At 70.4% G+C, this 55,688-nt stretch carries 54 protein-coding genes and 2 pseudogenes (1 of these 56 cut by a window edge); 36 read left to right on the top strand and 20 right to left on the bottom strand.

Features of this window, described 5'->3' with window-relative positions; all coding sequences use genetic code 11:
- A protein-coding gene (locus tag M2157_RS18360; RefSeq protein WP_280862862.1) for a thioredoxin domain-containing protein crosses the window boundary here: on the top strand, positions 1-1,137 show its 3' portion. Its footprint begins 894 nt before the window's first position; only the last 1,137 of its 2,031 coding nucleotides appear in the window; its start codon lies beyond the left edge, outside the window; its stop codon occupies positions 1,135-1,137.
- Here the strand turns inward: M2157_RS18360 and M2157_RS18355 are convergent.
- From M2157_RS18355 to M2157_RS18340, 4 genes are all read right to left on the bottom strand, one after another.
- On the bottom strand, positions 1,094-1,852 hold the full coding sequence (locus M2157_RS18355) for a Mut7-C RNAse domain-containing protein (RefSeq protein WP_280862861.1): 759 nt from the start codon (positions 1,850-1,852) through the stop codon (positions 1,094-1,096). The genes M2157_RS18360 and M2157_RS18355 overlap by 44 nt on opposite strands.
- 33 nt (positions 1,853-1,885) lie before the next feature.
- Positions 1,886-2,518: a TetR family transcriptional regulator gene (locus M2157_RS18350; RefSeq protein WP_280862860.1), complete on the bottom strand. Its 633-nt coding sequence runs from the start codon at positions 2,516-2,518 to the stop codon at positions 1,886-1,888.
- 5 nt (positions 2,519-2,523) lie between these two features.
- Positions 2,524-4,068, bottom strand: coding sequence for an MFS transporter (locus M2157_RS18345; protein ID WP_280862859.1), 1,545 nt, complete (start codon positions 4,066-4,068; stop codon positions 2,524-2,526).
- Positions 4,069-4,171: 103 nt separating this feature from the next.
- Positions 4,172-4,885 carry a hemolysin III family protein gene (locus M2157_RS18340; protein ID WP_280862858.1) on the bottom strand — a complete coding sequence of 238 codons (714 nt, stop codon included), beginning with the start codon at positions 4,883-4,885 and terminating at the stop codon, positions 4,172-4,174.
- Positions 4,886-5,223: 338 nt separating this feature from the next.
- On the opposite strand from M2157_RS18340, the gene M2157_RS18335 reads away from it, so the two are divergent.
- On the top strand, positions 5,224-7,047 hold the full coding sequence (locus M2157_RS18335; protein ID WP_280862857.1) for a phosphoenolpyruvate carboxykinase (GTP): 1,824 nt from the start codon (positions 5,224-5,226) through the stop codon (positions 7,045-7,047).
- A 342-nt stretch (positions 7,048-7,389) separates the two neighbouring features.
- Here the strand turns inward: M2157_RS18335 and M2157_RS18330 are convergent, their stop codons facing one another.
- The 6 genes from M2157_RS18330 to M2157_RS18305 all read right to left on the bottom strand — a co-directional run bounded on the left by M2157_RS18330 (position 7,390) and on the right by M2157_RS18305 (position 13,750).
- The gene (locus M2157_RS18330) at positions 7,390-8,001 is read right to left on the bottom strand and encodes a hypothetical protein (protein WP_280865741.1); all 612 of its coding nucleotides are present in this window, start codon (positions 7,999-8,001) and stop codon (positions 7,390-7,392) included.
- Positions 7,988-9,547, bottom strand: a complete 1,560-nt coding sequence (locus M2157_RS18325; protein ID WP_280865740.1) for a substrate-binding and VWA domain-containing protein — start codon at positions 9,545-9,547, stop codon at positions 7,988-7,990. Before M2157_RS18325 ends, M2157_RS18330 begins: the two co-directional genes overlap by 14 nt.
- A complete protein-coding gene (locus M2157_RS18320) occupies positions 9,544-10,716 on the bottom strand; it encodes a toxic anion resistance protein (protein ID WP_280865739.1) in 1,173 nt (390 codons plus the stop codon). Before M2157_RS18320 ends, M2157_RS18325 begins: the two co-directional genes overlap by 4 nt.
- A gap of 14 nt (positions 10,717-10,730) precedes the next feature.
- Positions 10,731-11,795, bottom strand: a complete 1,065-nt coding sequence (locus M2157_RS18315) for a hypothetical protein (RefSeq protein WP_280862853.1) — start codon at positions 11,793-11,795, stop codon at positions 10,731-10,733.
- 274 nt (positions 11,796-12,069) lie between these two features.
- Positions 12,070-12,489: a hypothetical protein gene (locus tag M2157_RS18310; protein WP_280865738.1), complete on the bottom strand. Its 420-nt coding sequence runs from the start codon at positions 12,487-12,489 to the stop codon at positions 12,070-12,072.
- A gap of 49 nt (positions 12,490-12,538) precedes the next feature.
- A complete protein-coding gene (locus tag M2157_RS18305; RefSeq protein ID WP_280862851.1) occupies positions 12,539-13,750 on the bottom strand; it encodes a pyridoxal phosphate-dependent aminotransferase in 1,212 nt (403 codons plus the stop codon).
- A gap of 126 nt (positions 13,751-13,876) precedes the next feature.
- Here M2157_RS18305 and M2157_RS18300 point away from each other — a divergent pair, with 126 nt between their 5' ends.
- The 3 genes from M2157_RS18300 (at position 13,877) to M2157_RS18290 (ending at position 16,246) form a co-directional block, all read left to right on the top strand.
- A complete protein-coding gene (locus M2157_RS18300) occupies positions 13,877-14,551 on the top strand; it encodes a hypothetical protein (protein WP_280865737.1) in 675 nt (224 codons plus the stop codon).
- A gap of 44 nt (positions 14,552-14,595) precedes the next feature.
- On the top strand, positions 14,596-14,769 hold the full coding sequence (locus M2157_RS18295) for a hypothetical protein (protein WP_280865736.1): 174 nt from the start codon (positions 14,596-14,598) through the stop codon (positions 14,767-14,769).
- Between the two features lie 544 nt (positions 14,770-15,313).
- Positions 15,314-16,246, top strand: coding sequence for a serine protease (locus M2157_RS18290; protein WP_280865735.1), 933 nt, complete (start codon positions 15,314-15,316; stop codon positions 16,244-16,246).
- On the opposite strand, the gene M2157_RS18285 is transcribed toward M2157_RS18290, so the two are convergent.
- Positions 16,236-17,876 carry a D-aminoacylase gene (locus M2157_RS18285; protein WP_280865734.1) on the bottom strand — a complete coding sequence of 547 codons (1,641 nt, stop codon included), beginning with the start codon at positions 17,874-17,876 and terminating at the stop codon, positions 16,236-16,238. The two genes, M2157_RS18290 and M2157_RS18285, sit on opposite strands and share 11 nt — an antisense overlap.
- Before the next feature lie 36 nt (positions 17,877-17,912).
- Positions 17,913-19,175 carry an amino acid deaminase gene (locus M2157_RS18280; protein ID WP_280865733.1) on the bottom strand — a complete coding sequence of 421 codons (1,263 nt, stop codon included), beginning with the start codon at positions 19,173-19,175 and terminating at the stop codon, positions 17,913-17,915.
- Between the two features lie 139 nt (positions 19,176-19,314).
- On the opposite strand from M2157_RS18280, the gene M2157_RS18275 reads away from it, so the two are divergent.
- The 5 genes from M2157_RS18275 to M2157_RS18255 all read left to right on the top strand — a co-directional run bounded on the left by M2157_RS18275 (position 19,315) and on the right by M2157_RS18255 (position 23,879).
- Positions 19,315-20,499, top strand: a complete 1,185-nt coding sequence (locus M2157_RS18275; RefSeq protein ID WP_280862845.1) for a sugar kinase — start codon at positions 19,315-19,317, stop codon at positions 20,497-20,499.
- Positions 20,496-21,266: an IclR family transcriptional regulator gene (locus tag M2157_RS18270; RefSeq protein ID WP_280862844.1), complete on the top strand. Its 771-nt coding sequence runs from the start codon at positions 20,496-20,498 to the stop codon at positions 21,264-21,266. Before M2157_RS18275 ends, M2157_RS18270 begins: the two co-directional genes overlap by 4 nt.
- Positions 21,263-21,673, top strand: a complete 411-nt coding sequence (locus tag M2157_RS18265) for a RidA family protein (protein WP_280862843.1) — start codon at positions 21,263-21,265, stop codon at positions 21,671-21,673. Before M2157_RS18270 ends, M2157_RS18265 begins: the two co-directional genes overlap by 4 nt.
- Before the next feature lie 116 nt (positions 21,674-21,789).
- Positions 21,790-23,262 carry a gluconate:H+ symporter gene (locus tag M2157_RS18260; RefSeq protein WP_280865732.1) on the top strand — a complete coding sequence of 491 codons (1,473 nt, stop codon included), beginning with the start codon at positions 21,790-21,792 and terminating at the stop codon, positions 23,260-23,262.
- Positions 23,263-23,345: 83 nt separating this feature from the next.
- Entirely contained in the window at positions 23,346-23,879 is a 534-nt protein-coding gene (locus M2157_RS18255) for a hypothetical protein (protein ID WP_280865731.1), read from the top strand.
- A gap of 6 nt (positions 23,880-23,885) precedes the next feature.
- On the opposite strand, the gene M2157_RS18250 is transcribed toward M2157_RS18255, so the two are convergent.
- Positions 23,886-25,220, bottom strand: coding sequence for a M14 family metallopeptidase (locus M2157_RS18250; protein ID WP_280865730.1), 1,335 nt, complete (start codon positions 25,218-25,220; stop codon positions 23,886-23,888).
- 333 nt (positions 25,221-25,553) lie between these two features.
- Between M2157_RS18250 and M2157_RS18245 the strand changes: the two genes are divergently transcribed.
- From M2157_RS18245 to M2157_RS18230, 4 genes are all read left to right on the top strand, one after another.
- Entirely contained in the window at positions 25,554-28,169 is a 2,616-nt protein-coding gene (locus M2157_RS18245) for a LuxR C-terminal-related transcriptional regulator (RefSeq protein ID WP_280865729.1), read from the top strand.
- Positions 28,170-28,224: 55 nt separating this feature from the next.
- The gene (locus M2157_RS18240; RefSeq protein WP_280862838.1) at positions 28,225-29,115 is read left to right on the top strand and encodes an MEDS domain-containing protein; all 891 of its coding nucleotides are present in this window, start codon (positions 28,225-28,227) and stop codon (positions 29,113-29,115) included.
- A 78-nt stretch (positions 29,116-29,193) separates the two neighbouring features.
- Positions 29,194-29,685 (top strand): ATP-binding protein, encoded by a 492-nt coding sequence (locus M2157_RS18235; protein ID WP_280862837.1) that lies wholly within the window; start codon positions 29,194-29,196, stop codon positions 29,683-29,685.
- Between the two features lie 57 nt (positions 29,686-29,742).
- Positions 29,743-31,059, top strand: coding sequence for an Nramp family divalent metal transporter (locus M2157_RS18230; RefSeq protein ID WP_280862836.1), 1,317 nt, complete (start codon positions 29,743-29,745; stop codon positions 31,057-31,059).
- On the opposite strand, the gene M2157_RS18225 is transcribed toward M2157_RS18230, so the two are convergent.
- Together M2157_RS18225 and M2157_RS18220 are read right to left on the bottom strand one after the other, a co-directional pair.
- Complete coding sequence (locus M2157_RS18225) at positions 31,056-32,312, bottom strand: hypothetical protein (RefSeq protein ID WP_280865728.1); 1,257 nt, start codon at positions 32,310-32,312, stop codon at positions 31,056-31,058. The two genes, M2157_RS18230 and M2157_RS18225, sit on opposite strands and share 4 nt — an antisense overlap.
- Before the next feature lie 51 nt (positions 32,313-32,363).
- On the bottom strand, positions 32,364-32,870 hold the full coding sequence (locus M2157_RS18220) for a SigE family RNA polymerase sigma factor (protein ID WP_280862834.1): 507 nt from the start codon (positions 32,868-32,870) through the stop codon (positions 32,364-32,366).
- Between the two features lie 123 nt (positions 32,871-32,993).
- On the opposite strand from M2157_RS18220, the gene M2157_RS18215 reads away from it, so the two are divergent.
- Complete coding sequence (locus tag M2157_RS18215) at positions 32,994-33,392, top strand: hypothetical protein (protein ID WP_280862833.1); 399 nt, start codon at positions 32,994-32,996, stop codon at positions 33,390-33,392.
- A 79-nt stretch (positions 33,393-33,471) separates the two neighbouring features.
- Here the strand turns inward: M2157_RS18215 and M2157_RS18210 are convergent, their stop codons facing one another.
- The gene (locus M2157_RS18210; protein WP_280862832.1) at positions 33,472-35,160 is read right to left on the bottom strand and encodes a glycoside hydrolase family 18 protein; all 1,689 of its coding nucleotides are present in this window, start codon (positions 35,158-35,160) and stop codon (positions 33,472-33,474) included.
- A gap of 255 nt (positions 35,161-35,415) precedes the next feature.
- Here M2157_RS18210 and M2157_RS18205 point away from each other — a divergent pair, with 255 nt between their 5' ends.
- The 14 genes from M2157_RS18205 (at position 35,416) to M2157_RS18140 (ending at position 46,551) form a co-directional block, all read left to right on the top strand.
- Positions 35,416-36,309, top strand: coding sequence for a hypothetical protein (locus M2157_RS18205; protein WP_280862831.1), 894 nt, complete (start codon positions 35,416-35,418; stop codon positions 36,307-36,309).
- A 67-nt stretch (positions 36,310-36,376) separates the two neighbouring features.
- Complete coding sequence (cpaB, locus tag M2157_RS18200) at positions 36,377-37,084, top strand: Flp pilus assembly protein CpaB (protein WP_280862830.1); 708 nt, start codon at positions 36,377-36,379, stop codon at positions 37,082-37,084.
- A 9-nt stretch (positions 37,085-37,093) separates the two neighbouring features.
- Positions 37,094-38,344 (top strand): AAA family ATPase, encoded by a 1,251-nt coding sequence (locus M2157_RS18195; RefSeq protein ID WP_280862829.1) that lies wholly within the window; start codon positions 37,094-37,096, stop codon positions 38,342-38,344.
- A complete protein-coding gene (locus tag M2157_RS18190) occupies positions 38,341-38,712 on the top strand; it encodes a TadE family protein (RefSeq protein ID WP_280862828.1) in 372 nt (123 codons plus the stop codon). Before M2157_RS18195 ends, M2157_RS18190 begins: the two co-directional genes overlap by 4 nt.
- Position 38,713: 1 nt before the next feature.
- Positions 38,714-39,067, top strand: coding sequence for a TadE/TadG family type IV pilus assembly protein (locus M2157_RS18185; RefSeq protein WP_266521766.1), 354 nt, complete (start codon positions 38,714-38,716; stop codon positions 39,065-39,067).
- Between the two features lie 11 nt (positions 39,068-39,078).
- Positions 39,079-40,416, top strand: a complete 1,338-nt coding sequence (locus M2157_RS18180) for a CpaF family protein (RefSeq protein WP_280862827.1) — start codon at positions 39,079-39,081, stop codon at positions 40,414-40,416.
- A gap of 11 nt (positions 40,417-40,427) precedes the next feature.
- On the top strand, positions 40,428-41,372 hold the full coding sequence (locus M2157_RS18175; RefSeq protein ID WP_266521770.1) for a type II secretion system F family protein: 945 nt from the start codon (positions 40,428-40,430) through the stop codon (positions 41,370-41,372).
- A gap of 10 nt (positions 41,373-41,382) precedes the next feature.
- Positions 41,383-42,273, top strand: a complete 891-nt coding sequence (locus tag M2157_RS18170; protein WP_266521772.1) for a DUF5936 domain-containing protein — start codon at positions 41,383-41,385, stop codon at positions 42,271-42,273.
- 95 nt (positions 42,274-42,368) lie between these two features.
- Positions 42,369-43,592 (top strand): histidine kinase, encoded by a 1,224-nt coding sequence (locus M2157_RS18165; RefSeq protein ID WP_280868227.1) that lies wholly within the window; start codon positions 42,369-42,371, stop codon positions 43,590-43,592.
- Between the two features lie 32 nt (positions 43,593-43,624).
- Positions 43,625-44,419 (top strand): response regulator transcription factor, encoded by a 795-nt coding sequence (locus tag M2157_RS18160; RefSeq protein ID WP_280862826.1) that lies wholly within the window; start codon positions 43,625-43,627, stop codon positions 44,417-44,419.
- A 112-nt stretch (positions 44,420-44,531) separates the two neighbouring features.
- A complete protein-coding gene (locus tag M2157_RS18155; protein ID WP_280868226.1) occupies positions 44,532-44,693 on the top strand; it encodes a hypothetical protein in 162 nt (53 codons plus the stop codon).
- Positions 44,690-45,295: a pilus assembly protein TadG-related protein gene (locus M2157_RS18150; RefSeq protein WP_280868225.1), complete on the top strand. Its 606-nt coding sequence runs from the start codon at positions 44,690-44,692 to the stop codon at positions 45,293-45,295. The genes M2157_RS18155 and M2157_RS18150 overlap by 4 nt, the downstream gene beginning before the upstream one ends.
- A gap of 36 nt (positions 45,296-45,331) precedes the next feature.
- Positions 45,332-45,913, top strand: a complete 582-nt coding sequence (locus M2157_RS18145; RefSeq protein ID WP_280865727.1) for a hypothetical protein — start codon at positions 45,332-45,334, stop codon at positions 45,911-45,913.
- An 8-nt stretch (positions 45,914-45,921) separates the two neighbouring features.
- Complete coding sequence (locus M2157_RS18140; RefSeq protein ID WP_280862824.1) at positions 45,922-46,551, top strand: OmpA family protein; 630 nt, start codon at positions 45,922-45,924, stop codon at positions 46,549-46,551.
- 80 nt (positions 46,552-46,631) lie between these two features.
- Here M2157_RS18140 and M2157_RS18135 read toward each other — a convergent pair.
- A pseudogene (locus M2157_RS18135) lies at positions 46,632-47,312 on the bottom strand (transposase); the annotation flags it as partial.
- Here M2157_RS18135 and tnpA point away from each other — a divergent pair.
- Positions 47,301-47,561, top strand: a pseudogene (tnpA, locus tag M2157_RS18130) (IS200/IS605 family transposase); the annotation flags it as partial. The pseudogenes M2157_RS18135 and tnpA sit on opposite strands and share 12 nt — an antisense overlap.
- Positions 47,562-47,657: 96 nt before the next feature.
- Here tnpA and M2157_RS18125 read toward each other — a convergent pair.
- Positions 47,658-47,792, bottom strand: coding sequence for a hypothetical protein (locus M2157_RS18125; RefSeq protein WP_280863877.1), 135 nt, complete (start codon positions 47,790-47,792; stop codon positions 47,658-47,660).
- A 304-nt stretch (positions 47,793-48,096) separates the two neighbouring features.
- Between M2157_RS18125 and M2157_RS18120 the strand changes: the two genes are divergently transcribed.
- Positions 48,097-49,089, top strand: coding sequence for an alpha/beta hydrolase (locus M2157_RS18120; protein WP_280862823.1), 993 nt, complete (start codon positions 48,097-48,099; stop codon positions 49,087-49,089).
- A 9-nt stretch (positions 49,090-49,098) separates the two neighbouring features.
- Here the strand turns inward: M2157_RS18120 and M2157_RS18115 are convergent, their stop codons facing one another.
- Both M2157_RS18115 and M2157_RS18110 read right to left on the bottom strand, forming a co-directional pair.
- Positions 49,099-49,506, bottom strand: coding sequence for a hypothetical protein (locus M2157_RS18115; RefSeq protein WP_280862822.1), 408 nt, complete (start codon positions 49,504-49,506; stop codon positions 49,099-49,101).
- Between the two features lie 137 nt (positions 49,507-49,643).
- The gene (locus tag M2157_RS18110) at positions 49,644-50,006 is read right to left on the bottom strand and encodes a DUF192 domain-containing protein (protein ID WP_280862821.1); all 363 of its coding nucleotides are present in this window, start codon (positions 50,004-50,006) and stop codon (positions 49,644-49,646) included.
- 99 nt (positions 50,007-50,105) lie between these two features.
- Here M2157_RS18110 and M2157_RS18105 point away from each other — a divergent pair, with 99 nt between their 5' ends.
- The 5 genes from M2157_RS18105 to M2157_RS18085 all read left to right on the top strand — a co-directional run bounded on the left by M2157_RS18105 (position 50,106) and on the right by M2157_RS18085 (position 55,556).
- Positions 50,106-50,669 carry a dihydrofolate reductase family protein gene (locus M2157_RS18105; protein WP_280862820.1) on the top strand — a complete coding sequence of 188 codons (564 nt, stop codon included), beginning with the start codon at positions 50,106-50,108 and terminating at the stop codon, positions 50,667-50,669.
- Positions 50,670-50,710: 41 nt separating this feature from the next.
- Positions 50,711-51,583, top strand: a complete 873-nt coding sequence (locus tag M2157_RS18100) for an LLM class flavin-dependent oxidoreductase (RefSeq protein ID WP_280865726.1) — start codon at positions 50,711-50,713, stop codon at positions 51,581-51,583.
- A 58-nt stretch (positions 51,584-51,641) separates the two neighbouring features.
- On the top strand, positions 51,642-52,430 hold the full coding sequence (locus M2157_RS18095) for a methyltransferase domain-containing protein (RefSeq protein WP_280862818.1): 789 nt from the start codon (positions 51,642-51,644) through the stop codon (positions 52,428-52,430).
- A 685-nt stretch (positions 52,431-53,115) separates the two neighbouring features.
- Entirely contained in the window at positions 53,116-53,889 is a 774-nt protein-coding gene (locus M2157_RS18090; RefSeq protein WP_069763355.1) for an isoprenyl transferase, read from the top strand.
- Between the two features lie 341 nt (positions 53,890-54,230).
- Positions 54,231-55,556, top strand: a complete 1,326-nt coding sequence (locus M2157_RS18085) for a PhoH family protein (RefSeq protein WP_280862817.1) — start codon at positions 54,231-54,233, stop codon at positions 55,554-55,556.
- Positions 55,557-55,688 lie beyond the last annotated feature (132 nt).

Below are 55,688 nucleotides of genomic sequence, written 5' to 3'. Positions count from 1 at the left end.
GACTTCATGGTCCGTGAACTGCGCACGAACGAGGGCGGGTTCGCCTCCGCGCTGGACGCCGACAGTGACGACGGGACGGGCAAGCACGTCGAGGGCGCGTACTACGTGTGGACGCCGGAGCAGTTGCGTGAGGTGCTCGGCGAGCAGGACGCCGACCTCGCCGCCCAGTACTTCGGCGTCACCGAGGAGGGCACGTTCGAGCACGGGCAGTCCGTCCTCCAGCTGCCTCAGCAGGACACCGTGTTCGAAGCCGGGAAGATCGAGTCGATCCGGCGGCGGCTCCTGGACGCGCGGGCGCAGCGTCCCGCTCCCGGCCGGGACGACAAGGTCGTCGCCGCGTGGAACGGGCTCGCGATCGCGGCGCTCGCCGAGACCGGCGCCTACTTCGACCGTCCCGACCTGGTCGAGGCCGCGCTGGGGGCCGCCGATCTTCTCGTACGGCTGCATCTGGACGAGCAGGCCCGTCTGTCCCGTACCAGCAAGGACGGTCAGGTCGGTGCCAACGCCGGTGTGCTGGAGGACTACGCGGATGTCGCCGAGGGTTTCCTCGCGCTGGCGTCCGTGACCGGGGAGGGGGTCTGGCTCGACTTCGCCGGGTTCCTGCTCGACCATGTGCTGACGCGGTTCACCGGGCCCGAAGGCGGGCTGTTCGACACGGCCGCCGACGCCGAGCGGCTGATTCGCCGGCCGCAGGATCCGACCGACAACGCGGTGCCCTCCGGGTGGACGGCCGCGGCAGGGGCGCTGTTGTCCTACGCCGCGCAGACCGGGGCCGAGCCCCATCGCGCGGCCGCGGAGAAGGCACTCGGGGTGGTGAAGGCGCTCGGGCCCCGGGTGCCGCGGTTCGTCGGTTGGGGGCTCGCGGTGGCGGAGGCACACCTCGACGGGCCGAAGGAGGTCGCGATCGTGGGACCCGCGCTGACCGACGACGCCACAAGGGCCCTGCACCGAACGGCGCTTCTGGGGACCGCCCCCGGTGCCGTGGTCGCGGTGGGCACTCCGGACAGCGACGAACTCCCGCTGCTCGCCGACCGGATCCTCGTCAACGGCGAACCCACCGCTTACGTCTGCAGGCACTTCACCTGTGAGGCGCCTACGACCGACGCGGAGGCGTTGCGGGTGGCGTTGGGCGGTTGACCTCCGCCAGGGCGTTCGCCACGATCGCCTCCAGCTGTTCGTGGTGTGCGCCCTTCCAGTAGGCGCGGCCGCACTCCTGGCACTGCGCGAAGACGTCGTACGACCGTTCCGTCCCGCCCTCCAGCCGGTCGGCCACCTGCTCCTTGGTCGCCTCTCGCAGCAGGCCGTTGCAGGCCGTGCAGCGGGTCCAGGGGCGCAGTTCGGGGCGGAAGCGGTCCAGGATGTCGCGGAGTTGGTCTTCGGGGCGGGTGCTGTAGACGAAGGCGCCCGCCCACAGTTCCCTGCGGTGCAGCAGGCCCCGGTCGCGGCTGAGCATGACGCGTTTCTCGGTCGCCGAGCGGGTGGCGAGGGCCGGGTCGCCGATGTCCGTGGACTCGTACGCCGTGTCCACGCCGAGCAGGCGCAGGCGGCGGGCGAGGGTGCCGAGGTGGACGTCGAGGAGGAAGCGCAGGGGAGCGCCGGGGATCTGCTGGGGGCGGGCGACGGCGCTGATCTCCACGGAGTCGCCCGCGACGGGGACGTAGGACCTCGGGACCTCGCGGCCGTTCACCCGCAGGGCCCCGACCTCGGTGAGCGGGACGCCGGTCGACTCGACGACGTGGCCGAGGGAGGAGACGCCGTCGGTGGTGAGGCGGGTGGGCCCCCGGCGGCGGCCGCTCGCGACGAACACGGCCAGGCCGGGGGCGAACTCGACGTGGATCTCGGGACCGTTCACCCGGTCAGGATGCCACGGGAGGGGAGAGCGGATTCAGGGCTTTTTCGTCGGCAGGCCCTGGTCCAGGACGTCCAGGGCCTGGTCCACCAGGTCGCGCAGGTCGCCCTCGAAGCCGTTCTCCGCCCAGTACATGGAGACCTCCATGAGGCCGCCGATGAGGGACATCGCGTAGACGCGGACCTGGAGGCCGTCCGCGGCCAGGCCGGAGCGTTCGGCGATGGCCTCGCAGAGCATGCGCCCGGTCTCCGACATGCTCTCGAGCATCCGGGCGCGCACGGCGGGGATCTGGACCCCGAGGTGGGCCCGGACGCGGATCGCCTCGGGGTCCTCCGCCATGGTGCCGTCCAGGGCCAGGCGCATCACGTGCCGCAGCGAGTCGATCCACGGCTCGTCGGCGGGCCGGGCGCGCAGTTCCTCGACCATCAGAGGGTCGTACTCGTCCGTGAGGACGATGTCCTCCTTGGTCGGGAAGTAGCGGAAGACGGTCGACGGTGACACCTCGGCGCGCTCGGCGATCTGCTCGACCGTCGTGGCGTCGTAGCCCTGTTCCTTGATCAGCGCGTAGGTCGCGGTGCGGATCGCCTCGCGGGTCTTGATCTTCTTGCGCTCACGAAGGCCCAGTCGGGGGCGGTCGGCGGGGGAGAGGGGGGAGCGTGCGGCCGTCATGGGGTTCATTGTCGGGCATCCGCCTCCTCGGCAGCCATGTCCGGGGCTGTGGAGGTCTCGGCCGGACGGGGCGTGCCCGGCAGGAAGGCCGCGGCGAGCAGCGCGGCGACGAGGGCCGCGATCCCGCAGACCAGCAGGACGACGCCCATGCCGTGGATGTACGCGCTGTTCGCGGAGGCCAGCAGATCGGCGGAGCCGGTGCGCTGGGCGACCAGGTGCGCGGCGACCACGGACTCCCCGGCGGTGTCGGCGGCCCGGGCGGGCAGCCCGGTGACGTCGAGGCGGTCCCGGAAGGTGCTGGAGAGCAGGCTGCCGAGCAGGGCGATGCCGATCGCGCCACCGACCTGACGCATGGTCATCAGGAGTCCGGAGCCGCTGCCGGCGCGGTCGCGGGGCAGGGCGCTCAGGCCGCCGTTCATGGCGGGGATGAGCGAGAGGCCGAAGCCGAAGCCGGTGAGAGAAAGCCACAGCGCGACGAATCCGTAGCCGGAGTCCACTGTCGTACGGCTGCCCAGGAGCCCGGCGAAGGCCAGCACCACCAGGCCGGCGCTCACCGTGGCGCGCGCGCCGAAGCGGGCGACGACCTTGGGGGCGAGGCGGGAGGCGACCAGCAGTCCGCCCATCATCGGCAGCAGCCGGACGCCGGTGCCCAGGGCGTCGTGGCCGAGGACGGCCTGGAGGAAGGGCGGCAGCACGAACAGCAGGCCGGACAGGATGAAGTTCACCAGGGTCGCGGCGACGGTGTTGAAGAGGAAGCCGCGATGGGTGAGCAGGGTCATGTCGAGCATGGGGCGCCGGACCCGGCGTTCGCGCAGCACCAGCGCGGCGATCAGCAGGACGGACGCCGTGAGCATGCCCAGCACCAGCGGGTCGCCCCAGCCGCGGGTGGGCGCCTCGATGATCGCGTAGACCAGGGCGCCGAGTCCGGTGACGGTGAGTGCGGCGGACAGGGCGTCGACCCTGGGGGAGGAGGGGTCGCGGGTCTCGGGGAGCAGGAAGACGCAGGCGGCGATGCCGATCGCGGCCATCGGGACGTTGACCAGGAAGACCGAGCCCCACCAGAAGTGGTTCAGCAGCCAGCCGCCGATGATCGGGCCGAGCGGCAGGCCGAGCGCGGAGGCGGCGGAGACGATGCCTACGGCCTTGGTGCGCTCGTCGGGGGCGAAGAGCGTGGGCAGCACGGAGAGTGCGAGCGGGGTGACCAGGGCGCCGCCGACGCCCATCACCGCGCGGGCGGCGATCACCGCGTTGACATCGCCCGCCAGCGCGCCGACCAGTGATCCGGCGAGGAAGATCGCGAGTCCGGTGATCAGCATCCGGCGCCGCCCGAACCGGTCGCCGAGCAGACCCGCGGGGAGCATCAGGGCCGCGAAGACGACGACGTACGCGTCCGCCATCCACTGCTGCGCGCCGGTGCCGGCGTCGAGGTCGGCGGCCATCGTCGGCAGCGCCACATTGAGGATCGTCAGGTCGAAGCCGAGCGTCAGCATGCTCGCGACGAGGGCGGCCAGGGCCCACCAGCGACGGGGGTCCGGAGTGATAGTTTCCATGAAATGACAGTAACTCTCAAAAGCTAGGGACTGTCAATCGGTTTCGACATGCAAAAAGGGCCACGGCTCGGAAGCCGTGGCCCTGGAAAGTGCGTGGAACGGTCTACGTGTGCTGGTACGCCACCAGTGAGATGCCGACGTAGTGGACGGCGAAGGCGGCCACGGTGAGGGAGTGGAACACCTCGTGGAAGCCGAACCAGCGCGGTGACGGGTTCGGCCGCTTGAGGCCGTAGATCACACCGCCCGCGCTGTAGAGCAGGCCGCCGATGACGACCAGGACCAGGACCGCGACACCGCCGGCGCGCATGAAGTCGGGCAGGAAGAAGACCGCGGCCCAGCCCATCGCGATGTAGCAGGGGGTGTAGAGCCAGCGCGGGGCGCCGACCCAGAAGACCCGGAAGAGGATGCCGGCCACCGCGGCACCCCAGATGCCCCACAGCAGCCACCGTCCCTTGCTGCCCGGCAGGAGCAGCATGGTCAGCGGGGTGTAAGTGCCCGCGATGATCAGGAAGATGTTGGCGTGATCCAGCCGTCGCAGCACGCCGTCCATGCGCGGAGTCCAGGTGCCCCGGTGGTACAGCGCGCTGACGCCGAACAGCAGGCAGGCGGTCAGGGCGAAGATCCCGCAGGCGATCCGGCCTCTCGTGGAGTCCGCGAGGGCGGTCAGTACCAGCCCCGCGACCAGGGCGGCCGGGAACATGCCGAGGTGCAGCCAGCCGCGCAGCTTCGGCTTGATGGGCTCGGCCAGGTGCTGGGCGTGCTGCTTGATCTGGTGCGGCAGAGAGGGTGCGTCGGCGTCGTGGGCGGGCGGCGTCATGCCCGGCATCGTACCTACGGGACCGTAAGTTACGCATGAGTAGAGCGTGAGGAACGGCCAAGAGTGGCCATCGTCTCACGGGAGTTGATCAGTAAAGAAACGGTTGGCTGAACGTTAAGTGCACGCAAATAAACGCGCTGTGCCCAAAGGGGGCGTGGCGATCCTCACTCCGCTCACCTGTGATGCCCTCTGGACAGATGGGCGGTTCGGTCGGATGATCAAATGAGTGCGGTCGACACCGGATGAGCGCCAAGGTCACCACCAAAAGGCACGAAAAGCATCCGGGTCGCAGCCCCCACGGGGCCTCCAAACAAAAAATCCCTCATCTAGGAGCAATCGTGGCGCGCGACATCGCGGCTCCCCCCGTCATCCCCACCCAGCACAAGGAACTGATCTCGTGGGTGAACGAGATCGCCGAACTGACCGAGCCGGACAGCGTGGTCTGGTGTGACGGATCCGAAGCGGAGTACGAGCGCCTGTGCGAGGAGCTCGTGGCGAAGGGCACCTTCAAGAAGCTCGACCCGATCAAGCGCCCCAACTCCTACTACGCGGCCTCCGACCCGACCGACGTCGCGCGCGTCGAGGACCGCACCTTCATCTGCTCGGAGAAGGAGGAGGACGCGGGGCCCACGAACCACTGGAAGGCACCGGCGGAGATGCGCGACATCTTCACCGGGGAGAAGGGCGTCTTCCGCGGTTCGATGAAGGGCCGGACGATGTACGTCGTCCCCTTCTGCATGGGCCCCCTCGGCTCGGACCTCTCCGCGATCGGCGTCGAGATCACCGACTCCGCCTATGTCGCGGTCTCCATGCGCACGATGACCCGCATGGGACAGCCGGTCCTCGACGAACTCGGCTCCGACGGCTTCTTCGTGAAGGCCGTGCACACCCTCGGCGCCCCCCTCGCGGAGGGCGAGGCGGACGTCCCGTGGCCGTGCAACTCCACCAAGTACATCTCGCACTTCCCGGAGTCCCGCGAGATCTGGTCCTACGGCTCGGGCTACGGCGGCAACGCCCTGCTCGGCAAGAAGTGCTACGCCCTGCGCATCGCCTCGGTGATGGCCCGCGACGAGGGCTGGCTCGCCGAGCACATGCTCATCCTCAAGCTCACGCCCCCGCAGGGCGAGTCCAAGTACGTCGCCGCCGCCTTCCCGAGCGCCTGCGGCAAGACCAACCTCGCCATGCTGGAACCCACGATCTCCGGCTGGACCGTCGAGACGATCGGCGACGACATCGCCTGGATGCGCTTCGGCGAGGACGGCCGCCTCTACGCGATCAACCCCGAGGCCGGCTTCTTCGGCGTCGCGCCCGGCACCGGTGAGCACACCAACGCCAACGCGATGAAGACGCTGTGGGGCAACTCCGTCTTCACCAACGTCGCCCTCACCGACGACAACGACATCTGGTGGGAGGGCATGACGGAGGAGACCCCGGCCCACCTCACCGACTGGAAGGGCAACGACTGGACGCCCTCCTCGGACGTCCCGGCCGCCCACCCCAACGCCCGCTTCACCACGCCCGCCGCCCAGTGCCCGATCATCGCGCCCGAGTGGGAGGACCCCAAGGGCGTGCCGATCTCGGCGATCCTCTTCGGCGGGCGGCGCGCGAGCGCGGTGCCGCTGGTGACGGAGTCCTTCGACTGGAACCACGGCGTCTTCCTCGGCGCCAACGTGGCCTCCGAGAAGACCGCCGCCGCCGAGGGCAAGGTCGGCGAGCTGCGCCGCGACCCCTTCGCCATGCTGCCGTTCTGCGGCTACAACATGGGCGACTACATGGGGCACTGGGTCGACGTGGCCAAGGACAAGGACCAGTCGAAGCTGCCGAAGATCTACTACGTCAACTGGTTCCGCAAGAACGACGAGGGCAAGTTCGTCTGGCCCGGCTTCGGCGAGAACAGCCGCGTTCTGAAGTGGATCGTGGAGCGGCTGGAGGGCAAGGCGGAGGGCGTCGAGACCCCGATCGGCATCCTGCCGACCAAGGACGCGCTCGACACCAAGGGCCTCGACCTGGCCCCCTCCGACCTGGAGTTCCTGCTCACGGTCGACAAGGAGGTGTGGCGGGAGGAGGCGTCCCTGATCCCCGAGCACCTCAACACCTTCGGTGACCACACGCCGAAGGAGCTGTGGGACGAGTACCGCGCGCTGGTGCAGCGCCTGGGCTGAGTCCCCCGAGAACCCCCGCGGCCGGCCCCCGATGGGAGCCCTGACCCGTGATCGTCACGGGCCGGCCGCGGGTGGGCGGCACGAGGGCAGGTCCGCAGGACAGGCCCTGAGTCACGAACCGGCCCCGCACAACGGCGTGCGGGGCGTGCTGCCCACTCACCCACCGGGACGGATCACCGCGCCCGGTGAGGGCGACGCCGACGGGACGAACGCGGCCACCGGCCCCTCCTGGAACCGGGCCGGGACCGCCGCGGCGACCGTCCTGGCCCCGGTTCCCGACCTTCCCCGGCATCGCGGTCGCCGCCCCGGGCGACCTCCGCATCTGCTGCCCCTGACCGTCGGTCACGCACTGACCCCGTTGTGCCCGCCCCGGTCCTCCAGATACCGGGTGTGGGTCTCCTGGCGGCGGGCCTCCGTGTCCCGGAGGGCCGCCGCCAGCTGCTGTGCGTCCTGCTTCATGAGGCCCAGCTGCTGTTCCAGGTGGAGTTCGGGGGACTCCGTGCCCGGTGTCATCCGCGTCCACCACCGGGTGCGTACGAAGCTGTCGACGGCCTCGGGCAGGTCGCGCCGGACGATCCGGGACAGCGAGTGCACACCCTCCGGGTCATGGGCCAGCAGCTCCTTGCTCCAGCCCTGGTCGAGCAACGCGGTCAGCAGCTCGGTGAGTTCACGGAGCCGCGCCGCCGCCGTGACCGACAGGTCGATGTCCGCCAGGTAGGCGCGGACCTTCTCGAAGTCGCTCCGCACCTCGTCCAGTTGGGCCGACGGGTCCGGGAGGTCGGGCAGCGCGGGGCGTTCCGGCGGGGCGATCAGCGCGCCCGCGCCGTAGAGCCCGGCCACGACCACGGGCCAGTACGGGCCGGCCACCCCCGCGAAGGTCAGCACCAGGCCGACCAGACCGCACGCGCTTCCCGCGATGTTCTTGCGGGACTCCAGATACCTACTGATAGCCACGGATCTCCTCGAAGGCGCCGTCCAGCGAGCCCTGCCGGGCGTCGAAGAGGCGGCCGCCGGTCAGCTCGGCGATGTGGGCCAGTTCGGAGCGGTCGGAGTCGCCGAAGAGGATGGGGAAGACCGGGATCCGCTGTGCGGCGGGGGTCAGGCTGTCCCGGTAGAAGTCGTCGAAGTCCCCGGCGTCGGCGCCCGCCGTGTTCTCGCCGTCCGTCATCAGCACGATCGACGTGAACGTGTCGCGGTCGGCGCGGAGATGGCCGTACGCCTTCTCCAGTGAGGTGTAGATCGCGGTGTCGCCGTCGGCGGAGAGCGCCGAGGTGTCCTCGCGGATCGCGGCCAGGCCGGTCTGCGGGTCCGCCGGCTCGACCACATGGGTCCGTACGCTCTTCACCTCCGAGCCGAACGGCATCAGCGTGACCTCCTCGCGTTCGCGGAAGTCGCCGGTGAGGTCGGTGAGGGCCGTCTTGAGGCGGTCCAGGCGGTCGCCCTCCATCGAGCCCGAGGTGTCCAGGACGTATACGGTCCTCGACGGGCGGCGCAGTTCGTTCTCGTAGGAGTCGAGCAGGCCGTCGGCGACGGAACGGGTGCCCGGGAAGGGCAGTTCACGCCGGCGGGTGGTGTCCAGACCGCTCGCCGGAGGGACCGAGGCGACGACCGGGCGGCGGTGGGTGCGCGCGGTGATCTCCCGCTGGATCTTCTCGGTGCGCAGGTCCTCCGTCAGCCGGCGGACGTCCTCGCGGGTCCGCGTGCTCGTGGACTTGAGCGTGGTGAGCGGATAGTCGGCGGTGATCACGCCGTCGCGGGGGCGGATCACGGTCAGGCCGGGGATGCCCTTGAGGACGGACTCGTAGTTGAGCAGGGCGTCGACGTCTCCGCGCCGGTCGTACGTCGCCGCCAGCCAGCCCGAGGAACCCGAGGTCAGCTTCTGGCCCTTGAAGAACTCCTTCAGCCGGGGCGTGGCCTTGCCGACATCGGCGTCGGTGAGCGCCGACTGGGCGCCGGAGAGGGCGGAGGCCACCGAAACCAGCGTGGCGAAGCCGGAGTTGGAGCGGGCCGGGTCGGTCATGCCGTACGTCAGCTTTCCGTCCTGGACGGCCTGCTCGACCTGGGACCAGGTGACGTCATCGGGCTTCCAGCCGAGTGCCTTCACCGTCGCCTGCTTCACCCCGATCGCGACCGGGCTCGACATCACGGGCGTCTCGGAGACCACCTTCCCGGCCGCCTCGGGGCGCAGCCGGAGGTAGTCGTTCGACGACAGCCACAGGGCGTCGTACTGTCCGTCGGTCGTGCCCTTCGCCAGCATGTCCACGGCGTCCAGGGTGCCGATGTACGTCGGCCGGACCTTGATGCCGGTGTCCTTCTCGACCCGGGCGAGAACCGGGGCCATGTCGCTCAGCTCGCTGGACGCGAGGACCCGGAGGGTGCCCGGCTCGGCGGGCCCGGGGACGCCGGGCGTCGAAACGCCGCTGATCCCGTCCTCCTGTGCCGTACAGGCGGTGAGCAGGCCGAGCGCCGCCAGACAGGCGGCCAGTGCGCGTCGTCTCATCCGAGGCCCCCCTCCAGTGCGCCCTGCGACCGGCTGCGCTCCAGGTACCCACTGGCGTGCTGGAGTTCGGAGGTCAGTGACTCCACGGTCGCCGCCATCACCTCGGTCGCCTGGACCTTGTACGTGTCGATCGCGTCGAGGGTCCGGTAGATCTGCTGGAAGGCGGAGCGCAGGGTCTCGGCGCCGACCGCCGGGTCGGCGGCGATGCGCTGGATCTCCCCGCTCTGGGTCGCGAGCATCTCGGCGTTTCCCCGGATCAGGTCCTCGGTGGTCCCGCGCAGCGCGTTGACCTGCTCGATGACCTTCTTCTGGTTGTCGAGCGCGGAGGCCAGCATCACGGAGATGCGCAGCGCCGACACGGTGGTCGTGGCCGCCCGGTCGACGCCCTTGATCAGCTCCTCGTTGTTGCGGCGTACGACGTCCATGGCGAGGTAGCCCTGTGCGCAGACGGCGAGCTGGGTGAGCAGGTCCTGGTGCTTCTGCCGGACGGGGAAGAGGACGTCGGCGCGGAGCGAGTCGGCCGCCTCCGGATCTCCTACGGCGGTGATGTGCCGCTCGACGGCCGTGTCCAGCGCCTCGGTCAGCACGACGTACTCCTGGAGCTTGCCCATGGTCTCCCACAGGCGGACCCGCTCGGTCTGCAACGCGGCGTTGTCACGGCGCAGTTCGTCCTGGCCGCCGCGCAGCGAGCCCACGATCTTGTTCAACGTCCCTTGAGCGGAGGCGTACTTGGCCACGTGATCGCGCAGCCTGTTGCCGCCGGGAAGCCGGGACAGGAACTTGCGGCCCTTGGCGGCGGGCAGGTCCCGGGGGTCCAGATCCTCGACCACGCGCCGCAGTTCGACGAGCGAGCCCGCCACCAGGGACTGCGCGTCCCCGCCCTTGTCCGGCAGGCTGCGCACGGTCCGCTCCAGCATCCGGTTGGACTGGGCGGCGGCGCTGCGCATCTCGCCGGCACCGAGCGTGGTGATCTCACCGACCTTGCCGGCGAACTCGGGTGAGCGGGCGTCGAGCGTCGCGAGCCCCTCGACGTACGCGGAGGCCTTCTTGGCCATGTCCGTGCGGACGGTGTCGTCGACGGGGACGAGTCCGCCGGCCTTCTCGCGGGGCACGGGTGCGACGGCCTCGGGAGGCGTCAGTACGAAAGTGTCGTCGTTGATGGATGTCATGGCTGTGTCCCCCGTCATCCGCGCGCCCGTCGCGCCAGTTCGTGCAGCACCGCGGAGGTGGGCACGGGCGCCTGGCGGACGCCGGTCAGTTCCTGCTTGAGATAGGTGGCGGCCGCGGCGAACTCGGTGGCCTCGCCCTGCGGCCGGAACCCGTGCCGGACCTCCAGCTCACGCAACCGCGGGTCGGTCGAGAGGAGTCCGGCGAGGGCCTGGCCGTTCTCGGTCAGCGGTACGACCGTGTGGTCGCTGTTGACCGTGGTGTCCGGGTAGAGGACGACCAGGTCGTCGGGGTGCTGCCCGTCCGCGAGGAGCGAGGCGACCTGGGACTCGTAGACCAGGACGAGCGGGTTGCCGGCGCCGCTGACGAAGTCCCGGAAGGCCGCGTCCGTGCTGGACTGCTGGGCGCCCTGCACACTGACGAGCTTGTGCAGCAGGGGGGCCGTCCTCCTGACCTCCGCGTCGCTCGCGACGACCTTGCCGCCGTTCGCCGCACAGGAGGCGGCGGCGAGGTAGAGGGCGCCGGAGTTGGAGGTCTCCGGGTCGGTGCTGGAGAGGTAGAGGGTGCCGGTGAGCTCCCCGTACTTGTCCGCCCCCTCGAGCTGCTGCCAGGTGCGGTCCTCGCGGGCCGCGTCGAGGTAGGCGGCCATCTTGAGGGTGCCGCGGTGCTCCGCGTCCAGCGTGGCCAGGCCGTTGCTCGCGAGGACCCCGGCGGCGCTCTTGTGCGCCACGACGACGAGGGGCGAGTAGAAGGGGCGGGGGAGGGTCCCCCGTACCTTGTACTTCGCGGCGAGCTCGGTGGCCGGGGCCTGGCTGGACGGGAACGCGAAGTCGTACCCGTCGAGGTCGAGGCCCTCCATGGCCCAGGACCCGGAGGTCTCGGCCTTCACGGTGTAGCCCTTGGCGGCTAGGGCCTTCACCACGTCGGGATCGGCGAAGAACTCGGCCTTCTCCGATCCGATCACTCCCTGCACGGTCTTCGTTGCCGTGCCCTTGTCGTCCGCTTCCCGGCCTGCCACGACGGCTGCCACCACGCCGCCGATCAGCAGGACCGCGAGGACGATCCCTGCGATTCGTCTCACACGGGGAGCGTGCTCGCGGAACCCAACATTCCCCGGCGAACAGGGTGAACGGAAGGTGTAGCACCGGTCCCGACTCGACACGGCTGAGCGGGAGCGCCCCGTCAGGGGCGCGGGGAACGGCGCGACAAGCCACAACGAACCCGCGCCCGCAAGCCGACAAGAACCCCTACGGCGAGGCGCCCCGGCTCAAGCCAACGCAGTGCCCTGGCGCCCCGGCCCGCGCGTCGCTGCGGGTGCGCGCGGGCCGGGGCCGTTCAGGAGGGAGCCGTAGGGCTCAGTGGGCGGTGAGTTCGCGGGGGTCGGCCAGAGCGGCGGTGTGTGCGTCCATCCGCTCCGCCGCCAGAATCGCCGCCGCCGTGTCCGCCCGGGACGCCGCCACGAGCAGGGCGCGGCCTGCCACGGCGTGGGCGCGGCGGTGGAGGTCGTCCCGGTTCGAGGTGGCCGCGGTCGGCGGGACGCGGGCCGGTGCCCCTCCACCGCGCAGCCGGGCCACCTGCTCGGCGAGCCGCTCGGCCGCGGTGTCCAGGTCGGCGGACGGCGCCACCGCCCGCAGCTCGTCCGTGACGGCGAGCAGCGCCGCGAGATGTCCCGCGAGCTGGATGTCCAGCTCTTCCTCGCGTGAGCGGTGGGGGAAGTCAAGAGGGGCGTCGGCCATCGTGCTGTGGACCGACTTGGTGCGGATCGGTTCGTACATGGGATGGCCTCCTGATGCTGTCAGGAAACCATCCTAGCTTAGATTCTGTCTAAAGTTGGCCGTACCCATCCAGGAAGTTCGAGATCCGCCCCACCGCGTCCCGCAGGTCCGCGACCGTCGGCAGGGTGACCACCCGGAAGTGATCGGGCTCGGGCCAGTTGAAGCCGGAGCCCTGGACGACCATGATCTTCTCCTGGCGCAGCAGGTCCAGGACCATCCGCCGGTCGTCCTTGATCTTGAAGACCTTGGGGTCGAGTCGCGGGAAGAGGTACAGCGCCCCCTTCGGCTTCACGCAGCTCACGCCGGGGATCTGGGTCAGCAGCTCGTACGCCACGTCCCGCTGCTCGACGAGCCGCCCGCCCGGCAGCACCAGGTCCTTGATCGACTGCCGCCCACTGAGCGCGGCGACCACCCCGTGCTGTCCCGGCATGTTCGCGCACAGGCGCATGTTGGCCAGGACGGTCAGGCCCTCGATGTAGGAGTCGGCGTGCGCGCGGGGGCCGGAGATCGACATCCAGCCCACCCGGTAGCCCGCCACCCGGTACGCCTTGGACATGCCGTTGAAGGTGAGGGTCAGCAGGTCGGGGGCGATCGCGGCGGTCGGCGTGTGGGTGGCACCGTCGTAGAGGATCTTGTCGTAGATCTCGTCCGAGCAGACCAGCAGGTTGTGCCGGCGGGCGATGTCGGTCAGGCCCTTGAGCATGGTCTCGTCGTAGACGGCGCCCGTGGGGTTGTTCGGGTTGATGATGACGATCGCCTTGGTGCGGTCGGTGACCTTGCGCTCCACGTCCGCGAGGTCGGGCATCCAGTCCGCCTGCTCGTCGCAGCGGTAGTGGACGGCCGTGCCGCCGGACAGCGACACGGCGGCCGTCCACAGCGGGTAGTCCGGAGCGGGTACGAGGACCTCGTCGCCGTCGTCGAGCAGCCCCTGCATCGCCATCACGATCAGCTCGGAGACGCCGTTGCCGATGAAGACGTGCTCGACGTCGGTCTCGATGCCGATGGTCTGGTTGTGCATGACGACGGCCCGGCGCGCGGCCAGCAGTCCCTTCGCGTCGCCGTAGCCATGGGCCGTCGAGACGTTCCGGAGGACGTCCTCCAGGATCTCGGGCGGCGCCTCGAACCCGAAGGCGGCGGGGTTGCCCGTGTTCAGCTTGAGGATGCGGTGCCCGGCCGCTTCGAGGCGCATCGCCTCCTCGAGAACCGGGCCCCGGATCTCGTAACAGACGTTGGCGAGCTTGGTCGACTGGATCACCTGCATGTCTGGGAGCTTACGGCCCGGTAACGCTTCGCGGGCCGTGCTTTCCGCCACGTGAGACGCGTCCTTTTGGGCTGTTATCGCCGGTAGCTGTCCCACCTGCCGCTTCCGTCTCTACAATTCGTCGCCATGTCGAGGCCAGTCGAGTACGAGTCCGGAGCGCCGAAGGTCTACCAGCCGCAGCCCGCATCGGCTCCGCCGTACGAGGAGTACGCGGATCCGGCGGTGGCGCACGGCTGGCAGAACGCGTACGACGCGACGGCCGAGCTTCCCCGGATCGAACCCGCGACCCCGGAGCCCGACGACCGGCAGCCGCCCGGCCCGCACTCCGTCGGCCCCGATTCCGCCGGCCGGGCCGCCCGGCGGCGCGCCGCGCGCGGCACGGACGCCCGGCGCTCGCGGCGGGTGATCGTGGCCGTCGGAGCCGTCGGAGCCGTCGGCGTGGTGTCGGCGGTGGCTCTGATCGCTGGGCTGTCCTCCTCGGGGCCCGCGCAGGACCGGAGGGGCGGCAGCCCGTCGGCCTCCGCCGGGACGAGCGATGCCACCGACCCGGCGTCCTCCGCCCGTCCGGCGGTCCCGGGGGCGACGGCCTCCGGTGGGCCGGCGACCGGTGCCGCCACGTCCGGCGTGGACGCCTCCGCGGATGCGTCCGGGAGCCCGGAGACGGGTGGGAGTCCGTCTGCCGCCTCCGGTAGCCGGGCCGCCCCCTCGGCTTCGCCCTCGTTGAGCTCCGCCTCCTCCGAAGGTCCGGGCAACTCCGACCGCAAAGGACGCGGACAGGGCAGTACCAAAGGTCCCAAGTAGCTGTCCGGCTGGGTAAGTTGGCCGTGCCGATCGGGAAGGTGGGCATGGACTTCGCGTTGTGGGACGACGAGCCGGTGACGGACCGGGAGTCCGACCTGCTGGGCACCGGCCGGGCCGCCCCCTCGGCTTCGCCCTCGTCGAGTTCCGCCTCCACTGAAGGTCCGGGCAACTCCGACCGCAAAGGACGCGGACAGGGCAGTACCAAAGGTCCCAAGTAGCTGTCCGGCTGGGTAAGTTGGCCATGCCGATCGGGAAGGTGGGCATGGACTTCGCGTTGTGGGACGACGAGCCGGTGACGGACCGGGAGTCCGACCTGCTGGGCACCGGCCGGGCCGCCCGGGCGGTGGTCGGGGGCGCGGCAGGCGGAGCGCATTCTCGACGGCCCTACCCATGTCGGCCTGCTGATCTCCGACGTGGCGCGTGGGAGGGACGGCGACGCCGGGCCCACGGCTCCACGGCGCCGGCGGGACGGCGGCCGGCACGACGGACCCGCGATCTTCTCCGCGGGCCGCATCGCGCCGAACCAAGGGGGTCCGCTGCCGGGAGTTGAGCGCGGAGATCGTCATGTCCAGCGGGGAGTCGTCTCAGCGCGTCGACGCCGCGCTCCGCTCCGGTCGCCGGACCCCCCTCCCGGCCACGCCGAACGCGCGGGCTCGGCACAGCTTCTTGCCCAATAACCCACCTATCTTCACAATGTGCATGACAAAATCGCGGGCGGCCGGAAGATTTCCGGTCGCCCAAGTCGCAAGAGGGGACCCCCACATGAGAAAGCCTCTCGTCGCCGCACTCGGCATCCTGGCCTTCGCCGGGATGAGTACGGCACCCGCGGTCGCGGCCGAACCCACGGCCACGAGCGTGGGCAAGGGCGTCGACACGGACACGGTCAGCTCCGTGGTCCACGACGTGGTCACGTCCACCACGGCGAGCCTGTCCCAGCTCACGTCACCCTCGCCCAAGCTGAAGGCCGTGACCCTCGCCGGGACCGTCTCGCTCAGCAACTGTTCCGGCTCGGTCATCCGGTTCCCGAACTCCCTGGACACCGCCCCGGCGCTGGTGCTCAGCAACGGGCACTGCCTCACCACCGGCTTCCCGGAGCCGGGCGAGGTGCTCACCAACCAGGCCTCCAGCCGGACCTTCGGACTGCTCAACTCCGCCGGCACCAAGGTCGCCACCCTGCGCGCCAGCAAGCTGGCCTACGGGACGATGACCGACACGGACGTCTCGATCTACCAGCTCACCAGCACGTACGCGTCGATCAAGAGCTCGTACGGCATCTCCCCGCTCACCGTGCAGGACACGCACCCGACCGCCGGTACCGCCATCACCGTGGCCTCCGGCTACTGGAAGAGGCTCTACAGCTGCAACATCGACGGGTTCGCGTACCGCCTGAAGGAGGGTGACTGGACCTGGAAGGACTCGGTCCGTTACACCTCCGCCTGCCAGACCATCGGCGGCACCTCGGGCTCGCCCGTCATCGACCAGGCCACCGGCAAGGTCGTCGCGGTCAACAACACCGGCAACGAGGACGGCGGGCGCTGCACGGACAACAACCCGTGCGAGGTCGACGCGAACGGCAACGTCACCGTCCGCGAAGGCATCAACTACGCCCAGGAGATCTACAACATCCCGGCCTGCTTCACGACGGGGAACCAGCTCGACCTGAACGCGAGCGCGTGCACCCTGCCTAAGCCGTAGCGCCGTGCGGGGCGTTCCGTCGCACGGGACTGTGACGGACCGCCCGGCCTGCCAAGGCGTCGGTGCGCCGGCCGTTCTCGATCACGAATCGTCCGTCGACCAGCACATGGGGGATACCGGTCGGCAACCGGCGCGGGTCCTCGAACGTCGACCCCGGCGCCACCGTCTCCGGATCGAAGAGGACCAGGTCGGCCCGGTAACCCTCCCTGACGAGGCCGCGGTCCGGCAGACGCAGTCGGGACGCCGGGCGCGAGGTGAGATGCGCGACGCACTCCTCCAGGGAGAGGACGGCCAATTCCCGCACGTACGTGCCCAGATACCGCGGGAACGTGCCGTACGCCCGCGGATGCGGCTTGGCGCCCTGCAGGATGCCGTCGGAGCCGCCGGTGTGCACCGGGTGCCGCATGATCGTCCGGACGTTCTCCTCGTGGCCGACGTGCTGGAGGATGGACGGGGCCAGCCGGTCGGCGAGCAGGAGCCGCCGGGCGGTCGTCCAGGGGCTCTCGCCCCGCGAGCGGGCCGACTCCGCGACCGTACGGCCGACGAGGTCCGCGAAGGCCGCGTCGCCGACGCCCGAGATCTCGACGGTGTCCCACTCGACGGGCACACCGTGGCACCCGTCGGCGCCGATCTCCTCCAGGTGGTGCCGGATCCGCTCGGCCGTGTCGTCGTCCGCCAGCCGCTTCAGGACGGCCTCGGGGCCGCCCTCGCTCGCCCAGCTCGGCAGCAGGGCCGCGAGGGTCGTCGAGCCGGGGGTGTAGGGATACGTGTCCAGGCTGATGTCCGCCCCCGACGCCAGCGCCTCGTCCAGGAGGGCGAGCAGCTCCGGCGCCCGGCCCTTGTTCACGCCGAAGTTCATGGTGGCGTGGGCGAGATGGAGGGAACAGCCGGCCTCCCGGGTCAGGGCGACCATCTCCTCGTACGCCTCCAGTGCGCCCGCCCCGTACGAGCGGTGGTGCGGGCAGTAGTAGCCGCCGTACTCGGCCACCACCCGGCACAGCTCGGTCAGTTCGGCGTCCTTGGCGTACATGCCCGGGGTGTAGGTCAGGCCCGACGACATACCGACCGCGCCCTGTTCCATGCCGTCCGCGACCAGCCGGCGCATACGGTCCAGCTCCTGCTCAGTCGCCTCGCGGTCCTCCCAGCCGACGACGAGCGCGCGGAGCGTGCCCTGGGGGATCAGATAGGCGGCGTTGACGGCGATCCCGCGGTCGAGGCGGTCCAGGTACTCGCCCACCGACCGCCAGTCGAAGTCGATGTCGTCGCCGTGGCCGTTCCACCCGGTGATGGCGCGGCGCACCTCCTCCAGGGTGCGGTCGTCGACCGGCGCGTACGACAGCCCGTCCTGGCCCAGCACCTCGAGCGTGACCCCCTGCGCGGCCTTGGCACTGTGGTCGGGGTCGCGCAGCAGGGCCAAATCGCTGTGGGCGTGCATGTCGATGAAGCCGGGGGACAGGACGAGGCCTTCGGCGTCCAGCTCCCTTCTCGCCGTGGGGCGTTGACAGCCCGCGTCGGCCGCCTCCTTGACGATCGAGACGATCCGGCCGCCGTCGACCACCAGGTCGGCGCGGTACGAGGGGGCGCCGCTGCCGTCGACGACGTCGGCGTCCCGGATGACCAGCTCTTCCATCGCCGGACTCCCTTCGCGTCTCAAGAAGAACGTGTCTCAGAAGAACGTGCGGATGTATTCCACAACGGTGCCGTCGGCCTGCGCCACGGGGATGAGCTGCCACTTGTCGAAGGACGTGCACGGGTGGGAGAGGCCGAGGCCCAGCCAGTCACCGACCTCCAGGTCGGCCTCGGGAGCCGTGCGCAGCCAGGCGTGCTGGTCGGAGAGGGCGGTCACCTCGATGCCGGTGGCCGGGCGCTCGGTGTCGCCCCGGCGGACCACCTGGGGGAAGGGGAGGTCGAGGTCGTAGGCGGCGTCCCGCTTGCCCGCGTTGGTGAAGGCCTGGTCGGGGGAGGGGCGGGAGACGACCTGCGTCCACAGGCGGAACGCGGGCTCCAGGGCGCCCTCCTCGGGGACCCGGTTGAAGGGGGTCACCTTGCGGTAGTGGCCGTCGTCGTGCGAGACGTAGGCGCCGGAGCGGAGCAACTTCAGGACGGGACGCGAGAGTTCGGGGATCTCGGCGAAGACGTCGGCGACCGCGTCGAACCAGGCGCTGCCGCCGGCGCTGATCACGATCTCGTCCGGTCCCGCCGCGGCGAACCGTCCCGCCTTGTCGAAGTCTGCGGCCAGGGCGACGAGCCGGCGCAGCCAGGTGTGGACGCGCTCCGGGTCCGCCCCGGGGACCTCGCCCTCGTACCCGGCGACGCCGACGAGCCGTAGCGTCCCGGTGGCCGCGACCGCGTCGGCGACCGCCGCGCACTCCGCCTCCGTACGGACACCGGTGCGGGCGCCCTCGCCGGCGGCGAGTTCGACGACGACGTCCAGGGGGCGGGCGGCGCCCCGGAGGGCCGCGTCCATCAGCTCGACCCCGCGCACGGAGTCGACGTAGCAGATGAAGCGGAAGGCGGGATCGGTGTCGAGCTCGGCGGCGATCCACTTCAGCGCCGCCGGGTCCACGAGTTCGTTGGCGAGGAAGATCCGCTCGATGCCGAAGTCGCGGGCGACGCGCACCTGATGGGGTACGGCGAGGGTGATGCCCCAGGCGCCGTGCTCGATCTGGCGGCGGAAGAGCTGGGGGGCCATGGTCGTCTTGCCGTGCGGAGCGAAGGCGAGGCCGTGGCGGGCGGCGTACCTCTCCATGAGCGCGAGGTTGTGGTCCAGGCGCTCGGCGGAGAGGGCCAGCACGGGGGTCGTGAAGCCGCCGGTGAAGAGGTTGCGGCGCTGGGCGGTCAACTCGGCGACGGACAGGCCGTCCGCGTCCGGGGGGAGGCCCTTGAAACGGTGGTCGACGTGGTCCTCTGCGAGGCGGGCGAGGGACACGGGGCCTCCCTGATCAGGTGGGTTGCATAGTCTGCAACGGCCATTGCGTATATCGCTTACAGCTGTCTAACATCCTGGCCAACGCCGGGTCAATGGAGCCTCCGTGACCCTCCGCCATCGACGAGGAGCTACGACCATCGTGAATGCCCCCGACGTCGTGGACGTCGTCGCGCTCGGCGAGTCCATGGTCACGTTCCTGCCCACGCGTGCGGGCCGGCTCGCCGACGTGCCGTCCTTCGACCGGGCGATCGGGGGCGCGGAGTCGAACGTGGCGTGCGGGCTGGCTGCCGCCGGCCACGCCGTTCGGTGGGTCAGCCGGGTCGGGTCGGACGGGTTCGGGGACCACCTGGTCGAGACGGTCGGGGGGTACGGGGTCGATGTCTCCGCCGTGGGGCGGGATTCCTCGCGTCCTACGGGGGTGTACTTCCGTACGGCGGGGGACCGGGCGACGGACGCGCATGAGGTCGCGTACTACCGGGCGGGGTCGGCCGCGTCGGCGATGTCGGTGGAGAACGTGGACCTGGCGTCGGTGCGGGCGGCCAGGGTGCTGCATCTGTCGGGGATCACGGCCGCGTTGTCGGAAGGGTGTCTGGCGCTGCTGCGTTCGCTGATGGCGTCGGGTGAGGACCGGCCGCTGGTGTCCTTCGACGTCAACCACCGGGCCGGCCTGTGGCGGGACGCCGACGGTCCGCGCGTGCTGCTGGAGTTGGCCCGGGGGGCCGACATCGTGTTCGTGGGGGAGGACGAGGCGGAGGAGGCGTGGGGGATCTCGGGCGGGCCGTCGGAGATTCGGGCCGCGCTGCCCGAGCCCGGGGTGTTGGTGGTGAAGCAGGGAGCGGTGGGAGCCACGGCATTCGTGTCGGCTGCGGACCGGTTGGGACCGGTGGCACCCCGCGACGGAGCCGCATATGGCCCCAGCCCCGCGCCCCTCAGACCGGACACGGCCCCTCGGCCGCAAGGCGCTGGCCCTTCACCCGGTCCGGCGCAGTCTGCGGGCGGCACCCACCCCTTGCCGGCCCCGGAGACGGGCATCTTCGTGCCTGCCCTGCACGTGGACGTCGTAGCGACCACAGGTGCCGGTGATGCCTTTGCTGCCGGGTTTCTCTCCGCCACTCTCCGCGGCCTTCCCCTGCAGACCCGCCTGCGCCATGGTCACCTTCACGCCGCCGCCGCTCTCACCACCCCCGGCGACCTCGCGACACCCCCCGCCCGCGACACCGCCGACCGACTGGCCGCCGTCGCGGACGACGCGTGGGGGACACTTCGACTCGGCCCCGGCTGGACGCAAGCCGGTACGGCCCCGGAGGAGGTACGCACCCCATGAGTCAGACCGTCGACCGAGCACTCAGCATCCTGCCGCTGCTCGCCGAGGGCCCCGCCGACCTCGGTCAGGTCGCCGAACGCCTCGGCGTCCACAAGTCCACCGCGCTGCGACTCCTCCGCACGCTCCACGAACACGGCATGGTCTACCGCCAGTCCGACCAGCGCTACCGCCTCGGCGCCCGCCTCATCGCCCTCGCCCAGGAGGCGATGGAGAACCTCGACATCCGCGAGATCGCCCACCCCCATCTCGTACGGCTGAACGAGCTGTGCGGCCACACCGTCCACCTCGCCGTGTACGAGGAGGACGAGGTGCTGTACATCGACAAGGTCGAGAGCCGCTACCCCGTGCGGATGTACTCACGGATCGGCAAGCCCGTCGCCATCACCGTCGCGGCGGTGGCGAAGCTGCTGCTCGCCGATCTCCCCGAAGCCGAGCTCCGCGTCCTCGCGGACAAGCTCGACTACCCCCTGTACACGGCCCGTTCGACACCCAACGCCCCCGCCTTCCTCAAGGAGCTGGAGCGCGTGCGCGAACAGGGCTGGGCCACCGACCTCGGTGGCCACGAGGAGTCCATCAACTGCGTCGCGGCCCCCGTTCGCGGCGCCGACGGCAGGGTCGTCGCCGCGATGTCGGTCTCCGCACCGAACGTCGTCGTCACCGCCGAGGAACTCCTCACCCTGCTTCCGCAGGTCCGCCGTACGGCCGACGCCATCAGCGGCGAGTACTCCGGCAGAACACCAGCAAAGGACCCCAAGGACACCGTATGACGGACAAGATCGCGCTCACCCCCAAGACCCACACCACCCCGCCCGCGAAGTTCTCCCACGGGGTGAGGAAGGGCAACATCCTCCAGGTCGCCGGACAGGTCGGCTTCCTCCCGGCCGAGGAGGGCAAACCGCCCACGCCCGCCGGACCCACCCTGCGCGAGCAGACCCTCCAGACCCTCGCCAACGTCAGGGCGATCCTGGAGGAGGGCGGCGCCTCCTGGGACGACGCGATGATGATCCGCGTCTATCTGACGGACGTCGACCACTTCGCCGAGATGAACTCGATCTACAACACCTACTTCGAGGAGCAGGGCCTCACCGCCCCGCCCGCCGCGCGGACCACCGTCTACGTCGGCCTTCCCGCCGGGCTCCTCATCGAGATCGACGCGCTCGCCGTTCTCGGCTGAGACTCGGCCGGCTCCACCCACTCCCGCACGCCGTGACCGGTGCGGCCCCTGACCGGGCCGTACCGCGATGCCCCCTGCCCGAAAGCTCCATGTACTTACGCAGAGGACCTCCCCCCATGTCCCTACCGCTCGCCGCGACCACCGAGACACCCCCGCACACCGGTGGTCTGCTCCTCCTCATCGACGGCACGGCCGGTCTCCTCACGGTCGCCGCCATCGGTATCGCCCTGCTCCTCTTCCTGATCATCAAGGCGAGACTCCAGCCCTTCGTCGCCCTGCTCGGCGTCTCCATAGCCGTCGGCCTGCTCGCCGGTCTCTCGGTCACCGAACTCTTCGGCACGGTCCAGCGGTCGGACGCCGTGTCCACCATCGAGTCCGGGATGGGCGGCATCCTCGGCCATGTCGCGATCATCATCGGCCTGGGCACGATGCTCGGGGCGATTCTCGAAGTCAGCGGCGGTGCGGAGGTGTTGGCGTCCCGGCTGCTGAACCTCTTCGGCGAGAAGCGCGCCCCGCTCGCCATGGGCCTGACCGGTCTGATCTTCGGCATCCCGGTCTTCTTCGACGTCGGCATCTTCGTGCTCGCGCCGATCGTGTACGCGGCGGCGAAGCGCAGCGGCAAGTCGATCCTGCTCTACTGTCTGCCGCTGCTGGCCGGCCTCTCGATGACCCACGCGTTCCTGCCCCCGCACCCCGGCCCGGTCGCGGCGGCCGGTCTGCTCCACGTGGACCTCGGCTGGGTGATCCTCATGGGCATCGTCTGCGGCATCCCCGCGGTGCTCGCCGCGTGGGTCTACTCGGCGTGGGTCGGCCGCCGCATCTTCGTCGCCGTACCGCAGGACATGGTGGAGGCGGCCGCGGAGGCGAAGCAGGCGGTGATCGAGGAGCAGCGGTCGCAGGGTGTAGTGCCGCGCGAGGACCCCGTACCGCTCGGCACGGTCCTCGGCATCATCGGTACTCCCCTGGTCCTGATCCTCGCCGCCACCTTCTCCTCGATCGCGCTCGACCCGTCCACGGGCCGTTCGGTGATCGAGTTCTTCGGCAGCCCGTTCGTGGCGCTGACGATCGCCCTGGTTCTCGCGTACTACCTGCTCGGCATCCGCCGCGGCTGGTCCCGCAAGTCCCTGGAGACGGTGTCCACCGCGTCCCTCAAGCCGGTCGGCAACATCCTGCTCGTCGTCGGCGCGGGCGGTGTCTTCGGCGCGATCCTCAAGGCCAGCGGGGTCGCCCAGGCGCTCTCCGACACCTTCAACGACGTCGGCCTGCCCGTGCTCGTGCTCTCCTACCTGATCTCGGTGGTCCTGCGCGTCGCCCAGGGCTCGGCGACGGTCGCCATCGTCACCACGGCGGGCATCGTCGCGCCGCTGCTGTCGGAGGGCGACCACTCCCAGGCCTTCGTCGCGCTCGTCATCATGGCCATCTCGGCCGGGTCCATCTTCGCCTCGCACGTCAACGACGGGGGTTTCTGGATGGTCGCCAAGTACTTCGGCATCAGCGAACGGGACACGCTCAGGACGTGGACCGTGCTGGAGACGGTGCTGTCGGTGGCGGGGTTCGTGGTGGCGGCGGTCCTGAGTGTGTTCGTGTAGGCGGTGCAGCCCCATGTAGGCGTCCGATAACGATGTAGGGGCCGGCTGTGTCGGGCACAGGATCGTCGACCATACTGCCCGCTGTGGAGCAGCGCATAGGTTCGAGCAGCCAGCCCCTGGAAGGCGCCGGATTCGACCCGGCTTTCATCCCCGGGCTCACCTCACCCGTGTCCGGCGAGACGGAGGACGCAGGGGCCGAGGACGCCAAGCCCGAGGAGGCGGTCGAGGAGGCCGACGCCGACGAGCCCACGGCCACGGCGGAGGAGTCCGAGGAGGCCGTCGAGGAGGAGGCTCCCGACGGCCCCGTCTTCGAGGCCTCCGACCGGCGTGCGAAGTTCGTCGCCGACCACCAGGGCGTACGGCTCGCCCTCGACGACCAGGCCTGCGAGTTCCGCTGGGACGAGATCGGCGCGATCGAGACGGAGACGCCACGGTTCGGCAAGCGGTTCACCATCACGGTGCACACTCCCGACCGCCGCTGGTACCCGATCGAGATCGAGGCGGAGTCGAGGGCGCGGTTCGCCGATTGGGACGAGCAGTTGGACGCGGTCATGGACCGGTATTTCGAGGACGAAACCCCGGACTCGAAGGAAGAAGAGCCCGAGGAGTCCGACTAGGGGCCCCTAGCAGTATTGCGCCTGCTTCCCGATGGACCGGTACATGCAGTCCGAGTTCTCCAGCAGCTGCAACACCGCGTCCCGGTTGCGCGAGGTCTCCCGCTCGATCACCTCGTCGGGCGGGTAGAACCCCCCACCGGAACTCGACGACGGATACATCTCGAAGGTGTACGAGAAGATCTTGTGCGTGCCCCAGAGGTAGTCGTCGATCGACCCGTCGGTGATGTACAGATCGCTTGCCTGCTCCGCCGTGTACCCGTTGCTCGCGGCCATCTTCTGCCCGACGGCCTTGAACACGGCGGTGTCGTCCGCCGTCATGCCGGTCGCCGTGTCGGAGTACGTGTACCCGTAGGGCCACAGCACCAGTTCGCTGTACGTGTGGAAGTCGATGTTCGACTTGATCTGCTGGACCCCGCCGACGACCCGGCTGCGCACGAAGTCGGCCACGACCTTGACCTCCGGCGCCGACTCGGCGGCCGTACCCCGGTAGGTCTCGGAGGACGTCGATCCGGACGAACCGCCGCAGCAGCCCCAGCGGTAGGCCCAGTTGCGGTTGAGGTCGGTGCCGACGGCCGAGGAACCGGAGTTGGGCTGCCGGTTCTTGCGCCACGAGCGGTAGGAGCCGCTCGCGATGTCGTACTCGCCGCCGTCCGGGTTGAGGTCGGGGACGATCCAGATCTCACGGTTGTTCACCATGTTCGTCACCCGTGAGTCGCTCCCGTAGCCCGCGCCGAGTTCGCGCAGCAGATACAGGGCCATCTCCACCGTGAGGTGCTCGCGGGCGTGCTGGTGGTGGGTGAACAGCACCTCGGGCTCGGCCTCGTCGGTGGCCACGTTGTCGCTGATCTTGATGGCGACGATGTCCCGGCCCTGGTACGACCTGCCGATGACCCGCTTGCTCATGATGTTCGGGTAGGCGGCGAGGCGCTGGTCGATCTCGGCGTTCATCTCGGCGTAGTTGTGGTACCGCGAGTCGGCCGACGGGAAGTCGTACAGCCGGGCCTCGTCCTCGCCGATCCGGTCCGGGGCCGCACCCAATGGGACGACCTGGTAGCCGAGTTGGCGCAGCCTCTTGATCTGGTCCGTGCGCCCGGAGACCACGACGGTCTCCTCGTCGGCCTCGTCGACGGTCACGCCGCTCTGCTGGATCGCCGTACGGGTCAGGGGAGTCGTGTGCTGGTGGATCTCGTACTGCCGGACGTCCTCGGCGCTCGGGGCCGACTTGGGGGCACTGTCGGCGTTCGCGGAGAGCGGGGCCGCGAGGGCGAGGGCCAGAACGGCGGCGAGGGCGGCGTAGCGGGTGCCGCCGCGGGCGCCGGAACCGCGTATGCGAAGTCGCATGAAGTCTCCTGGGTTCTCCGGGGTTTCCGGGATCTCCGGAAGTGGGGGAGTGGAGCGGGGGGTGGTTCAGCGACGTGCTGCCGGTGCGGGTGTGCCGCTCATCGTCTGCTTGTGACATGGTCAGGTCAAGAGCGAATAAAGACGCGATGGCGTGAACTGTGCGCCGACTGTGGGTTCTTGATGCGCCCCGGGAGCCGCGGCAGTGTACGCGGATGGGTGCGCCGGGGCGTGATCCCCGGGGAAGTGCACCCGCGGGTGTGAGCCGTAGGTGCATATATGTGAGGGCCGGAGCACAGTGGGATCTCCGACCACACTCCGGAGGGCTGGCTGATCATGGGCGGATCAGCGCCACGGCGGGCCGGACACCTGCCGGTCGAGACGACCAGTTTCGTCGACCGGCGCGGTGAACAGGCCGCGGGCCGCGAACTGCTCAGCCGCGCCCGCCTGGTCACGCTGACCGGCCCCGGCGGCGTCGGCAAGACCCGCCTCGCCGCACGCATCGCGGCCCGCGCGGAACGCACCTTCCCCGACGGCGTCCGCTTCGTCCACCTGGCAGGCCTGCGCGAGCCCGAGCTGGTCCCGCTCGCCGTCGCCGACGCGCTCGGCCTCCACGACCACTCCGCCGGGCCGCCGGCTGACGCCCTCGTCGCCCATGTACGGGACCGCAAGGTGCTGTTGGTCCTCGACAACTGCGAACACCTGCTGCGGGCCTGCGCCCGGCTCGCGGCGGCGCTGCTGCGCGGCACCACGGGGGTGCGCATCCTCGCGACCAGCCGGCACCGGCTCGGTCTCACCGAGGAGAACCTCCTCGACGTACGACCGCTGCCGGTGCCCGATCCGGACGGCGACCTGTCCGCGGCCGACGGATACCCGGCGCTGGCCCTCTTCGCCGACCGGGCGGCCGCGGTCGTCCCCGGCTTCGCGCTGACCGCCGGCAACCGGGCCGCCGTCGCCCGCCTGTGCCGACGCCTGGACGGACTTCCCCTCGCCATCGAGCTCGCCGCGGTGCGCATGCGCGTGCTCGGTGTGGAACAGCTCCTGGAACGCCTCGACGACCGCTACCGCCTCCTCACCTCCGGCAGCCCCGCGGCCCTCCCGCGCCACCGGACCCTGCGGGCCGCGGTCGACTGGAGCCACGAACTGTGCACCGCACGCGAACAGCTGGTCTGGGCCCGCCTCTCGGTCCCGGCCGGCGGCTTCGACCTCGAGACGGCGGAGGCGGTCTGCGCGGACGGCGACCTCGTCCACGGCGCCGACGTGCTCGACGCGATCGCCGGCCTCGTCGACAAGTCCGTGCTCTCCCGGGAGCCGGGGCCGGACGGGGTGCGGTACCGGCTCCTGGACACGTTGCGCCATTACGGCCTGGAGATGCTGCGCGGGATGGAGGGCGAGGAGCTCGCCACCCGGCGCCGGCACCGGGACTGGATGCTGCGGCGGGCCACCGCCTGCGAACAGGCCTGGTTCGGTCCCGGCCAGCGGGAGATCGTCGCCCGGCTCCGCGCGGACCAGGACAACCTGCGGGCCGCACTGGACTTCAGCTTGCGAGGGGCGGGCGGGGCGGCCGCCGCGTCGGGCCCTGACGGGGTTTTCGGCGTGGGGGCCCCGGGCGCGGCGTCCGTCATGGCCGCGGGCCCCGGCGCAGCGGCCCGCTCCGCGTCCGGCTCGACCGCGTCGGCCACCTCGGCCGACCCCCGAGAGGGGGCCACGCCGACCCCCGCCGACACCCTCGCCGGGCTGCGGCTCGCCGGGACCCTCGCGGGCCCCGGCGCAGCGGCCCGCCCCGCGCCCGGCTCGACCGCGTCGGCCACCTCGGCCGACCCCCGAGAGGGGGCCACGCCGACCCCCGCCGACACCCTCGCCGGGCTGCGGCTCGCCGGGACCCTCTGGTTCTACTGGCATGCCTGCGGGGCTCCACGCGAGGGCCGTTACTGGGTCGAGCGGGCCCTGGAGGCCAATCCGGAGCCGACGTCCGAGCGGGCCCGCGGACTGTGGGTGGCCGGGCTGCTGGCCGGGTGTCCCGAGGACCTGACCAGGGGACTGCGCCGGGCCGAGGAAGCCCGGGAACTGGCCCGCGGTCTCGGGGACGCCGCCGAAGCCGCCCACGCCGCGTACGTCATCGGTGTCATCCGGCTCTTCGCCGACGACCTCTGCGCCGCGCTGGCCCACTTCGAGGCCGGCGTCGCCCGCGGGCCCGTCCCCGGCCAGCACCTCAGCCTCGTCGGCCTCGACCAGGTCGAACTCGCCTGCGCCCTCGGCTTCCTGGGCCACGCCGACCGGGCCGTCGAGGTGTGCGAGAAGACCCTGCGGCTCTGCGAGGAGCACGGTGAGGAATGGGTCCGCTCCTACGCCCTGCGCATGCTCGCCCTCGCCCACACCGTGAAACAGGACTGGCCCCGCGCCGAGCGGTACGCCCGCGAGGCCCTCCGGCTCAAACTCGCCGTCAACGACCTCATCGGCCTCGCCCTCACGCTGGACCTCACGGCGCGTATCGCGACGGAGCGCTCCGCGCACGAGCGGGCGGCCGTTCTCCTCGGCGGGGCCGACCGGGCCTGGGCCGCTGTCGACCAGGGCAGGTGGGGTTCCGAGGCGCTCAACTCCTTGCGGCGGGACACGGAGAGCCGGGCGGGGCGTGTCCTGGGCTCGACCGCGTTCACCGCCGCGTACGACCGGGGCGCCGCGCTCACCCTCCCCGAACTCGTCGGTCACGCCCTCCAGGAGCCGGGCCTTCCCGACGTCACGCCCCCCGCACCGGACAGACCCCAGGTCCGCCTCACCCCCCGGGAGGCCCAGGTCGCCGAACTCGTCGCCGAAGGCCTCGCCAACCAGCAGATCGCCGACCGCCTGGTGATCGCCCGCCGCACCGCCGAGGGCCACGTCGAACGGATCCTCAACAAGCTCGGCTTCAACACGAGAACGCAGATCGCGACCTGGGTCACGGCCCAGCGGTGACGGGTCCCAGCCACCCTCGTCCACCGAACACCCACCCCACCTGAAGGATCCCCCCATGAGCAGCCCCTTCGACCACCGCATGTCCATCCACTCCACCGACGACGAATTCCTCGCCAACGCCCTCCCCTTCCTCACGGAGGCGTTCAACACGCCCGACGAACCCCCGCCCGCAGCCATCGCCTCCCCCCACCACCTCGCCGTCCTCCGGGACACCCTCGGCATGGACGCCCAGCACGTCACCCTCATCGACCACACCGACTGGTACACCGGCTCCGCCGCGAACGCGGTCGCGCAGGGCGCCGGGTACCTCGCGGCGCATGCCGGGCCCGGCGGCCGCATCCACCTGCTCATGGAACCCGTCTGGAACGGCAGGGCCGGCCGTTCCCCCCGCGAGACCACGGAGTGGATCCGCTACGAGGCCCTCGCCAACCTCCTCTTCGCGCCGCTCGCCACCACCGCGCTGTGCGCCTACGACACCCGCACCGCGGGTCCCGCGATCATCGACGCGGCCCGCAGGGCCCACCCGGACACGGACGTGTACGAGGAGCCCGTACGCCTGGTCGCCGAGCTGAACGCCGTACCCCTGGCGCCGCCCCCGCCGGACGCGGAGCTCCTCACCGACCTGGCCGCCGACGCCGTACGGCTCGGGGTGCAGGCGCGTGGTCTCGCGCCCGCCGACGCGGAACTGTTCGCGACGGCCGTCGCCGAGGCGGCACAGGCCGTGGGGGAGCGGGCCGGTACCGCGCTGCTGTGGGGACAGGACACGCACTGCGTCTGCGAACTGCGCTCGCGACGCCGCGTGGGCGACCCCCTCGCCGGATTCGTCCCGCCGGACACCACCGACCTGGAGTCCGGCCAGGGGCTCTGGTACGCGCGCCAGGTGTGTGCGTACGTCGACGTACGCGACGACCGGGACGGGTCGACCGTACGACTGCAGTACGCGTAGTCGTACAGGTGTGGTGCAGGTATGGAATCAGGTAGTACTCCCCGTGTGCCCCGCCCCCGCGGGGGCCACCCTGTGAACATGCTGCGACTCTCCGGGGGACGCCTTCCGGATCCCGACCCTCGTTACGCCGCCTACCCCCAACCTCCCCTGGGAGCAGGTCACTCGAGTGTCGAGTACGAGCCCCGTCCGTCCGCGGTGCGCGAGGCCAGGGCCGAGGTCCGAAGACAGCTGGAGGGGTGGGGGCTCGCGGAGCGGGACGACCTGGTGGACACCGCCGAACTCCTCGTGAGCGAGCTGGTCACCAACGCCCTGCTGCACTCGGCCGGCCGCTTCACCCTCACTCTGTCCGCCGCGCACGGCCTGCTGCGCTGCGAGGTCGCCGACTCCGGCCGGCGCGTCCCGCGGGTGCTGGACGCCGGGGTCTCGGAGAGCGGCCGCGGGATGTTCCTGGTGGAGGCGCTCGCGCTGCGCTGGGGCTGGCACGAGGACGGGCCGGGCAAGACGGTCTGGTTCGAACTGGGTACCTGCGGGGGCGCCGGCTGCGGTGGACGCCCCCCGGGCGACCTCTGACTTCCTTCACCGCACGCCCTCTTGCCGGGTCGCGATCTTTAGGGTTTCTTGACCTTCATGGCGGACACCACGGACAACACAGTGACCGGTGAGGCGAACTCCGTACCGCGCAAGTCCAGTTGGCGGTACATCGGCCCGGGAATCGTCGTCGCCGCGACCGGCGTCGGCGCCGGAGATCTGGTCGCCACGCTCATCGCGGGCAGCAACTTCGGCTACACCCTGCTGTGGGCCGCGGTGATCGGCTGTCTGGTCAAGATCTCCCTCGCGGAGGCGGCGGGCCGGTGGCATCTGTCCACCGGCAGCACCCTGTTCGACGGCTGGGCGAGCCTGGGCCGCTGGACCACCTGGTTCTTCGCCGTCTACGTGGTGATCTGGGGCTTCGTGTACGGCGCGGCGGCGATGTCGTCGAGCGCGCTGCCCCTTCAGGCGCTGTTCCCGGACGTGATGGACCTCGAATGGTGGGCCATCGCGTGCGGTCTGGTCGGCCTGGTCTTCGTCTGGTTCAACAAGTACGCGGTGTTCGAGAAGGTCATGACGGTCCTGGTGGGCGTCATGTTCGTGGTGACGGTGTACCTGGCGATCAGGGTCACCCCGAACCTCCCCGACGCCTTCGCGGGCCTGCTCCCCGTCCTGCCCGACGAGAAGGACTCGATCCTCAACACCCTCGGTCTGATCGGCGGCGTCGGCGGCACGATCACGCTCGCGGCGTACGGCTACTGGGTCAACGCCAAGGGGTGGACCAACACCGGCTGGATGAAGGTGATGCGCCTCGACAACCGGGTCGCCTACATCACCACCGGCATCTTCGTCGTCGCCATGCTCTTCGTCGGCGCGGAACTGCTGCACAGCGCCGACGTGGCGATCGCGAGCGGCGACAAGGGGCTCATCCAGCTGAGCGACATCCTGGAGGACGAGTACGGGTCGGCGACCGCCAAGTTCTTCCTGATCGGCTTCTTCGCCACCTCCTTCACCTCGCTGATCGGCGTCTGGCACGGGGTGAGTCTGATGTTCGCGGACTTCGTGGCGCGGTACCGCGGCGGCGAGGCGGCGAAGGCCTCCGGCCAGGAGGTCGCGTCCGGCTCGCGCGAGCGCTCCTGGCCCTTCCGCGCCTATCTGCTCTGGCTGACGTTCCCCCCGATGGTCCTGCTCTTCCAGGGCCAGCCCTTCCGCCTGATCATCATCTACGGCGTCCTCGGCGCGGCCTTCCTCCCCTTCCTGGCCGGCACGCTGATGTGGCTGCTGAACACCTCCCGCACGCCCAGGGAGTGGCGCAACGGCCCCCTGAGCAACGCGATGCTGGCGATCGCGGGCCTGCTGTTCCTGGTCCTGTGCGTGAAGCAGATCTGGGACCAGCCGTGGTCGGAGTTCTTCTAACTGCCGCTCCACCACCGGGCGTCGAGCGCCATCTCCCGCATCTGGGCGATGGTCAGCGCCGGGGTCGCACGGGTCGCGGGCTCGTTCTGGGTGCCGGCGTTGAAGGCGCTGATCACCACGCGCCTGCCGTCGGCGCGCATGGTGTCGACGGTCCACATGACCTGGTCGCCCCTGTCCCCGGGACCCTGCTGCACGGCGACCCGGGTGCCGTCGGGCAGCGTCTCGGAGCTCGAGTCGAAGAGGTCACCGGCCACGTCCAGCATGTCGGGCTGCACATTGACCTGGACCATGCTCCGGCCCTTGCCGTCGTCGACCACGGCGTAGGCGAAGTCGCCGTCGTCGCTGCTCTTGGCGGTCACCTTCAACCCCTTCGGCAGCAGGGCCAGCAGGGCCAGCAGGTCGGTGCGGGCGTGCAGGTCGGAGCCGGGGAGCTCCGGCTCGGGGAGAGGCTCGGGGAGGGCGTTCGCGACGGTGCGCCACTCCTGCGCCGCCGCCAGCCGCGTCAACTGAGCCGGGTTCAGCGGGGGATCGGTCCGGGTGACGGGCTTGTCCTTCTCGGCGGCCGCGTTCCACTCGCTCACGGTGATGTGCTGCCCGGTCGGGGTGACCAGCTCGGCGGTCCAGAGCTTGGTGTCCGCCACCCGGCGGTCGGGATACTCGTACCCCTGGAGCACGGTGACCACGGAGCCGTCGGCGAGCCGGCTCGTGTTGCAGGCGTCGTACGGGATGGCCAGCCGGTCGGGGCACCGGGCCGCCTGCCGGGCCGTCGTACCGCCCGGCTGCACCCGGCCCACGGTGACCCCGATGGCCGCGGCGCCCTTGCCGTCGTCGAAGACGAGCCCGGCGGACGGCGCCGGCACCTTCCGGGCGTCGGTCGGCTCGGTGCCCGTCCCGCGCTCCTCGCTGAAGTCGCCCTTGGGCAACAGGCTCTTGAGGGTCTCGATCATCTCCTCGTCGGTCGCGAGCCTGGCCGTGATGCTCGGCTTCGGCTTGGCGGAGGCCGTCACGGACGACGGCACGGCCTCGGTCGCCGTACCGCCCGGCCGCAGGACCAGCGCCCCGCCCACGCAGGCGAGCACGACGCCCGCGGTGCCCCCGGCGACGGCGGCCCGCCGCACGAACCGCGTGCGCCGGCCATGCGCCTCGCCGCGCGCGGCGAGGGCAGTGCGATCGGTGTCGAACCCGCCGCCGGTCTCGTGCAGGGCGGCGGCGAGCCGCTCCTCGAAGGGGTCCTCGTGCTGGTCTGCGAACATGGCGAAGCCACCGTTCCGGTCGGTCGGACGAAAGGGAAGTCAGGGGGCCGGTCAGGGCCGGGCGTAGGCGCCGATGTCCTCGCCGAGGAGTTCGCGCAGCTGCTTGAGGGCTCGGGTGCAGCGCGTGCGGACGGCTGCCGCGCTCGCGTTGAGGACACCGGCGGTCTCCTCGATGGAGCGGTCCTCCCAGTAGCGCAGGACGACCACGGCCCGGTCCTTGGCGGGCAGCCGGGCGAGGGCGTCGAGCAGCGTCAGCCGCAGGGGCGTGTCGACACCGGCGGCGGCCACCTCCGGCAGGACATCGGTTGCGCGTTCTCTGCTGCTGCGGCGGCGCTGATGGGTCAGGAACACCCGGACCAGGACGGTCTGCGCGTAGGCCGCGGGGTTGCCGACGACGGAGATCCGGCTCCAGCGGACGTAGATCCGCCCGAGCGACTCCTGCACCAGGTCCTCCGCGAGATGGGTGTCACCCGCGGTCAGCAGACACGCCGACCGGTACAGGTGTCCGGCCCGGGCGGCGGCGAACTCCGCGTATTCGTCCGCGCGGGCCTTTCTCATGTGTTCCCCCTTGGTGCTGTGCGCCCGGCTCTGGAAGAGGTCCTCACTTCACTGACGCTGTGGGGTGGGGAGAATGTTTCACATGACTTGGAAGCAGTCCGCGACGCCAGGGGACGGATGCCGATGACCACCCCGCCACCGCCCCACGGCAACCCGCCCCAGCCGTACGGCGCCCCGCCGGGTTTCGGCCCGCCGCCGCCCCCGTCCGCCTTCGCTCCTCAGCCGCCCCAGGAGGTGCCCGAGGGCCCGGAGTTCATGGCCGTGGACCGGCACAACTCCGTCGTCGTCGACTCCGCGGGCGTCGCCTTCGAGGACCACGGGCACTCCGCCGAGTTCCCCTGGCACGAGATCCGCAGCGTCCACTACAAGGCCGGGCCGAGCGGCAAGACCCTGATGATGGCCGTCATCCACCTCGACGGCCGCTTCTACGAGTGCGTCGTCGACGCGAAGAGCCGGGACACCCTGGGCCAGTGGTTCGCCCAGCTGGCACCGGTCCTCGGGTACTACCGGCCACTGGCGTGACGGTGGACGATCGGTGAGACGGGCCGGGAAGTCATGGCGGTCGTCCAGAGCGACAACCCGGCCGCGTCCTGACCAACGGCTACGGCAACCCGTGCACGTGCGGTCCCACCGTGTTGGACCACGCGTTGCCCGCCGCCGCGTCCCAGTTCGTCGACCAGGTCATGGCGCCGCGCAGGTCCGGGTAGGTCTTCGACGGCTTGAAGGAGCCGCACCCCGTGCCCTTCGTCAGGCAGTCCAGCGCGTTGTTCACCACGGAGGGCGAGACATAGCCGCTGCCCGCCCCGCTGGTGGACGCCGGCAGACCCAACCCCACCTGGGACGGGGAGAGCCCGCCCTCCAGCTGGATGCAGGCCAGGGCGGTCAGGAAGTCCACCGAGCCCTGGGAGTACACCTTGCCGTCGCAGCCCAGCATCGAACCGCTGTTGTAGTACTGCATGTTGACGACCGTGAGGATGTCCTTCACGTTCAGCGCGGTCTGGAAGTACGCGTTGGACGTCGACTGCATGTCGATGGTCTGTGGCGCCATCGTGAGGATCAGACCCGGCCCCGCCTTTGCCGACAGCGATCGCAACGCCTGTGACATGTACGCCGCGTTGAGCCCGTTCTCCAGATCGATGTCGACCCCGTCGAAGCCGTACGTCTGCATCAGCGCGTACACCGAGTTCGCGAAGTTCGCCGCCGACGTCGGGTCGTTCACCGAGACCGTGCCGTTCTGGCCGCCCACGGAGACGACGACCTTCTTCCCGGCCGCCTGCTTCGCCTTGATGTCCGCCTTGAACTGGTCGACCGTGTACCCGCCGAGCCCGGCCGAGTCCAGGGCGAAGGTCACGGCGCCCGGAGTCGTCGTGGCGTCCGCAAAGGCGACCGCGATGATGTCGTACTGCGACTGCACCGCCGACAGCTTCTGGACCGTCGCCCCGTTGTTGAAGTTCTGCCAGTACCCGGTGACCGCGTGCTTGGGCAGTGCGCTGCCCCCGTCGCCCGGGGAAGCGGTCGTCGTCCCCGTCACCGCGCCCGACTTCACGGACTCACCAGCCGAGTTCACCGCCGTGACCTGGAAGCTGTACGAGGTGGAGGCGGCCAGTCCGGTCACGGTCGCCGACGCCCCGGTCACCGCCGTGATCTTCGTACCGTTCCGGTAGACGTGGTAGCCCGTCGCGCCCGGCACCGCGTTCCAGGACAGGGAGACGGACGAGGAGGACGTGCCGGAGACCGCCAGGCCGGCCGGTGCCGCCGGGATCGTAGGAGCGGGATCGCCCCCGCCGCCCCCGTCCGGGCCGAGCACCGAGACGTCGTCCGCGAGGTACGCGGCCTGTCCGTACCAGCCGTGCGTGTAGACCGTCACGGAGGTCGTCGAGGCGCCCGTCGTGAAGGTGGTCGTCAGCTGCTTCCAGGAGGCGGTGTCAGGGGTCCAGGTCGACACGTCCGTCGTGCCGGTGCCGGTCGCGCCCAGGTAGGCGTAGCCGCCCTGCACCCAGGCGCTCAGTGTGTACGTGGCATTCGGCCTGACGGCCACCGTCTGGACGCACTTGGCGTTGTCCTGCCCGGCCGGCGTCGCCTTCAGCGCGGCCGAGCCGCCGTGCACGGGGGAGGAGACGGTCGTACCGCTGTTCGCCGAACAGGTCCAGTTGGTCAGGCCGGACTCGAAGCCGGCGTTCTTGGCGTTGTTGACGTCCGCGGCGGACGCGGGGCCCGCGACTCCCAGGGCGAGGGCCGTAGTGAGGGCCGCGGTCCAGAACCGTGCCGGTCTTCTGTTGAGTATGGGCATGACAACAGGGTTGGTCCAGACCAATCCCGCTGTCAAGGATGCTGCCGGGATGGGTATGCAACCGGCCTTTCTCTGGCGCGCGCACGTGGCAAGTGCGCCCCATCTGGGCAGTAATCGCCCGCTTTTGATCCCTCGCGCAGGCCAGGAAGTCACAGAATCGCTGTTCTCCGGCCATAGAGCCGTGGTTACAGTGCTCAGGTAGTCACGCAGTGAAGTCGACCGGGTGCGCCGGAGTGATCCGTCGGACCCACGGGCATGGGATACGGGGAGCTGCGCGTGCCAACTGCCATCGCAGTGACCGGTGCCGACATGGCGCTGCCGGCACAGGACGAGCGGACTCTGCCCGCCGTCGTGCTCGACGGCCTCGGCCGGCAGCCGCTCGACCACTCGCTCGCCGCCCTCCAGACGCTGATCGACCAGCACGGCCATGTGATCGTGGTGTACTCCCGTGCCGTGCCTCCGGCGGTGGACCAGCGGCTGCGCACCGTGCGGTCCCTCCTGGAGAGCGACCGCATCGCCCTGTTCCAGCCCGATCTGCCACCCTTGGGGATCGCCGTCCTGGCCCGCCAGTTGAGACAGCTGGCCTCCTGCGACCTCAGCCCGGGCGTCCTCGCCTCGGCGGGCCGGCTGCTCACCCACTACCTCCATGCGGGCGCGCTCCTCGGCTCGGTGGCCAAGCTCGACCGGGTCCCCGTCGGCCTGAAGTCGCACGCCAAGTCCTGGGTGCCGGGCAGTCAGTTCGCCGTGCTCGCCCACCCCCAGCCGCAGCTCGTCAGGATCGCCCCGGACGCCACGCTCGCCGGCCCGGAGTTCGCCACCTCACTGCTGGTAGCCCGCGGTCAGCTCCAGTCCGACTGGGTCTCCGGGGTGCTGGCCAAGTCCTGGCGGATCCAGGGGCTGCGCGAGAACCCGCTGCCCGCCGAGTCCGCCGAGTGGTGGGGTACCGGCAAGCTGATCGAGTTCTGCAGCTTCCTGCCCGATCTGTCCGTCCTTTACCAACTGGTCACCTCGGTACGGCAGAACATCTGTCACTGGTGCGGTATCGACGTCATCGGTGACCGCTGCGTGTTCTGTTCGGCCACCGCACCCGTGACGCCCGTTCCCCAGCAGCAGCAACAGCAGCGACAGCACCAACTGCCCGCCGGGTGAGCCGTACCGGATCGCCCCCGTCCCCGATTCCGCTCGACCGAGCCCCCCAACGAGGTTGTACGGTTCAATGAACTCCCGTCAGCGCCGCGGCGTGATACTCCTGCTTCTGTCGGTCCTGGGCGCCCTCGCGGCCTTCGCCGGCGTGCTCTCCGTCATCGACGACGTGAAGTCCAAGGTCGGGCCCGAGGTCACGGCGTACGAGGTTCGGAAGAACATCCAGCCGTACACCAAGCTCACCGCGGACCAGTTCGAGAAGACGGAGATGCCCGAGCGCTGGCTGTCGGCGAACGCGATCACCGATCTCGCGGACATCCGCGACAAGATCGCCGTCACGACCCTCAAAGCGGGCTCCCTGCTGCAGAGCGACATGATCGTCGACCAGCCGGCCCTCCAGCCCGGGCAGCAGGAGGTCGCCATCATGATCGACGCGGCGACCGGCGTCGCCGGCAAGATCACGCCGGGCTCCTCGGTCAACGTGTACGCCACCTTCGAGGGCCAGCGGGAGGGTGATCCCGACCAGTCCAAGATCATCGTGACGAACGCGCGGGTCCTCGATGTCGGTGACCTCACCCCGCTCCAGCCGGACGCCGACGACCGCACCCGCGCGGCGACCGAGGCCCGCCCCATCACCTTCGCCCTCTCCGCCCTCGACGCCCAGCGCATCACGTACGCCGAGTCGTTCGCCAAGCGGGTCCGGCTCGCCCTGGTCGCGCCGGGCGAGACCGGGACCGTGCCCGAGCAGGAGCGCACGTACGAACTCGCGAAGGACAAGTGAGAGGCCGCCATGCCCACGAGGATCCTTCCGGCAGTCGGCGACGCGGACGCGGTCCGCTCCCTCACCACGCTGCTCAGCCAGCTGCCGGACGCCGAGCCGGTCGTCCCGGTGACCGACTCCACCCAGCTCATCGACACCCTCGCGCGCCTGGCGTCCGAGTCGATCGACGAGCTGCCCGAGGTCGTCGTGGTGCACGAGCGGATCGGGCCCGTCCCGGCCCTGGAGCTGATCCGTGAGGTCGCCCTGCGCTTCCCGGCCGTCGGCGTCATCCTCGTCACCTCCGACGTCAGCCCCGGCCTCTTCCAGGCCGCCATGGACTACGGCGCCCGCGGCCTGATCTCCCTCCCGCTCGGCTACGAGGAGCTCGCCACCCGGGTGCACGCGGTCGCCCAGTGGTCGGTGGGCGTACGACGGCACCTGGGCGCCGTCACCGACGTGTTCACCGGCGTCGGCGGCACCGTCGTCACCGTCAGTGGGGCGAAGGGCGGTGTCGGCGCCACCACGACCGCCATCCAGCTCGCTCTCGCCGCCCAGGCCTCCGGCCGCACCACCGCCCTGCTCGACATGGACCTCCAGACCGGTGATGTCGCCTCCTATCTGGACGTCCAGTTCCGCCGCTCGGTCGCCGACCTCGCCACCATCACCGACATCTCCCCGCGCGTCCTCGCCGACGCCGTCTTCCCCCACGACACGGGCCTCGCGCTGCTGCTCGCCCCCGGCGAGGGCGAACGCGGCGAGGAGGTCACCGAGCGCGCCGCCCGCCAGATCGTGAGCGCCCTGCGCTCCCGCTACGAGGTCGTGGTGGTCGACTGCGGGGCACAGCTCAGCGGGGCCGGCGCGGCAGTCGTGGAGATGGCCGACACGGCCCTGCTGGTCACCACGCCCGACGTGGTCGCCGTACGCGGCGCCAAGCGTGCCGTGCGCATGTGGGACCGCCTCCAGGTCCGCAAGGCCGAGGAGACCACCGTCGTCGTCAACCGGCACAGCCGCGCCACGGAGATCCAGCCCGCGCTCATCCAGAAGATCACCGGCACCGGCGTCGCGGCGACCGTGATCCCGGCGAACTTCAAGGAGCTCCAGGGCGCGGTGGACGCGGGCCGGGTCCACGAACTCGACGCCAAGGGCACGGTGAAACAGGCCCTGTGGACGCTCGCCGGTGAACTGGGCCTGGTCAAGGGCTCGGAGGCGAACTCCCATCGCAACGGCGGCCGGGAGCGCGGCGCGCTGACCTTCCGGCGGCGCAGGGAGCTCGGGAGATGAGCGGGCGGCGGGACGAGGGGCAGGTGACCATCGAGTTCCTCGGGATGACCCCGCTGATCCTGATCACGCTGGTGTTGTTGTGGCAGTTCGTGCTGCTGGGATACACGTTCACGCTCGCGGGGAATGCTGCGGACGAGGCGGTACGGGCCGCGACGGCGGCCCCGCCGGGGGAGCGGGAGGCCGCGTGCGAGCAGGCGGGACTGGACAAGCTGCCCGGCGCCTGGACCGGCCAGGTGGACTGCGCCACCGGCGGCGGCTACGTCACGGCCGATGTCCACCTGGACGTCCCCGTCCTCTTCCCGGGCGCGATCGCCTTCCCCTTCCAGGTCGACGGACACGCGGGCGCCGTGGAGGAGGACAGGGACTGAGATGTCGTACTCCCGGAAGAGCACGCGCGACCGCGGCCAGGTGGCCCTCGAGTACCTGGGCTTCATCCCGATCCTGATCCTCGTCGCCATGGCGGGCGTCCAGATCGGGCTCATCGCCTACACCGCCCAGCAGGCCGGTACGGCGGCCAGGGCCGGGGCGCGGGCCGCCTCGCTGGACCGGAGCGCGCAGGAGGGCTGTGTGAACGCCATCAGCGACTGGCTGTCCGTCGACTGCGCCGAGGGCGGGGGCGGCGACTCGGTCACCGTCACCGCCACCGTCCAGATCCCGTCGATCGTCCCGGGCTGGGACTTCGATCCCGCCGTCAAGACCGCCACCATGCCGCTCGACCACTGAACGAGGTACTCATGAGTCTGCGGTCCCGCATCAACACCCCCGAGGAGAACGGCAGCCGGGGCGAGGACGGCCACATCGTCTCCTCCTACCGGGCCAAGCTCCTGGAGGAGATCGACCTCGCGGAGATGAGCTCGCTGGCGGCGGCCGAGCGCCGGGCCCGCCTCGAGCGGGTGCTCGGGCACATCATCAGCCGTGAGGGTCCGGTGCTGTCGACGGTCGAACGCTCGCAGCTCATCCGGCGGGTGGTCGACGAGGCTCTGGGACTCGGCATCCTGGAGCCGCTGCTCGAAGACGCCTCCATCACCGAGATCATGGTCAACGGCCCGGACTCGATCTTCGTCGAACGCGGCGGCCGCGTCGAGCAGTTGCCGCTGCGCTTCCCGTCCCACGACCAGCTGATGCAGACCATCGAGCGAATAGTCTCCACGGTCAACCGGCGCGTGGACGAGACGAACCCGATGGTGGACGCGCGCCTCCCGTCCGGCGAGCGGGTGAACGTCATCATCCCGCCGCTCTCCCTGACCGGCGCGATCCTCACGATCCGCCGCTTCCCCCGCTCCTACACGCTGCAGGAACTGGTCGGCTTCGACTCGCTCGACGAGAACATGCTGTACCTGCTGGCGGGCCTGGTGCAGGCGCGCTTCAACATCATCGTGTCCGGCGCGACGGGCACGGGGAAGACGACCCTGCTCAACGCGCTGTCCGGCCTCATCCCGGAGGGCGACCGCATCATCACCATCGAGGACTCGGCCGAACTCCAGCTCCAGCAACGGCACGTGGTCCGGCTGGAGTCGCGTCCGCCGAACGTGGAGGGCCAGGGCCGGGTCACCATCCGCGACCTGGTCCGCAACTCGCTGCGCATGCGCCCCGACCGGATCGTGGTCGGCGAGGTCCGCGGCGGCGAGTCCCTCGACATGCTCCAGGCGATGTCGACGGGCCACGACGGCTCCCTCGCCACCGTCCACGCCAACAGCGCGGAGGACGCGCTGATGCGGCTGAAGACCCTGGCCTCGATGTCGGAGGTGGAGATCCCCTTCGAGGCGCTGCACGACCAGATCAACAGCGCGGTCGACGTGATCATCCAGCTCACCCGGTTCGCCGACGGTGCCCGCCGGATCACCGAGATCGCCCTGCTCGACAGCCACGGCAGCGAGCCGTACCGGCTGGCCACGGTGGCCCGCTTCGACGCCCAGCCCATGGCGGCGGACGGCCGGATCTACGGCCGGTTCGAGTACTTCCCGCTTCCGCGCCGTACCGTCGACCGCCTCTACATGGCGAGCCAGCCCACGCCCCAGGCCTTCGGCGTGGCCCAGTCCGCGAACCAGTTGGCCATCCGAGAAGCCAGGTAGGACCCACCCCCATGGACCTCCAGACCCTAGTCACGCTCACCATCGGCGCCACCCTGGTGACCTGCGCGCTCGCCGTCGTGGGCGTCCACTTCTACGCCAGGGGACGGGCCCAGCGGGCGGCGCTCGTCGACCGGCTGTCGGCCGCGAGCCAGGTGCCGTACACCGGCCGCCGCCGGCACTTCCGCGACCTGGACCGACGGCTGCGCCGCACCCGGCTCGGCAGGCAGCTGGAACTGAGGCTGGCGGCGACCGGGTTGGACGTGACGCCGGGCGAGTTCTTCGCCGCGATGGTCGGGCTCGTCGGAGGTCTGTGGCTGATCGGCCAGGCGACCCTGGCGCCCTTCTTCGGCCCGCTGGCCGGTCTGGCGGGCGTCTGGGCGGCCGTGCAGTTCCTCAACTGGCAGCGGCAGAAGCGCATCGAGAAGTTCATCAACCAACTCCCCGAACTGGCCCGCATCCTGGCCAACGCCACCCACGCGGGCCTCGCCCTGCGCACCGCGATCGGCATGGCGGCGGAGGAGCTGGAGGCACCGGCGGGGGAGGAACTGGCGAAGGTGGCCAACCAGTTGGCGGTGGGCGTGTCGATGGAGGACGCGCTGGACGAGATGGCGAAGCGACTGCCGTCCCGGGAGCTGGTGGTCCTGGTGACGACCCTGGTGCTGTCGAGCCGGGCCGGCGGCCAGGTGGTCAGTGCCCTGCGGAACCTGACCGAGACGCTGGAGGAGCGCAAGGAGACCCGGCGCGAGGTCCGCACCCAGCTCTCCCAGGTGAACATGACGTCGTACGCGGTCCCGGTCCTGGGCATCGGCTCACTGTTCCTGATGAACGGCGTCAAGGACGGCGCGCTGGAACGCATGACGGGCTCACCACTCGGCCAGGGGGCGGTGATCATCGCGTTCGCCCTGTACGCGGTGGGATTCATCCTGATCCGCCGCCTGTCCCGGATCGACGTCTGAGGGGGCGGCCATGATCGGTATCGGACTGGCCCTGTTGATGGCCGTGAGCGTGTGGGGCGTCTTCGCCGGCATCCGCATGTACCGGGCGGAGGCGAAACTGCCGAGCGACCTGGTGCTGGCACTGGAGGTCGGATCGACCCGCACCGGCGCGGTGGACTCCCTCATCGACCGCATGGGCATGCGCTACGCCCCCGCCGTCCTGCGGCTGATGGGCCCCAAGCAGGTCGCCAAGTACCGCCGCAAGATCGACCTGGCGGGCAACCCCGGCGGCCTGACCATCCACCGCTACGCGGCCCGCAGGGCGGTGTACGGCTTCCTGGGCGCCCTGGGTTTCCTGGTCTTCCTCCTCCGCGGCCAGATCCTGGTGGCCCTGCTCCTGCTGGCCTTCGGGGCGTTCTGGACGGAGGTCGGCATCTGGTCGGCGATCCGGGTCAGGAAGGACGTCATCGAGCGCACGCTCCCCGACTTCCTGGACGTGCTGGCGGTGGTGGTGAGCGCGGGCCTGGGCTTCCGCCAGGCGCTGGACCGCGTGGCCTCCAAGTACGAGGGCCCCTGGGCCGACGAACTGCGCATCACACTCCGCCAGATGGACCTGGGCATGAGCCGCCGCCAGGCCTTCGCGGAGCTGCGCCGCCGCAACGACTCCGAACAGGTCGCGATGTTCGTGACGGCGCTGCAGCAGGGGGAGGAGTTGGGCGCGCCCATCGTGGACACCCTGGTCTCCCTGGCCAAGGACATGCGCCGTACGGACGCCCAGAACGCCCGCCGCAAGGCCGCCCGCGCGGTCCCCAAGGCCACCATGATGATCACCACCTTCATGGTCCCGGCCACGATGCTCCTGCTGGCCGCGGGACTGCTGCTCGGCTCGGGCACCGACTTCGGCACGATCACGGGGAAGTAGGGGGCCGGGCGATGTCGATGACGGGTGTGCGCAGGACGGGGCGGGGGCGTGGCGCGGCCGCCGAAGGCCGGGTCGGGCCCTCCGACGTACCCGCAATGGACATCCAGGTCAACGCCCTGCAGGCCATGTGCCGCCAGGTCTTCGGCTTCCGGCTGGCCATGATCGCCCTCGCCGCCCCCGCCGCCCTCCTCAACGCCAACCCCGGCCTCGGCACCCGTCTCGTCGGCGCGGCGGTCGTCGTCACCTTCATGGTGTCGTACGCCCTCTTCAGGGACTGGGAACGCTTCGGCCCCCTCCTCCTGCGCCACCCCACCCTCCTCGCCGCGGACACCCTCTTCGCCAGCCTCCTCCTGATCTCCGCGGGCCCCGACACCACGCTCGCCTACGTCAGCGTCTGCACCCCGCTCCTCGCCGGTATCGCCTACAGCTGGCGAGGCGCCGCGGTCTTCGCGTCCCTGCAGTCCCTGATCCTGCTCCTGGCCCAGACAGCCCTCCCGCACCCGAACACGACTCCCGCCGAGATGCTTCTCCTCCCGGGTTTCTGCGTGATCACGGGCGCGGTCGGCTCCACCCTGCGCAACCTCCTGCTCCGCTTCGGCACGGCGACCCAGGCCCTCACCGCGATGAAGGCCCGCCTGGCGGTGGCGGAGGCGATCAGCGAGGAACGGGCCCGCCTGGCGCGGGAGATGCACGACTCGGTGGCGAAGACCCTCCACGGCGTGGCGCTGGCGGCGGAAGGCCTGGCGACGTCGGCGGCCGCCCCCGCCCCGGACCCGGCCCTGCTCGAACGACAGGCCGGACTGGTGGCCCGAGCGGCCCGCAGAGCGGCGACAGAGTCCCGCGAACTCCTGACGGATCTGCGCCGGGACCAGGCCCCCACCACGGACGTACTCGAGGAACTGGCCGCCCGCACAAGGAACTTCAGCGCACGTACGACCCTCAAGGCGACCTACCGGGCCCCCACCCACCCGCACCCCGCGCTCGCCGTCCCGCACCCCGTGGCCCGCCAACTCCTCACCATCACCGAGGAGGCGATGGAGAACGCCCACCGGCACGCCGAGGCCACACGCATCGACGTCACCGCGGACGTGGACCCCGACCACGAACTGCTCAGCATCAGCGTCCAGGACGACGGCCGCGGCCTCCCCCCGGACACCACCCTCGACGCACTCCGCCGCTCCGGCCACTTCGGCCTGGTCGGCATGGTGGAACGCGCCGAGTCGGTGGGCGCCCGTATCCACATCGGCGAGGGCGCGGACGCGAAGGGCACGGAAGTACTCCTGGAACTGCCCTTGCCACTTCCGCGGGCGGACCGATGACCACCCGCCCCACCACGAGAGGAGGCCGCGACATGCCGGACGACCCCCAGCACCCCGCCCCACCGATCGCGCTGTTCCCGACGGCCCAGCCCACCCCCGTCCGGATCGTCGTCGCCGACGACAACCCGGTGGTCCGAGCGGGCCTCACCGCCCTCCTCACGGGCCGCGAGGACATCACGGTCGTGGCGGAGGCGGCGGACGGCCGCGAGGCGTACGAGGCCGCGAGCCGGCACCACCCGGACGTGATCCTCCTGGACGTCCGGATGCCGGGCGTCGACGGGCTCTCGGCGCTGCCGTACCTCGTGCCGATCGCCCCGGTGCTGATGCTGACGTACAGCGGAGAGCCGGAGACCGTCCAGGAGGCGCTGCGCAGGGGAGCCGACGGCTACCTCGTCCACGGCGAGTTCACCGCGGACCAGCTCGTGCTGGCCGTCAGGGACACCGTGCAGGGCCGCACCCACCTCACGCCCACGGCGGCGGGCGCGCTGCTGACCCAGCTACGCGATGCGAATGCACACGTAAACCCCCATCTTCCGGTTCCTGCACCGCCGTTTCCCCTCAAAGGGCTTTCGCAACTGCAATCATCTGTGGGACAGTCGTCATCGGACCGGTCGCGTTTCCAACTCAGCGCGAGGGAGGCGGAGATCATGAACCTCATCGCATCCGGCATGAACAACCAGCAGATCGCCGCCGCCTGCTTCATCAGCGAGAAGACCGTCAAGAACCACATCAACCGCATCTTCGCCAAGCTCCACAGCACGAGCCGCTCCGAGGCCGCCGCGAAGTGGCTGGGCACGGCGCCGAGTTCGGGCCGAGGGGTGGGGTGAGCGGTGTCGATGCGAGGTTGGGCCCGGATTTGGGCCCAGGGGCCCTGCGCCGATCGGTATCCGCAGGTCTACGTTCCGGTTGTCGACAGCGACGACGCCGAAGGGGCCCGCCATGAACAACCGGTTCAACGACGACAAGGGTCAGACCGCGGTCGAGTACCTGGGCATCATCGCGGTGGTGGTGGCGATTGTGCTGGCGATCACGGGGACGGACATCGGCAACACGATCTACGACGCCATCACCGAGCAGATCGCCAACGTCACCGGCGGCTGACGCGCCTCTACTCGCACAGCGACGCAGGGCAGGCCTTCCCCATCTACATCACGGTGGTGGGGGGCCTGCTCCTGCTTGCGTTCGCCTATCTCGCCGTCGGCCAGGCCGCGGCCAACCGGAACAGCGCCCAGACCGCGGCCGATGCGGCGGCACTGGCGGCGGCCCTGGACACCCGGGACAAGCTCACCGACGAGTGGGTGGAGAACATCCTCGACCCCACCAAGTGGCACGACATCTTCGACGGCGGGGGAGTGATGTTCGGAGGTTGTGCCCGGGCGACCCAACTGGCGGCGCAGAACGACGCGAGCGTGCAGTGCGATGCCCACCCGGAGTGGGCGCTCCCGGGCTACGAAGTCGAGGCCACGACCAACCAGAGCGTCGGTGAATCCATCGTCCCCGGCACCGAGGGCGAGCATTCGACCGAGCGCGCCCGCGCCGTGATCGAGCCGCGCTGCGATTTCGAGCTGCCCGGAACGGGTGCCGACCCGGACGTGCTCCCGAAGCTCACGTGCGACGACGGAATCGACTGGCCCTTGGACCCGACGGACCTCACGAATCTCCCGAAACCCGAGGATCTCTTCGACGTCCACCTGGCGGACTGACAAGCTGACGACACCAGCGACGAAGGAAGCAGAGTGATGAGCATTCGGTTCACGGCGAAGGCCCGCAGGGGGATCGTCGCGCTGACGGTCGCGGCCGGACTGGCCGTCGGTGTGGCCGGCTGCGGTGGAGGGGGCGGAGACGACAAGAAGCCCGAGGCTTCGGCTTCCGCCTCCCGGGGAGACGGGTCCCAACCCAGTACTCAGGAGGGGCAGGCGGACGTGCCCTTGGCGGAGTTGAAAGGCCAGGACGGGCTGCTGCTCCAGATCACCTCCGCCGCGCGGGACGCCGGCGGCTTCGTCACTGTGAACGGGAACCTGAAGAACGACAGCGACAAGAGCGTGGTCGTCCCCGCGGCGGTGCGGGGTGACGAGACCGAGATCGTCCGGAACGGCCGATCGCTGGGCGGTGCAACTCTCGTCGATTCGAAGGGCAAGAAGCGGTACTACGTCCTCCGGGACACCGACGGTCGCCCGCTGACCACTACAGGCTTCTCGACCCTCAAGGCGGGCGAAAGCATCGCCGTGTTCATGCAGTTCCCGGCACCGCCCGAAGGCACAACGGAGATGGCCTTCCAACTCCCCACCTTCGCCTCCGCCCCCATCCAGATCTCCGGATGACGCCCACCATGACCGCCACCCGAACCCCACCCCGCCTGGCCCTCGCCATCACGGTCGCCTCGCTCATGGCGGCGCTGACCCTCACCCCGGCACAGGCCGACGACGGCCCCAGCGTGCCCCCGGGCACCGAACCCTCCGCCACCGCACCCGTCGAGGTGGACCCCAACGACCCGGATCTGAAGCTCCCGGAAGGCGCCACCCTCGCCGAACCGAAGGTCCTGGACATCAAGCAGGTCGTCGAGGACCAGAGCGGAGACGAACGGCGCGAGGACACCAACGCGGACGTGAAGTTCGCCCTCCAGGCGGAGGTCCTGTTCGGCAAGGACAGCGCGAAGCTGAACGGCGAGGCGAAGGCCCGTATCTCCGCGATCGCGGCGGAGATCAAGAACCAGAACGCCACCCGGATCCGCGTCTTCGGCTTCACCGACAACCTCGGCAGCTACGCCCACGGCCGCACGCTGTCGCGTCAGCGCGCCAACGCCGTACAGGACGTCCTCGACCAGGAGTTGAAGGACTCGGGCATCACCTACGAGGTCCGCGGCTACTCCGAGGACTACCCGATCGCCTCCAACTCGACGGAGTCGGGCCGCAAGAAGAACCGCCGAGTCGAGGTGTCCTTCCCCCGGGGGGAGAACTGACCGACCGGGATGGTCGGGCCCTCACCAGGTCACCGGCAGCTCTTGAAGTGCTCTCCCGGCTGAAGCCGGGAGATTCCTGCTTACCTTGCGGCAGCGGGTTTGACGCGCTTTGCGCGCCTGACGACTGCCCTCCCGGCAGCCGGGATGAGCGCGAGGCCCATCCGGTACAGATGTAAGACGTTGCGGGCTGCGTTGTGGTCGGCGTTGCCCGACCAGCCGCAGTCCGGGTTCTTGCACACGAACACGGCCTGGGACTCCCGGCTGCCGGGCGTGGTGCGGCCGCAGGAGGAGCAGCGCCTGGAGGTGCCGGGGGCGGGGACCTTGGCCAAGGTGCCTCCCAGCTGGGCGGTCTTGTACGTCAGCATGGTGACGGTGCGCCCCCAGGCCTCCCCGTTGATGGAGCGGTTCAGCCCGGATTTCTGGGCAACGTTCCTTCCCGGCTCCTCGACGGTTCCCTTGGCGGACTTGACCATGTTCGTGATGGTGAGTGCTTCGACAACGACCGTGCCGTATGTGCGGGCTATGGCGGTGGTCGTCTGGTGCTGCCAGTCCAGGGCCCGGCGCTTGGCTTTCGCGCGCAGTCCCGCGATCTGGTCGTAGGTGCGGTGCAGCCGGCGGCTGGTGGGCTCGCCAGGCTTGCGGTGCCGCTTGCGCTGCGCGGCACGCTGCTCCAGGTGCAGGAGCCTTGCCTTCTCCTGGCCGGTCAGCCATGCGCCGTGCTCGTACGTCTCACCGTCCGAGAGGGCGAGGCCGAGCTGAAGCAGTTCAACGGCGAACACGACCACGTCCACCTGCTCGTGCACTACCCGCCCAAGGTCCAGCTCTCCAAGCTGGTCAACTCCCTCAAAGGCGTCAGCTCCCGCAGGCTGCGCCAGGAGTACGACAGCCACGTCCGCCGGTACTTGTGGGGTGGACACTTCTGGTCCGGCTCCTACTTCGCAGGATCATGCGGCGGGGCACCCCTGACCGTCGTCAAGCAGTACATCGAAAACCAGCAGCGCCCCGTCTGACCGCCACCCCCGAGGCGCAGAGCACTCCGGCGCTTCGCGCCTCCGGGCCAAGGATGGCCTTCACCCCCGCCCTGAAGGGCGGAGCACTGGCCAAGATCAGAGGTAGACGACCTGGAGTTCCAGACGGGCCAGGGGCTGACCCAGGCTCTGGTGGATGCCGAAACCGAAGGCCATGTGACGACGGGCGTCGCGGCGGACGTCGAGGCGTTCGGGGTCGGGACGAACGGACACCCCGCCGCCCGGGGCATCGGGAAGTCGGGGAAGGTCTCGTCCTGCGTGTCGACAGGGGCGTTGGTCATGACACTCCTCGGTGGGGGGAAGGAAGCCGAGGACATCGAACCCGGCCAGCCTGACAACTCCCCGTCAGACGGCTACGAGCCCGATTGGCCGGATCATGCGGCGAGAGCGGAGTGATCCCGCCACGGGAGGGGGCTGAGGCGTGCGTGCGCTCCTGCTCAGGGGTGTCGGCAAGTACACCTCCAGCCGGGTGCGCAGAGCCATCGTGGTGCGCCTGACGCGTTCGTAGCCTCGTCGCATGGCTGACAACGACAAGAACACCGACATCCCTCGGTCCAGTGGACCTTCACGGCGTACGGCACTGCGTGGACTCGCCGCGACAGCGGGCGCCGCCGCACTCGCCACAGGTACAGGTGCGGGTACCGCGTACGCGACCTGCACCGCCCGTGGCGTACGGACGTTCGTCCTCGTCCACGGCACGCACAGCGCGGCCGCGTTCTGGACGGCGATCGGCAGGGAGCTCGCACTGCGCGGGCACCGGGTCGTCGCCGTTGACCAACCCCTGCACGGCACCGAGAAGTTCATTCCGAAGGCCTACCAGGCACAGGACTTACGCGCCCTCGCGACCGAGCCCTCGCCGGTCGCGGCCCTCACCCTCGACGACTTCGAGCGCCGCGTCACCGGCGCTGTCCGCCGCGCCGCCCGCCTCGGCGGGCCCGTCGTCCTCGTGGGCCACAGCATGGGCGGCCTCTCGGTGAGCCGGGTCGCCGACGCCGTACCCGAACTCCTCTCGCACATCTGCTACATGGCCGCCTTCTGCCCGAGCCGCACCATGCCGTCCCTGATGGACTGCGCGTCCTCCCCGGAGGGGCAGCACGCCCTCAACCCGCTGCACCAGGTCGGCGACCCGGAGAAACTGGGGGTGCTGCGCCTCAACTGGCGTACCTCCGACCGCCGTGAACTGGCCGCCTTCAAGGAGATGATCTGCGCGGACTACACGGACGCGCAGTTCCTGCGCGTACTGGAAGGCATGCAGACGGACGAGTCGATGACGGCGTACGGCAACCGGGCGGTCGGCCGGGCGGACACCTGGGGCCGGGTCCCGCGCACGTATCTCCGCTTCGGCAAGGACAGGACCGTGGCCACGCAACTCCAGGACCGCATGATCGCGGAAGCTGACGAACTCACCCCGCACAACCGCTTCACGGTCCACAACTTCCCGAACGCGGGCCATCTGGGGCCCCCCGACCCCACCCGCGTGACGGACGTCCTCCACGGCCTGCCGCTGTGAGAACACCGTCTACGTGACGATGAGCAGAACGATCCACATGACGGCGGCGAGAACCGGAAGCGCATAGGCGATCAACGGCATCGCGCTGGGACCGGAGATGCGGCTGGCTCTATAGGTTTCCGCATAGTCCGACAGGCGCTCGGCAGTACGTCGTTGGATGGCCCGGTTGTAGCGGTGATACCGGTGCCCCACGTATGCCCAGATGGCGGTGAGAGCGAGCCCGAAGGCGGCCAGGACACGTGCTGCCGCGTGAGTGGTGCCCGATGTGGCAGTGGTGCTGTAGGCCACCGCCAGGAGGGATTGTGCGACGAGGAACAGGTTGCCGCGCTGGAAGACCATGGTGTCGGTGTGGAGGTGGTGCGCCCACAGACGGGCGTCCGCGTCTCGCCGATGTTCGTTGTTCTCCGAGGCCGCCATGCGGCAGGCCTGCCCGCAGCTTCCGGGAGCCAGTCGACTCCGATCAGGCTCACGGAAGCACCGCCCGGCGTGAACCTGGCAGTACACCCTGTGGCGGTGGCAGAGGCCTACCGATATGGACGCGACGCGTCCACCGCCTACTCCACCGCGATCTCCACCCGCACCCCCACCCGAACCCCCCACCCCTCCATCACCCCCGCCTCCGCCTCCAGCACATGCCGGGACCGCAGCCGCGGCAGCCCCAGTCGCCCCGGCTTCATCGTGCGGACGGCGATGACGCGGAGCCGGCGGTCGAGGTAGGCGACGTCGATGGGGAACCGCATCCGGAAGGTGTGCACACTGCCCGCGGGGGAGAGGAGCAGCGCCCCGTCGACGGAGTCCCGTCCGAGCAGCCCCTTCGTCCGGGCGCGGTAGGAGGAGGCGATTTCCAGCGGTACGGCGAACCCCTCCCGCTCCCCGTGCACGATCAGCTTCCCGCGGCCGTCCTGCCAACGCCCCATCCCGGAGCCACCTCCAAGCCGTGGAGTTCCCACGCCGTCCGTGTCGGTCCCAGTACCGTGGGAGTCGATCCTCTCTCTTCTGCCCAGGTCAGGTGTCCGATGCGAAAAATCGTCCTGATGATGTCCGTGTCCCTCGACGGCTACATCGAGGGCCCCGACCGGGACATCAGCTGGCACCGTGTCGACGACGAACTGCACACGCACATGAACGCCACGGTCGGCAGCATGGGCGGACTGCTCCACGGCCGGGTCGTCTACGAGCTCATGGCCGACTACTGGCCCACCGCCGACGCCGACCCCGACGCCCCCGCGTCCGTCAGGGAGTTCGCCCCGATCTGGCGGGACCTCCCCAAGGTCGTCTACTCCCGGACCCTCACGAAGGTCGACTGGAACTCCACCCTCGTCCGTGAGGTCGTACCGGAAGAGGTCCGGGCACTGAAGGAGCAGCCGGGCGGTGATCTCGCGCTGGGCGGGGCCGACGTGGGGGAGACCTTTCTGCGGTACGGCCTCGTCGACGAGTTGCGGATCTACGTCCACCCCGTTCTCGTCGGCCGGGGCAAGCCCCTGTTCCCGCACACCGACACGCTGACCTCCCTCCGGCTCGTCGAGTCGCACACCTTCGGCAACGGCGTCGTGCTGCTGCGGTACGAGCCGACACCGTAAAGAAGTTGTCCGGTCCCTCCGCCCTGGGTAGGAAGGGCGGCATGACCGAACTCGGCGCTGTGTTCCGTCCCCAACTCCCTCCCGAGCGGCTGCGGGCCCTCGCCCAACTCGCGGACGCGACGGGGCTCGAAGAGCTCTGGCTGTGGGAGGACTGCTTCCGGGAGGGCGGGATCTCCACCGCCGCTGCCGCCCTCGCGTGGACCGAGCGGGTGCGGATCGGCGTCGGCCTGCTCCCCGTGCCCCTGCGGAACGTCGCCATCACGGCGATGGAGGCGGCCGCCCTGCACCGGATGTTCCCGGGGCGGGCGGTCCTCGGTGTCGGCCATGGCGTGCAGGACTGGATGGGGCAGGTGGGAGCGCGGGCGGAGTCGCCCCTCACCCTGCTGCGTGAGTACCTCGTCGCGCTGCGAGCCCTGTTGGGAGGCGAGCGCGTCAGCAGCCGGGGGCGGTACGTCTCGCTGGACGACGTCGCTCTCGACTGGCCGCCCGAGGGTCCCGTCGAGGTACTCACCGGGGCAACCGGCCCGCGCACCCTGCGCCTCGCGGGCGAGGCCGCCGACGGCACGGTGCTCACCGCCGCCACCCCGCCCGAGGGTGTCCGCCGGGCCCGTCTGCTCATCGACGAGGGACGGCACAAGGCGGGGCGGACGGATCGGCACCGGATCGTCGTCTACCTCCTCACCGCCACCGGGCCCGACGCGGCCGCCCGGCTGCGCGCCGAACTCACCGACGAGGGCGTCGCGGACGTCCCCGACCTCGGCGTCGCCGGGGACGCGGGGGCGGTCGCCAAGGCCGTCCAGCGACTTGCCGAGGCCGGCGCCGACACGGTCGTCCTCCAGCCGACGGCCGACGAACCCGACCCGGAGGGTTTCGTACGGTTCGCCGCGGAGGACGTCCGGCCCCTGGTGCCCTGATCCGCTGGGCGAAAAAATGGGCGGCGCCCGCCCCTGTCATCCTGCGACGATCACTCCCATGACCTCCCACCGCACCCGCCCGTTCGAGGACCTCGTCGCCGAGGGCGCCGCCGTGCCCACCGAGGGCTGGGACTTCTCGTGGTTCGAGGGGCGGGCCACCGAGGCGCGGCCCTCGTGGGGGTTCGCCCGCGCCCTCGGCGACCGCCTGGCCGGTGCCACCGCCTCGCTCGACATCCAGACCGGCGGCGGCGAGGTCATGGACTTCGCCCTCGGGCAGGGGGTCAAGACGCCCCTGCTCGCCGCGGCCACCGAGGGCTGGCCGCCGAACGTCACCAAGGCCACCGTCCTGCTGCGTCCGCGCGGCATCGTGGTCGTCGCCGCACCGGAGGACGCGCCGCTGCCCTTCGCCGACGACACCTTCGACCTGGTCAGCAGCCGGCACCCGGTCAACCCCCAGTGGGCGGAGATCGCGCGCGTGCTGCAGCCCGGCGGCACGTACTTCGGCCAGCACGTCGGCCCGCGCAGCGTCTTCGAACTCGTCGAGCACTTCCTCGGCCCGCAGCCGGAGGCGCAGAGCTCGGACCGCCACCCGGACCGCGAGCGCGCCGCCGCCGAGGCCGCCGGACTGGAGATCGTCGACCTGCGCGCCGAGCGGCTGCGGATCGAGTTCCACGACATCGCCGCCGTCGTCCACTTCCTGCGCAAGGTGGTGTGGATGGTCCCCGGCTTCAATGTGGCCGAGTACGAGCCCCGTCTTCGGTCCCTGCACGAGCGGATCGAGTCCGAGGGCTCCTTCGTGGCGCACAGCAGCCGCCATCTCCTGGAGGCCCGTAAGCCACGCGCCTGACGTTCACGGCTGCGGATGGCCCCCCAGATAGCTGCAAATCGGACAACCGGTGCATCACGTGTCGATCTGCCCCGCATATCCATGGTCTTCACGGGGTTTCCACATCGTTATTCCAGGCGGCTCGCATCCTGACTGCTGTTGACGTAAATTCAAAGCGAGGCAATTCGCGCCAGCAAAGCTGCGCGGTGGCACCGCGCAGAGGAGGGGGCTGCGCGGTGCCGCGCCCACTTCCCGGCGTCAAAGAAACGTTCCGACCCGGAGTCACCCGCTTGGGCGATGCCTCGCATCTCCATGATTCCGCCGTGATTCGGCCACGAAACCCCCATGAGCAGGCCTTCGACCGGCCACCGCGCCGTCGCCGCCCGACTCCGGAGAGTAGTTGTGGAGCGCCGATGCACACACCATCCCTCACGAAGGGTTATGGTGGAAACCCCCCCTCGGGCCGGTCCGTCTCCCCCCCACGGACCGGCCCGTTTTTTCTCGCGCGGACCAGGGCGCTTCTTCCCGCCGGCGCAGGGGCCACCCACCCGAAGGGCATACGCGGCTCCGCCGCGCCGACGCCACCGGCCCCCACAACACGCAGGAGCGCACGGACAGATGGCCCCCCCCGCACACCGGGCTTCCCGCATCCCCCGGTACGCTCTAGCCGCGGGGACCGCCATCCGTCAAAGGGGCTGACAATCACGTGAACCTGCGCGACAAGCTGCGCGGCCTGCTCGTCAGGCTCTACGCACGCCGGGTGGAAGGCCACCTGGACCACGCCCAGGTGCCCAAGCACATCGGTGTCATCGTGGACGGCAGTCGGCGCTGGGCGAAGGCAGCCGGTTCCACCCCCGTCGACGGCCACCGGGCCGGCGCGGAGAAGATCGAGGAGTTCCTCGGCTGGTGCTCCGAGACGGACGTCGAGGTCGTCACCCTCTGGCTGCTGTCGACGGACAACTTCAACCGTCCGCCGGAGGAGCTCGGCCCCCTCCTCGGCATCATCGAGGACGTCGTGCGCACCCTCGCCGCCGACGGCCGCTGGCGGGTCCACCACGTCGGCACCCCCGACCTGCTGCCCTCCCCGATGCAGACGGCGCTGAAGGAGGCGGAGGAGTCCACCGCCCACGTCGACGGCATACTCGTCAACGTCGCCATCGGCTATGGCGGCCGCCAGGAGATCGCCGACGCCGTACGGTCGATGCTGCTGGACGCGCAGGACAAGGGCACCTCGATGGAGGAGCTCGCCGAGGCCGTCGACATCGACATGATCGGCCGCCATCTCTACACCGGCGACCAGCCCGACCCCGACCTCGTGATCCGTACCAGCGGTGAGCAGCGGCTGTCCGGATTCATGCTGTGGCAGACCGCTCACTCGGAGTACTACTTCTGCGAGGTCTTCTGGCCGGCCTTCCGCAAGGTCGACTTCCTGCGCGCGCTGCGCGACTACGCGGCACGCCACCGCCGCTACGGCGGCTGACCAACCTCTCCGGGTACCCCGTTCGGGGCGGAAGTGTCGCGTTTTCAGGGGGATACCCCCAGATCCCCAGGAGTTCACCAGGGCGTCGTCACATGAGCTGGCATGGCATCGCTTGTTCGAGGGCATAAGCCTGTCAGGTCGATGCCCGAACCACGGGTGTCGGATCTCAGCGGACGGCACGGGGCCGTCCGCCCGGGAGGCCCCTTGCACCAGCTCGACCGTGCGGTCACAGCACGGAAGAAGCAGTGGAGGGCCGGTTCCCGGTCCGTGCAAACGGGCCGACGACCGGTCCAGCTCCACTCCGTCGCTCCCCGACCTCATCCGAGGGGGTACGTCCTTCCGTGGTGACCAGCACAAAGCGCCGCATGCCTGACCGGCGCACCTACGTTCTCGACACCAGCGTCCTGCTGGCCGACCCGAACGCCCTGAACCGCTTCGACGAGCACGAAGTAGTGCTCCCGATCGTCGTGGTCACGGAGCTGGAGGCGAAGAGGCACCATCCCGAACTCGGCTACTTCGCCCGGCAGGCCCTTCGCCTGCTCGACGAGTTCCGGGTCCGGTTCGGTCGACTCGACGCCCCCATCCCGATCGGGGAACTCGGCGGGACCGTCCGTGTCGAGCTCAACCACTCGGACCCCAGCGTGCTGCCGTCCGGATACCGCCTTGGTGACAACGACTCCCGCATCCTCGCGGTCGCCCGCAACCTGCAGGCCGAGGGATTCGACGTCACCGTCGTGTCGAAGGACCTCCCGCTCAGGATCAAGGCGTCCTCGGTCGGACTCCTCGCCGAGGAGTACCGCGCCGAGCTCGCCATCACGGAGAACTCCGGCTGGACCGGAATGTCCGAGCTGACCCTGCCGGGCGAACAGGTGGACATCCTCTTCGAGGAGGGGCATGTCTACGTTCCCGAGGCCGCCGACATCCCCGTGCACACGGGGCTGACGATCCATTCGGAGCGTGGCAAGGCCCTCGGCCGGGTCTCGCCCGAGGGCAACGTCCGTCTGGTGCGCGGCGACCGGGAGGCGTTCGGCATCAAGGGGAGGAGCGCGGAGCAGCGCATCGCGCTGGACATCCTCCTCGACCCGGACATCGGGATCGTGTCCATGGGCGGCCGGGCCGGCACCGGCAAGTCGGCGCTCGCGCTGTGCGCGGGTCTCGAGGCGGTCCTGGAGCGCCGCCAGCACAAGAAGGTCATGGTGTTCCGTCCGCTCTACGCGGTCGGCGGGCAGGAACTGGGCTATCTGCCGGGCTCCGAGTCCGAGAAGATGAGCCCCTGGGCGCAGGCGGTCTTCGACACGCTGTCCGCGGTCACCAGCCGCGAGGTCATCGAGGAGGTCACCGCGCGCGGCATGCTCGAGGTTCTGCCGCTCACCCACATCCGCGGCCGCTCGCTCCACGACGCGTTCGTGATCGTGGACGAGGCGCAGTCCCTGGAACGGAATGTACTTCTCACCGTTCTGTCCCGAATCGGCGCGAATTCACGGGTCGTTCTGACCCATGACGTGGCCCAGCGGGACAATCTGAGGGTCGGTCGCTACGACGGTGTGGTCGCCGTGGTGGAGAAGCTGAAGGGGCACCCCCTCTTCGCCCACGTCACGCTGACGAGGTCCGAGAGGTCCCAGATCGCGGCCCTTGTGACCGAAATGCTCGAAGACGGTCAGATCTAAGGCAATCTGCCAGATCTGAGGAAAACTGGGGTATTCAGGGCCAGTTGGCGCCGTCCGGAAAGGCCAAGAGCCTAGCCGGGCGGCGCCTTCGCGTGGAGCTGTTTCTCGAAATCCCAGGGCCCAAACGGGATG

The organism is Streptomyces sp. SAI-127 (assembly GCF_029894425.1).
GTDB lineage: Bacteria > Actinomycetota > Actinomycetes > Streptomycetales > Streptomycetaceae > Streptomyces.
The sequence above is the reverse complement of the archived record's forward strand: the minus strand, read 5'-3'. Positions and strand labels throughout refer to the sequence as shown.

What these genes read in the sequence shown, in the direction of transcription:
- M2157_RS18350 (WP_280862860.1), bottom strand. Translation starts at nt 2,518, where the DNA reads ATGACGGCCGCACGCTCCCCCCTCTCCCCCGCCGACCGCCCCCGACTG.
- M2157_RS18345 (WP_280862859.1), bottom strand. Translation starts at nt 4,068, where the DNA reads ATGGAAACTATCACTCCGGACCCCCGTCGCTGGTGGGCCCTGGCCGCC.
- M2157_RS18340 (WP_280862858.1), bottom strand. Translation starts at nt 4,885, where the DNA reads ATGACGCCGCCCGCCCACGACGCCGACGCACCCTCTCTGCCGCACCAG.
- M2157_RS18325 (WP_280865740.1), bottom strand. Translation starts at nt 9,547, where the DNA reads ATGAGACGACGCGCACTGGCCGCCTGTCTGGCGGCGCTCGGCCTGCTC.
- M2157_RS18320 (WP_280865739.1), bottom strand. Translation starts at nt 10,716, where the DNA reads ATGACATCCATCAACGACGACACTTTCGTACTGACGCCTCCCGAGGCC.
- M2157_RS18310 (WP_280865738.1), bottom strand. Translation starts at nt 12,489, where the DNA reads ATGTACGAACCGATCCGCACCAAGTCGGTCCACAGCACGATGGCCGAC.
- M2157_RS18305 (WP_280862851.1), bottom strand. Translation starts at nt 13,750, where the DNA reads ATGCAGGTGATCCAGTCGACCAAGCTCGCCAACGTCTGTTACGAGATC.
- M2157_RS18300 (WP_280865737.1), top strand. Translation starts at nt 13,877, where the DNA reads ATGTCGAGGCCAGTCGAGTACGAGTCCGGAGCGCCGAAGGTCTACCAG.
- M2157_RS18295 (WP_280865736.1), top strand. Translation starts at nt 14,596, where the DNA reads ATGGACTTCGCGTTGTGGGACGACGAGCCGGTGACGGACCGGGAGTCC.
- M2157_RS18290 (WP_280865735.1), top strand. Translation starts at nt 15,314, where the DNA reads ATGAGAAAGCCTCTCGTCGCCGCACTCGGCATCCTGGCCTTCGCCGGG.
- M2157_RS18285 (WP_280865734.1), bottom strand. Translation starts at nt 17,876, where the DNA reads ATGGAAGAGCTGGTCATCCGGGACGCCGACGTCGTCGACGGCAGCGGC.
- M2157_RS18270 (WP_280862844.1), top strand. Translation starts at nt 20,496, where the DNA reads ATGAGTCAGACCGTCGACCGAGCACTCAGCATCCTGCCGCTGCTCGCC.
- M2157_RS18265 (WP_280862843.1), top strand. Translation starts at nt 21,263, where the DNA reads ATGACGGACAAGATCGCGCTCACCCCCAAGACCCACACCACCCCGCCC.
- M2157_RS18260 (WP_280865732.1), top strand. Translation starts at nt 21,790, where the DNA reads ATGTCCCTACCGCTCGCCGCGACCACCGAGACACCCCCGCACACCGGT.
- M2157_RS18250 (WP_280865730.1), bottom strand. Translation starts at nt 25,220, where the DNA reads ATGCGACTTCGCATACGCGGTTCCGGCGCCCGCGGCGGCACCCGCTAC.
- M2157_RS18245 (WP_280865729.1), top strand. Translation starts at nt 25,554, where the DNA reads ATGGGCGGATCAGCGCCACGGCGGGCCGGACACCTGCCGGTCGAGACG.
- M2157_RS18240 (WP_280862838.1), top strand. Translation starts at nt 28,225, where the DNA reads ATGAGCAGCCCCTTCGACCACCGCATGTCCATCCACTCCACCGACGAC.
- M2157_RS18235 (WP_280862837.1), top strand. Translation starts at nt 29,194, where the DNA reads ATGCTGCGACTCTCCGGGGGACGCCTTCCGGATCCCGACCCTCGTTAC.
- M2157_RS18230 (WP_280862836.1), top strand. Translation starts at nt 29,743, where the DNA reads ATGGCGGACACCACGGACAACACAGTGACCGGTGAGGCGAACTCCGTA.
- M2157_RS18225 (WP_280865728.1), bottom strand. Translation starts at nt 32,312, where the DNA reads ATGTTCGCAGACCAGCACGAGGACCCCTTCGAGGAGCGGCTCGCCGCC.
- M2157_RS18220 (WP_280862834.1), bottom strand. Translation starts at nt 32,870, where the DNA reads ATGAGAAAGGCCCGCGCGGACGAATACGCGGAGTTCGCCGCCGCCCGG.
- M2157_RS18215 (WP_280862833.1), top strand. Translation starts at nt 32,994, where the DNA reads ATGACCACCCCGCCACCGCCCCACGGCAACCCGCCCCAGCCGTACGGC.
- M2157_RS18210 (WP_280862832.1), bottom strand. Translation starts at nt 35,160, where the DNA reads ATGCCCATACTCAACAGAAGACCGGCACGGTTCTGGACCGCGGCCCTC.
- M2157_RS18205 (WP_280862831.1), top strand. Translation starts at nt 35,416, where the DNA reads ATGGGATACGGGGAGCTGCGCGTGCCAACTGCCATCGCAGTGACCGGT.
- cpaB (WP_280862830.1), top strand. Translation starts at nt 36,377, where the DNA reads ATGAACTCCCGTCAGCGCCGCGGCGTGATACTCCTGCTTCTGTCGGTC.
- M2157_RS18195 (WP_280862829.1), top strand. Translation starts at nt 37,094, where the DNA reads ATGCCCACGAGGATCCTTCCGGCAGTCGGCGACGCGGACGCGGTCCGC.
- M2157_RS18190 (WP_280862828.1), top strand. Translation starts at nt 38,341, where the DNA reads ATGAGCGGGCGGCGGGACGAGGGGCAGGTGACCATCGAGTTCCTCGGG.
- M2157_RS18185 (WP_266521766.1), top strand. Translation starts at nt 38,714, where the DNA reads ATGTCGTACTCCCGGAAGAGCACGCGCGACCGCGGCCAGGTGGCCCTC.
- M2157_RS18180 (WP_280862827.1), top strand. Translation starts at nt 39,079, where the DNA reads ATGAGTCTGCGGTCCCGCATCAACACCCCCGAGGAGAACGGCAGCCGG.
- M2157_RS18175 (WP_266521770.1), top strand. Translation starts at nt 40,428, where the DNA reads ATGGACCTCCAGACCCTAGTCACGCTCACCATCGGCGCCACCCTGGTG.
- M2157_RS18170 (WP_266521772.1), top strand. Translation starts at nt 41,383, where the DNA reads ATGATCGGTATCGGACTGGCCCTGTTGATGGCCGTGAGCGTGTGGGGC.
- M2157_RS18165 (WP_280868227.1), top strand. Translation starts at nt 42,369, where the DNA reads ATGGACATCCAGGTCAACGCCCTGCAGGCCATGTGCCGCCAGGTCTTC.
- M2157_RS18160 (WP_280862826.1), top strand. Translation starts at nt 43,625, where the DNA reads ATGCCGGACGACCCCCAGCACCCCGCCCCACCGATCGCGCTGTTCCCG.
- M2157_RS18155 (WP_280868226.1), top strand. Translation starts at nt 44,532, where the DNA reads ATGAACAACCGGTTCAACGACGACAAGGGTCAGACCGCGGTCGAGTAC.
- M2157_RS18145 (WP_280865727.1), top strand. Translation starts at nt 45,332, where the DNA reads ATGAGCATTCGGTTCACGGCGAAGGCCCGCAGGGGGATCGTCGCGCTG.
- M2157_RS18140 (WP_280862824.1), top strand. Translation starts at nt 45,922, where the DNA reads ATGACCGCCACCCGAACCCCACCCCGCCTGGCCCTCGCCATCACGGTC.
- M2157_RS18120 (WP_280862823.1), top strand. Translation starts at nt 48,097, where the DNA reads ATGGCTGACAACGACAAGAACACCGACATCCCTCGGTCCAGTGGACCT.
- M2157_RS18115 (WP_280862822.1), bottom strand. Translation starts at nt 49,506, where the DNA reads ATGGCGGCCTCGGAGAACAACGAACATCGGCGAGACGCGGACGCCCGT.
- M2157_RS18110 (WP_280862821.1), bottom strand. Translation starts at nt 50,006, where the DNA reads ATGGGGCGTTGGCAGGACGGCCGCGGGAAGCTGATCGTGCACGGGGAG.
- M2157_RS18105 (WP_280862820.1), top strand. Translation starts at nt 50,106, where the DNA reads ATGCGAAAAATCGTCCTGATGATGTCCGTGTCCCTCGACGGCTACATC.
- M2157_RS18100 (WP_280865726.1), top strand. Translation starts at nt 50,711, where the DNA reads ATGACCGAACTCGGCGCTGTGTTCCGTCCCCAACTCCCTCCCGAGCGG.
- M2157_RS18095 (WP_280862818.1), top strand. Translation starts at nt 51,642, where the DNA reads ATGACCTCCCACCGCACCCGCCCGTTCGAGGACCTCGTCGCCGAGGGC.